Annotated in this window: 47 protein-coding genes and 2 pseudogenes (2 of these 49 only partly in view); 31 read left to right on the forward strand and 18 right to left on the reverse strand. The window is 72.2% G+C overall.

All coding sequences use genetic code 11. The annotated features are described in order from the left end of the window. The 9 genes from ACFZDL_RS35770 to ACFZDL_RS35810 form a co-directional block, all read left to right on the forward strand. Positions 1–211, forward strand: the final stretch of a protein-coding gene (locus ACFZDL_RS35770; protein WP_353594618.1) for an LLM class flavin-dependent oxidoreductase. The gene continues 932 nt to the left of window position 1, outside the view; 211 of the gene's 1,143 nt are visible here — the last part of the coding sequence; the start codon falls outside the window, past its left edge; it ends in the stop codon at positions 209–211. Beyond that, positions 208–1,533, forward strand: a complete 1,326-nt coding sequence (locus tag ACFZDL_RS35775) for an NtaA/DmoA family FMN-dependent monooxygenase (RefSeq protein WP_353594619.1) — start codon at positions 208–210, stop codon at positions 1,531–1,533. Before ACFZDL_RS35770 ends, ACFZDL_RS35775 begins: the two co-directional genes overlap by 4 nt. A 281-nt stretch (positions 1,534–1,814) precedes the next feature. Beyond that, entirely contained in the window at positions 1,815–2,717 is a 903-nt protein-coding gene (locus tag ACFZDL_RS35780) for a S1 family peptidase (protein WP_353594620.1), read from the forward strand. Between the two features lie 264 nt (positions 2,718–2,981). After that, on the forward strand, positions 2,982–3,944 hold the full coding sequence (locus ACFZDL_RS35785; protein WP_353594621.1) for a slipin family protein: 963 nt from the start codon (positions 2,982–2,984) through the stop codon (positions 3,942–3,944). A gap of 176 nt (positions 3,945–4,120) precedes the next feature. Then, positions 4,121–4,309 carry a hypothetical protein gene (locus ACFZDL_RS35790; protein WP_353594622.1) on the forward strand — a complete coding sequence of 63 codons (189 nt, stop codon included), beginning with the start codon at positions 4,121–4,123 and terminating at the stop codon, positions 4,307–4,309. After that, positions 4,306–5,148 carry a hypothetical protein gene (locus ACFZDL_RS35795; RefSeq protein WP_353594623.1) on the forward strand — a complete coding sequence of 281 codons (843 nt, stop codon included), beginning with the start codon at positions 4,306–4,308 and terminating at the stop codon, positions 5,146–5,148. The genes ACFZDL_RS35790 and ACFZDL_RS35795 overlap by 4 nt, the downstream gene beginning before the upstream one ends. Before the next feature lie 235 nt (positions 5,149–5,383). Next, positions 5,384–6,316 carry a DUF6895 family protein gene (locus ACFZDL_RS35800; RefSeq protein WP_353594624.1) on the forward strand — a complete coding sequence of 311 codons (933 nt, stop codon included), beginning with the start codon at positions 5,384–5,386 and terminating at the stop codon, positions 6,314–6,316. Beyond that, a complete protein-coding gene (locus tag ACFZDL_RS35805) occupies positions 6,313–7,416 on the forward strand; it encodes a serine hydrolase domain-containing protein (RefSeq protein ID WP_353594625.1) in 1,104 nt (367 codons plus the stop codon). Before ACFZDL_RS35800 ends, ACFZDL_RS35805 begins: the two co-directional genes overlap by 4 nt. A 248-nt stretch (positions 7,417–7,664) precedes the next feature. After that, positions 7,665–8,738, forward strand: coding sequence for a S1 family peptidase (locus tag ACFZDL_RS35810; protein WP_353594626.1), 1,074 nt, complete (start codon positions 7,665–7,667; stop codon positions 8,736–8,738). Positions 8,739–8,798: 60 nt separating this feature from the next. Here the strand turns inward: ACFZDL_RS35810 and ACFZDL_RS35815 are convergent, their stop codons facing one another. Both ACFZDL_RS35815 and ACFZDL_RS35820 read right to left on the reverse strand, forming a co-directional pair. Beyond that, entirely contained in the window at positions 8,799–9,242 is a 444-nt protein-coding gene (locus ACFZDL_RS35815; RefSeq protein ID WP_353594627.1) for a subtilase-type protease inhibitor, read from the reverse strand. Between the two features lie 259 nt (positions 9,243–9,501). After that, positions 9,502–10,794, reverse strand: coding sequence for a LuxR C-terminal-related transcriptional regulator (locus ACFZDL_RS35820; RefSeq protein WP_353594628.1), 1,293 nt, complete (start codon positions 10,792–10,794; stop codon positions 9,502–9,504). A 156-nt stretch (positions 10,795–10,950) separates the two neighbouring features. Here ACFZDL_RS35820 and ACFZDL_RS35825 point away from each other — a divergent pair, with 156 nt between their 5' ends. After that, positions 10,951–11,856 carry an NADP-dependent oxidoreductase gene (locus ACFZDL_RS35825; protein WP_353594629.1) on the forward strand — a complete coding sequence of 302 codons (906 nt, stop codon included), beginning with the start codon at positions 10,951–10,953 and terminating at the stop codon, positions 11,854–11,856. A 158-nt stretch (positions 11,857–12,014) separates the two neighbouring features. Then, positions 12,015–12,636, forward strand: a pseudogene (locus ACFZDL_RS35830) (phosphotransferase enzyme family protein); the annotation flags it as partial. A 54-nt stretch (positions 12,637–12,690) separates the two neighbouring features. Here ACFZDL_RS35830 and ACFZDL_RS35835 read toward each other — a convergent pair. Further along, positions 12,691–13,176: a PPOX class F420-dependent oxidoreductase gene (locus ACFZDL_RS35835; protein WP_353594630.1), complete on the reverse strand. Its 486-nt coding sequence runs from the start codon at positions 13,174–13,176 to the stop codon at positions 12,691–12,693. Between the two features lie 219 nt (positions 13,177–13,395). Between ACFZDL_RS35835 and ACFZDL_RS35840 the strand changes: the two genes are divergently transcribed. The 3 genes from ACFZDL_RS35840 (at position 13,396) to ACFZDL_RS35850 (ending at position 19,323) form a co-directional block, all read left to right on the forward strand. After that, on the forward strand, positions 13,396–17,124 hold the full coding sequence (locus tag ACFZDL_RS35840; protein ID WP_353594631.1) for a DNA polymerase III subunit alpha: 3,729 nt from the start codon (positions 13,396–13,398) through the stop codon (positions 17,122–17,124). Further along, positions 17,121–18,191 (forward strand): hypothetical protein, encoded by a 1,071-nt coding sequence (locus ACFZDL_RS35845; protein ID WP_353594632.1) that lies wholly within the window; start codon positions 17,121–17,123, stop codon positions 18,189–18,191. Before ACFZDL_RS35840 ends, ACFZDL_RS35845 begins: the two co-directional genes overlap by 4 nt. A gap of 241 nt (positions 18,192–18,432) precedes the next feature. Continuing rightward, positions 18,433–19,323: an alpha/beta fold hydrolase gene (locus ACFZDL_RS35850; protein WP_353594633.1), complete on the forward strand. Its 891-nt coding sequence runs from the start codon at positions 18,433–18,435 to the stop codon at positions 19,321–19,323. A 67-nt stretch (positions 19,324–19,390) separates the two neighbouring features. Here ACFZDL_RS35850 and ACFZDL_RS35855 read toward each other — a convergent pair whose 3' ends face one another. After that, positions 19,391–19,960, reverse strand: a complete 570-nt coding sequence (locus ACFZDL_RS35855; RefSeq protein ID WP_353594634.1) for a MarR family winged helix-turn-helix transcriptional regulator — start codon at positions 19,958–19,960, stop codon at positions 19,391–19,393. A 65-nt stretch (positions 19,961–20,025) separates the two neighbouring features. Here ACFZDL_RS35855 and ACFZDL_RS35860 point away from each other — a divergent pair, with 65 nt between their 5' ends. Continuing rightward, positions 20,026–20,448, forward strand: a complete 423-nt coding sequence (locus ACFZDL_RS35860; RefSeq protein WP_353594635.1) for a MarR family winged helix-turn-helix transcriptional regulator — start codon at positions 20,026–20,028, stop codon at positions 20,446–20,448. A 4-nt stretch (positions 20,449–20,452) separates the two neighbouring features. On the opposite strand, the gene ACFZDL_RS35865 is transcribed toward ACFZDL_RS35860, so the two are convergent. Further along, positions 20,453–20,869 carry an organic hydroperoxide resistance protein gene (locus ACFZDL_RS35865; protein ID WP_353594702.1) on the reverse strand — a complete coding sequence of 139 codons (417 nt, stop codon included), beginning with the start codon at positions 20,867–20,869 and terminating at the stop codon, positions 20,453–20,455. A gap of 105 nt (positions 20,870–20,974) precedes the next feature. Between ACFZDL_RS35865 and ACFZDL_RS35870 the strand changes: the two genes are divergently transcribed. Next, positions 20,975–21,484 carry a MarR family transcriptional regulator gene (locus tag ACFZDL_RS35870; RefSeq protein ID WP_353594636.1) on the forward strand — a complete coding sequence of 170 codons (510 nt, stop codon included), beginning with the start codon at positions 20,975–20,977 and terminating at the stop codon, positions 21,482–21,484. Positions 21,485–21,514: 30 nt separating this feature from the next. Here ACFZDL_RS35870 and ACFZDL_RS35875 read toward each other — a convergent pair whose 3' ends face one another. Then, positions 21,515–22,870: an amino acid permease gene (locus ACFZDL_RS35875; protein WP_353594637.1), complete on the reverse strand. Its 1,356-nt coding sequence runs from the start codon at positions 22,868–22,870 to the stop codon at positions 21,515–21,517. A gap of 80 nt (positions 22,871–22,950) precedes the next feature. On the opposite strand from ACFZDL_RS35875, the gene ACFZDL_RS35880 reads away from it, so the two are divergent. Then, a complete protein-coding gene (locus tag ACFZDL_RS35880) occupies positions 22,951–23,406 on the forward strand; it encodes an Lrp/AsnC family transcriptional regulator (RefSeq protein ID WP_353594638.1) in 456 nt (151 codons plus the stop codon). On the opposite strand, the gene ACFZDL_RS35885 is transcribed toward ACFZDL_RS35880, so the two are convergent. The 3 genes from ACFZDL_RS35885 to ACFZDL_RS35895 form a co-directional block, all read right to left on the reverse strand. After that, a complete protein-coding gene (locus ACFZDL_RS35885) occupies positions 23,323–25,653 on the reverse strand; it encodes an MMPL family transporter (protein WP_353594639.1) in 2,331 nt (776 codons plus the stop codon). The two genes, ACFZDL_RS35880 and ACFZDL_RS35885, sit on opposite strands and share 84 nt — an antisense overlap. Positions 25,654–25,794: 141 nt before the next feature. Further along, positions 25,795–26,064 (reverse strand): hypothetical protein, encoded by a 270-nt coding sequence (locus ACFZDL_RS35890; RefSeq protein WP_353594640.1) that lies wholly within the window; start codon positions 26,062–26,064, stop codon positions 25,795–25,797. Further along, positions 26,064–26,435: a metalloregulator ArsR/SmtB family transcription factor gene (locus tag ACFZDL_RS35895; protein ID WP_353594641.1), complete on the reverse strand. Its 372-nt coding sequence runs from the start codon at positions 26,433–26,435 to the stop codon at positions 26,064–26,066. Before ACFZDL_RS35895 ends, ACFZDL_RS35890 begins: the two co-directional genes overlap by 1 nt. 115 nt (positions 26,436–26,550) lie before the next feature. On the opposite strand from ACFZDL_RS35895, the gene ACFZDL_RS35900 reads away from it, so the two are divergent. The 6 genes from ACFZDL_RS35900 (at position 26,551) to ACFZDL_RS35925 (ending at position 34,972) form a co-directional block, all read left to right on the forward strand. Beyond that, a complete protein-coding gene (locus ACFZDL_RS35900) occupies positions 26,551–28,179 on the forward strand; it encodes a carboxyl transferase domain-containing protein (RefSeq protein ID WP_353594642.1) in 1,629 nt (542 codons plus the stop codon). A 132-nt stretch (positions 28,180–28,311) separates the two neighbouring features. Next, on the forward strand, positions 28,312–29,562 hold the full coding sequence (locus ACFZDL_RS35905; protein WP_353594703.1) for a siderophore biosynthesis protein: 1,251 nt from the start codon (positions 28,312–28,314) through the stop codon (positions 29,560–29,562). Continuing rightward, positions 29,559–31,454 carry an IucA/IucC family protein gene (locus tag ACFZDL_RS35910; protein ID WP_353594643.1) on the forward strand — a complete coding sequence of 632 codons (1,896 nt, stop codon included), beginning with the start codon at positions 29,559–29,561 and terminating at the stop codon, positions 31,452–31,454. Before ACFZDL_RS35905 ends, ACFZDL_RS35910 begins: the two co-directional genes overlap by 4 nt. A 37-nt stretch (positions 31,455–31,491) precedes the next feature. Continuing rightward, a complete protein-coding gene (locus tag ACFZDL_RS35915) occupies positions 31,492–33,246 on the forward strand; it encodes an IucA/IucC family protein (protein WP_353594644.1) in 1,755 nt (584 codons plus the stop codon). After that, entirely contained in the window at positions 33,243–34,586 is a 1,344-nt protein-coding gene (locus tag ACFZDL_RS35920) for a type III PLP-dependent enzyme (RefSeq protein ID WP_353594645.1), read from the forward strand. Before ACFZDL_RS35915 ends, ACFZDL_RS35920 begins: the two co-directional genes overlap by 4 nt. Next, positions 34,586–34,972 carry a histidine phosphatase family protein gene (locus tag ACFZDL_RS35925; protein WP_353594646.1) on the forward strand — a complete coding sequence of 129 codons (387 nt, stop codon included), beginning with the start codon at positions 34,586–34,588 and terminating at the stop codon, positions 34,970–34,972. The genes ACFZDL_RS35920 and ACFZDL_RS35925 overlap by 1 nt, the downstream gene beginning before the upstream one ends. Here ACFZDL_RS35925 and ACFZDL_RS35930 read toward each other — a convergent pair. Further along, positions 34,938–35,717, reverse strand: coding sequence for a glycosyltransferase family 2 protein (locus tag ACFZDL_RS35930; RefSeq protein WP_353594647.1), 780 nt, complete (start codon positions 35,715–35,717; stop codon positions 34,938–34,940). The two genes, ACFZDL_RS35925 and ACFZDL_RS35930, sit on opposite strands and share 35 nt — an antisense overlap. A 52-nt stretch (positions 35,718–35,769) precedes the next feature. Beyond that, positions 35,770–36,810, reverse strand: coding sequence for a hypothetical protein (locus ACFZDL_RS35935; RefSeq protein ID WP_353594648.1), 1,041 nt, complete (start codon positions 36,808–36,810; stop codon positions 35,770–35,772). A gap of 386 nt (positions 36,811–37,196) precedes the next feature. Here ACFZDL_RS35935 and ACFZDL_RS35940 point away from each other — a divergent pair, with 386 nt between their 5' ends. Both ACFZDL_RS35940 and ACFZDL_RS35945 read left to right on the forward strand, forming a co-directional pair. Then, positions 37,197–39,335 (forward strand): RICIN domain-containing protein, encoded by a 2,139-nt coding sequence (locus tag ACFZDL_RS35940; RefSeq protein ID WP_353594649.1) that lies wholly within the window; start codon positions 37,197–37,199, stop codon positions 39,333–39,335. Between the two features lie 21 nt (positions 39,336–39,356). Continuing rightward, a pseudogene (locus tag ACFZDL_RS35945) lies at positions 39,357–40,223 on the forward strand (ThuA domain-containing protein); the annotation flags it as partial. A gap of 151 nt (positions 40,224–40,374) precedes the next feature. Here ACFZDL_RS35945 and ACFZDL_RS35950 read toward each other — a convergent pair. Continuing rightward, positions 40,375–40,728 (reverse strand): cupin domain-containing protein, encoded by a 354-nt coding sequence (locus tag ACFZDL_RS35950; protein WP_353594650.1) that lies wholly within the window; start codon positions 40,726–40,728, stop codon positions 40,375–40,377. A gap of 109 nt (positions 40,729–40,837) precedes the next feature. Here ACFZDL_RS35950 and ACFZDL_RS35955 point away from each other — a divergent pair, with 109 nt between their 5' ends. Both ACFZDL_RS35955 and ACFZDL_RS35960 read left to right on the forward strand, forming a co-directional pair. After that, positions 40,838–42,280, forward strand: coding sequence for a PLP-dependent aminotransferase family protein (locus ACFZDL_RS35955; protein ID WP_353594651.1), 1,443 nt, complete (start codon positions 40,838–40,840; stop codon positions 42,278–42,280). Between the two features lie 67 nt (positions 42,281–42,347). Beyond that, positions 42,348–43,778, forward strand: coding sequence for an SMI1/KNR4 family protein (locus ACFZDL_RS35960; protein WP_353594652.1), 1,431 nt, complete (start codon positions 42,348–42,350; stop codon positions 43,776–43,778). Positions 43,779–44,584: 806 nt separating this feature from the next. Here ACFZDL_RS35960 and ACFZDL_RS35965 read toward each other — a convergent pair. The 5 genes from ACFZDL_RS35965 to ACFZDL_RS35985 form a co-directional block, all read right to left on the reverse strand. Continuing rightward, positions 44,585–45,172 (reverse strand): hypothetical protein, encoded by a 588-nt coding sequence (locus tag ACFZDL_RS35965; protein WP_353594653.1) that lies wholly within the window; start codon positions 45,170–45,172, stop codon positions 44,585–44,587. Between the two features lie 91 nt (positions 45,173–45,263). Continuing rightward, on the reverse strand, positions 45,264–46,073 hold the full coding sequence (locus tag ACFZDL_RS35970; RefSeq protein WP_353594654.1) for a hypothetical protein: 810 nt from the start codon (positions 46,071–46,073) through the stop codon (positions 45,264–45,266). A gap of 337 nt (positions 46,074–46,410) precedes the next feature. Continuing rightward, positions 46,411–46,770 (reverse strand): hypothetical protein, encoded by a 360-nt coding sequence (locus ACFZDL_RS35975; protein WP_353594655.1) that lies wholly within the window; start codon positions 46,768–46,770, stop codon positions 46,411–46,413. Then, positions 46,770–49,163 (reverse strand): Hint domain-containing protein, encoded by a 2,394-nt coding sequence (locus ACFZDL_RS35980; RefSeq protein WP_353594656.1) that lies wholly within the window; start codon positions 49,161–49,163, stop codon positions 46,770–46,772. Before ACFZDL_RS35980 ends, ACFZDL_RS35975 begins: the two co-directional genes overlap by 1 nt. Before the next feature lie 78 nt (positions 49,164–49,241). Continuing rightward, positions 49,242–51,554: a hypothetical protein gene (locus ACFZDL_RS35985; protein WP_353594657.1), complete on the reverse strand. Its 2,313-nt coding sequence runs from the start codon at positions 51,552–51,554 to the stop codon at positions 49,242–49,244. Positions 51,555–51,643: 89 nt separating this feature from the next. On the opposite strand from ACFZDL_RS35985, the gene ACFZDL_RS35990 reads away from it, so the two are divergent. Beyond that, complete coding sequence (locus ACFZDL_RS35990; RefSeq protein WP_353594658.1) at positions 51,644–53,149, forward strand: SMI1/KNR4 family protein; 1,506 nt, start codon at positions 51,644–51,646, stop codon at positions 53,147–53,149. Between the two features lie 23 nt (positions 53,150–53,172). Here ACFZDL_RS35990 and ACFZDL_RS35995 read toward each other — a convergent pair whose 3' ends face one another. Next, complete coding sequence (locus tag ACFZDL_RS35995) at positions 53,173–53,760, reverse strand: TetR/AcrR family transcriptional regulator (protein WP_353594659.1); 588 nt, start codon at positions 53,758–53,760, stop codon at positions 53,173–53,175. 82 nt (positions 53,761–53,842) lie between these two features. Here ACFZDL_RS35995 and ACFZDL_RS36000 point away from each other — a divergent pair, with 82 nt between their 5' ends. The 3 genes from ACFZDL_RS36000 to ACFZDL_RS36010 form a co-directional block, all read left to right on the forward strand. Continuing rightward, on the forward strand, positions 53,843–54,796 hold the full coding sequence (locus ACFZDL_RS36000) for an oxidoreductase (protein ID WP_353594660.1): 954 nt from the start codon (positions 53,843–53,845) through the stop codon (positions 54,794–54,796). A gap of 143 nt (positions 54,797–54,939) precedes the next feature. After that, positions 54,940–55,767, forward strand: coding sequence for an FAD binding domain-containing protein (locus ACFZDL_RS36005; RefSeq protein WP_353594661.1), 828 nt, complete (start codon positions 54,940–54,942; stop codon positions 55,765–55,767). Continuing rightward, on the forward strand, positions 55,764–56,945 hold the beginning of the coding sequence (locus tag ACFZDL_RS36010) for a molybdopterin-dependent oxidoreductase (RefSeq protein WP_353594663.1). The gene runs 1,536 nt beyond the window's last position; 1,182 of the gene's 2,718 nt are visible here — the first part of the coding sequence; its start codon is at positions 55,764–55,766; its stop codon lies beyond the right edge, outside the window. Before ACFZDL_RS36005 ends, ACFZDL_RS36010 begins: the two co-directional genes overlap by 4 nt.

Genomic DNA, 56,945 nt, shown 5'->3' on the forward strand with positions numbered 1-56,945 from the left:
GCGCTGGCACCAGGCGGGGGCCGTGGACGGCTTCCACATCACGCCCGTCGTACCGCGCCACGACCTGGAGCGGTTCGTCAACGGCACGGTGGCGCTGCTGCAGCACCGGGGACTCTTCCGCACCTTCTACCCCGGCACCACCCTCCGCGACCACCTGGGCCTGGCCCGCCCGGCCAACCGGTACGCACTGGCGAGGGAGGCGGCCCGATGAGCGACGTCCACACGACCAGGACGATGCACCTGGCCGCGCACTTCCCCGGCGTCAACAACACCACGGTCTGGGCCGACCCCCGGTCGCAGAGCCAGATCGAGTTCTCCTCCTTCGAACACCTCGCGCGCACCGCCGAGCGCGGTCTGTTCGACTTCTTCTTCCTCGCCGAGGGGCTGCGGCTGCGTGAGCACAACGGCCGTATCCACGACCTCGACGTGGTCGGCCGGCCGGAGTCGATCACGGTGCTGAACGCGCTGGCCGCCGTCACCGAGCGGCTGGGCCTGGCCGCCACGGTCAACGCGACCTTCAACGAGCCGTACGAACTGGCCCGCCGGCTGGCCTCGCTCGACCACCTCAGCGGCGGCCGCGCGGCCTGGAACGTGGTCACCTCCTCCGACGCCTTCACCGGCGAGAACTTCCGGCGCGGCGGCTATCTCGACCGGGCCGACCGCTACACCCGGGCCGCGGAGTTCCTCGCCACGGCGCGCGAGCTGTGGGACTCCTGGCCGGACGGCGGCGCCCCCGGCACCTTCGACCACACCGGGCCGCAGTTCCGGATCTCGGGACGGTTCGGCGTACCGCGGAGCCCGCAGGGCCATCCCGTGGTCATCCAGGCCGGGGACTCCGACGAGGGGCGCGAGTTCGCCGCGTCCGCCGCCGATGTCGTCTTCACCCGGCACGGCACGCTGGAGGCGGGCCGCGCCTTCTACGCCGACGTCAAACGGCGGCTGGCCGGCCATGGCCGCGCGCCCCAGGACCTGAAGATCATGCCCGGGGCGACCTTCGTGCTCGGGGACACCGCGGCCGAGGCCCGGGAGAAGGCCGCCGAGATCCGTCGGCAGCAGGTGTCCCCGCAGACCGCGATCCTCACCCTGGAGCAGATCTGGGGCGTCGACCTGTCCGGATACGACCCGGACGGGCCGCTTCCGGACATCGACCCGGACCCCGACCCCCAACGGGTCCAGGGCCGGGTGCGGCACGGCGATCCGCTCGCCCTCGCCGCCAAGTGGCGGGCGCTGTCGGAGGAGAAGGGCTTGTCCATCCGGCAGACCGTCATCGAGGCGACCGGGCGGCAGTCCTTCATCGGCACGCCGGAGGCGGTCGCCGAGGAGATGGCCGCTTTCGTACGGGCCAAGGCCGCCGACGGCTTCATCCTCGTACCGCATCTGACGCCCGGCGGGCTCGACGAGTTCGTCGACCGGGTCGTGCCGCTGCTCCAGGAGCGCGGCGCGTTCCGGACCCGGTACGAGGGCGGCACGCTGCGCGAACACCTCGGCCTTTCACAGCCCGGGGCCAAGTCATCGGCAGCGGAAGGAACCTGATTCCCCGTCGGCCCGTCCAACCAGGTACCCATGGGGATGGGTGCACAGCCCCGGTGGCCGGAAGCCGCCGGGGCCATGCGGCTTGTGCTGACGACTTTTTTAATTGACCTCTTGCGCACCATGGTTGACTCCACGAATACTTCCGGGAGCGCTTGTCAGGAGCACGTCGGAAACGCCCCCCGTGGCGTCGGTCGTCGATGTCGGCGTCGTCGGTGTGCTCGTTGACTGCGCCTCACGGGCCTGCCCACCCAAGCGGACCCCCGATTCCCTCGGAGGAAGAGTTGAGGATCAAGCGCAACGCCCCCCACAGCAAGCACGCGAGACGCCTCGCCCTGGTCGCCGCGGTCTCGGCCCTGGTGGGCGGGACGGCGCTCGCCGCACCCGCCTACGCAGGAAACGACGCGACCCCCAAGTTCACCGCGGCCGAGGCCAAGGCGGCCGGCAGCGCCGTGCTCAAGGCCGATGTCGCCGGCACCGCCTGGTATGTCGACAAGGCGACCAACAACCTTGTCGTCACCGCTGACAGCACCGTCTCGCAGGCCGAGATATCCAAGATCAAGAGCGCCGCCGGCGCGAACGCCGACGCCATCGAGGTCAAGCGCACCCCGGGCAAGATCCAGAAGCTGATCTCCGGCGGAGACGCGATCTACGCGAGTAGCTGGCGCTGCTCCCTCGGCTTCAACGTGCGCAACAGCAGTGGCGCGAACTACTTCGTCACCGCCGGTCACTGCACCGACGGTGCGGGCACCTGGTGGAGCAACTCCGGACACACCACGACCATCGGCCCGACGGCCGGCTCCAGCTTCCCGACCAACGACTACGGTCTGGTCCGGTACAGCGGCTCGGTGACCCCCTCCGGCGCCGTCGGCAGCCAGGACATCACCAGCGCCGCCAACCCCACCGTCGGCCAGACGGTCACCCGGCGCGGCTCCACCACCGGCATCCACAGCGGCCGGGTCACCGCGCTGAACGCCACCGTGAACTACGGCAACGGCGACATCGTCTACGGCATGATCCAGACCACCGTGTGCGCCGAGCCCGGCGACAGCGGCGGCCCGCTGTACGCCGGCAGCACCGCCCTCGGCCTCACCTCCGGCGGCAGCGGCAACTGCACCTCCGGCGGCACGACCTTCTTCCAGCCGGTCGTCGAGGCGCTGAACGCGTACGGCGTGAGCGTCTACTGATCCCCGCCTGATTCCCGTCTGATCCGCGTTTGATTCCCGTCTGATCCGCGGCCGGTACGGATCCCCACGGCCGTACCGGCCCACAGCCGGTCACCTGGCCGAGCCCCGTGACCCCCGCCCGGTCCTCCGGGCGGGGGTTCCTGCCGTCCCCGGGGCTTTTCGGCCCCGGCTCGCCCCTCCCCGGCCCGTCGGGGCGGGACTATTGTGGACAACAGCGCCCCAAACGGGGCACATCTCTCGCGAGACGGCAGGCAGGTGGCCGTGATGGTCGAGGAGCTTGTGACAGCAGGCGCGGTCGTGGTCTCGTGCGGGGCCGTCTACGCGATGGCGGCGGCGCGTGTGATCAAGCAGTACGAGCGGGGCGTGGTCTTCCGGCTCGGGCGGCTGCGGTCGGCGATCCGGCCCCCTGGGTTCACGGCGATCGTTCCGGGCCTCGATCGGCTCCGCAAGGTGAACATGCAGATCGTGACCATGCCCGTGCCCGCCCAGGAGGGCATTACCCGGGACAATGTGACCGTGCGGGTCGACGCGGTCGTCTACTTCAAGGTCGTGGACCCGGCGGACGCGATCATCCAGGTCGAGGACTACCGCTTCGCGGTCTCCCAGATGGCCCAGACCTCGCTGCGTTCGATCATCGGCAAGAGCGACCTGGACGATCTGCTGTCCAACCGCGAAAAGCTCAACCAGGGCCTGGAGCTCATGATCGACAGCCCGGCCGTGGGGTGGGGTGTGCATATCGACCGGGTGGAGATCAAGGACGTCTCGCTGCCGGAGACCATGAAGCGCTCGATGGCCCGCCAGGCCGAGGCCGACCGGGAGCGGCGGGCCCGCGTCATCAACGCGGACGCGGAACTGCAGGCGTCGAAGAAGCTGGCGGAGGCGGCCGCGCAGATGTCCGAGTCGCCCTCCGCGCTGCAGCTGCGGCTGCTGCAGACGGTGATGGCGGTGGCCGCCGAGAAGAACTCCACGCTGGTGCTGCCCATCCCCGTGGAGCTGCTGCGCTTCCTCGAGAGGGGCCAGCAGGAGGCGTCCCGCCCCGACGGCACCCAGGCCGCCCCGGAGCCCCGGCCCGCGGACCGGCCCGCGGACCGGTCCGGTCGGCCCGCTGCCGAGGCGCCCGGCGGCATGCCCGAGCTGGTCGAGCCGGCCGAGTCCCGTCCCGAGCCGCGTCCGCGCCGTGAGGCGCGGGCGGATGCGAGCTCCGAGACCGTGACCCGCCGGAGCTGACCCCCGCGCCGGCCGCAGGTCAACGAGCGGCCCGCCTCGGCGGACCGCTCGTTGACCTGCGTTCCACCCTGGCGAGAGATTTCCCCTTTCGGGTGGTGTGCCGCGCTTGGCGGGCTCTCGTGTGGTTTGGTGAGGAATCACGCACGTAGTGTTGGCTTTCTTCACCGGGAGTGACGATGCTGATCGAAAAACAACGGCAAGATGGCCGCCTGACTCTGGACGCGGAATCGATCGAGGGGCTGATGGCCCGCTCTGAGGCGCCGGTGAGCGGCGCTCCCCTGCACTGCCCGGCCGTAGGCACCATCGTCTTTGTGATCGTCTCCCCGAAGGAGCCGAAGGAGCCGAGGGAGCCCCGGCGCCGGTGATCACCAAGCGGTCAGGCGCTGCCGTCAGCGCATCGGCCGAGTCCTTGGCGCGCTGTGCCCTCGATGCCCTGCGGGGCACCGGGGGCACAGCCGTCGTAGCGGCGCATCTCCGGGCGGCAGAGCTGCAAGCGGCGCATCACGAGCCGTCCGCGGCCGGCGACGGACCCGGGGCGACCGCGACATCGGGCGCCGCGGTCGCGGTGGGCGCCGTCCGCGTCCTGGGGGCAGACGCGCTGGCTCCGTATCTGCTGACCGGCCGGGCCCTGCTGCCCGAGGAGTCGGCCGCCATCCGCCTCAGCCTTTCGGCGCTGCCTCCCGCACAGCGACCGCCCGCCGCCCCGCCCGTCGGCCGGGAGCAGTCGTGGACCAGAGCCTGGATCGACTGGGGGCTGGTCACCGTGGCGGCGCGGCTCGACCCCGACCTCTGGCGCGTCGCGGCACCGGTGCCGCAGGGGCCGCCGCCGTGTGATGACAGCGCGCCCCGCCACCGTCCGGCCGCCGGCCCGGGCGGCGGCGGTGAGGGCTGGGTGCCCTGGTCGCTGCGGATGGGGCGGTTGGCGTCGCTGGCGCTGCCCGGTCTGGACGGGCCCGTGCACCAGGCCGCGCGCTCCCACGTCCTCGCCCTGGCCCGGGGCGCCACCCGCGCGCTGCTGCGGCGGGACTTCGCCACCGCGGCGCGCATCGCCCGCTGGCTGGCCTGGCTGGCCGCGGGCGGTGTCGCGCTCCCCCTGGACGCGGCCTTGCTGACCGGGGACATCGCGCTGCGCGGCGGCGACGACCGCTGCCTGCTGGACGCGTCGATCGCCCGCCATCTGCTCGGCCTGGAGGTGCCCACATGAGCGTGTCCCGGCGCGCTGCGCGGGCTGGACTGAGGAGCCGCGCAGCGACGGAGGAGCGAGCGGTGACGAGGGAAGCCTGCGTGTTGGAGCGCGCTGGGACTGAGCGGGGGGAGGGGTGCGTGTCCCGGCGCGCTGCGCAGGCTGGACTGAGGAGCCGCGCAGCGACGGAGGAGCGAGCAGTGGCGAGGGAAGCCTGCGTGTTGGAGCGCGCTGGGACTGAGCGGGAGGGGGGAGCGTGAGCACGGCCCTGGCCGGGATCGCTCACGACATCCGCCTCCGCGCTCTGGGCTGGCTGCACACCCACCGTCAGCTGGGCGCGCTGGACGGCGGGGACATCGACGGGGACACGGAGGGCTACAAGGCGCTGGGGGAGAGCGGACTGGCCGCCTGCCTGGTCCTGCGCGACGGCGCCGCCGGCAGCCGCGAGCGCGCCCTGGCCCGCGAACTGCTGGAGTTCTGCTGGGCGCAGCTGAAGGAGGGCGCTCTGCTGTACGAGCGGCTGCTGCGCCGGCCGCTGGCTACCGACGCCCTGGAGAGTTACGCGCACTTCGCCCGGGCCGGCTGCCGCCACCTGGGCCTGGACCGGCTGATCCCCCACCTCGCCGCGATGGGCGCCGCGCGGGTCGTCGAGCATGTGCCCAACCGCCGGCTCGCCGTCGCCAACGCCCTGCGCATCACCGGCCACGACCACGGCGCGGGGGCACCCGACTGGCAGACGCTGACCCGGGCCACCTGGCTCGGCGCCACCCCGGCGCCCTGGTACATCGACTGGCTGACCGGGTACAGCGTCACCCACACCGTCTTCCACCTCACCGACTGGGGGCGGCAACCGGGCGGGCTGCCCGGCGATGTGGCCGACTACCTCACCCGCTGGCTTCCGGTGTGGACGGACATCTGGACCGAGACCTGCCAGTGGGACCTGGTCGGCGAGTTGCTGCTCGTCGGCAGCTGCCTCCCCGAGCCGTACGCCGAACCGGAGGACTGGCGGCGGCTGGCGGAGCTCCAGCACGCCGACGGCCTGATGCCCCGCGACGACCAGCCTGTGGACGACGACACCGTCACCCGCTTCCAGGACCACCAGCACACCACCGTCGTGGCCGTCCTCGCCGCCACCGTCGCCCTGGCCCGCGCCCTGGACACGCCCGCCCCGGGCGCCCCCGCGCCATGACCACCCACACCCCCACCGGCAGCCACGTGGACGGCTCGACGGAGGGCGCGGACCATCTGCTCGCCCCCGCCACGGTGCGCCGGGCGACCCGCATGCTGCTGTCCGCCGCGCCCGGGGCCAGCGCGATCGCGGTCGGCCTGCACCGCGAAGGCCGCCGCGCCCTGGTGGTACGCGGCCACATCGCCCACCACAGCCATGTGCCGGCCGACGCCGACACCCGCTTCGAGGCCGGATCCCTCACCAAGACGTTCACCGCCCTGCTGCTGGCCGAACAGGCGGCCCGCGGCGACCTGGGCCACCACGACCCCCTCGCCCGTCACCTCCCCGCCGCCACCCGCCTGCCCGCGGGCGGCGCCGCCATCACCCTGACCCATCTCGCCACCCACACCTCCGGACTGCCCCGCCTCCCGCCCGGGCTGCTCCGCTCGGCGGCCCCCCTGTTCTTCACCAACCCCTATGCCGCCTTCACCCCCGACGACGTGCTGCGCGCCCTGGCCCGCACCAGGCTGCGGGCCGCCCCCGGCAGCCGTATGCGCTACTCCAACTTCGGCCTCGGCCTGCTGGGCCACGCCCTGACCGGCGCGGCCGGCGGCACCCCGTACCCCGCGCTCCTCGACGCCCGCGTGCTGCGGCCGCTCGGGCTGCGGGACTCCGGCTGCGCCGCCTCGGCAGCCGAAGGGGGCACGCAGGCCACCGGCTACTGGTACGGCCGCGCCCGGCCCCCCTTCCGTATGCCCGGCCTGCCGGCCGCGGGAGCCCTCCGGGCGAGCGCGCGCGATCTGCTCACCCTCATCGAGGCTCTCCTCGACCCCGACTCGGCCGACGTCCCGGCCGCGCTGCGGACCGCGCTGCGCGATGTCACCCGCCCCCGGGTCCGCCTGCCGAACGGCCGGGGCCTGTCCCTGGTGTGGAACATCCGCCGACGCCCCGACGGCTCCCACCTGTACCACCACTCGGGCGCCACCCGCGGATTCACCGCCTTCGCAGGCTTCAACCGGCGCCATTCAACGGCCCTGGTGGCCCTCGCCAACACCACCCCCGGCCCTGGCAACGCCCTCACCCAAGAGGCGTACAACGCCCTCATCGGCCTGCAGGGGTAAAGCCCGCGGTCGTACCCCTGTCTCGAACTGCCGTACGCCCGCACGCCCGTGCCCGGCGCCGGGGCGCATTGTCGTGATCTTCCACGCGACGCATACGCGACCTTGTACGCGCCCCGCGTACCCCGGAATACTCATCGGCGCAATTTGGCATGGACGCGCCCCCAGCTGGGCAGGTGCGCCTGTGCTACGAGCCCTCCGGGCCCGGACGTACCTCACCGCCGGGCCCAACCCCCCACAGGAGGCCTGAGTTGAAGCACCGACGCATATCCCGGCGACGTGTGGCCGTCGCCGGCGCCGCCGCCGTGGCCCTGACCGCCGGGGTCCTCTCCCTGCAGACCGCCGGCGCCGCCCCCGCCCCGCCGCCGCCCCCCACCCTCTCGGCCGCCGAGGCCGGGCAGACGGCGGCCGCCCTGATCGCCGACCTCAAGGACGGCGCGGCCGGCGCGTACTACGACGCCGAGGCCAGGAAGCTGGTGGTCAACGTCCTGGACCGGGCGGCCGCCGACCAGGTGCGCGAGGCCGGGGCCGAGGCCAGGGTGGTCAAGTACTCGCTGGCGCAGCTCGGCGCGGCGCGTGCGGTACTGAAGGACAAGGCGACCATCCCCGGCACCTCCTGGTCGGTCGACCCGAGGACCGACAAGGTCGTCGTCACGGCCGACAGCACGGTCGGGGGAGCGCGGCTCGACCGGCTGAACAAGGTGGCCGACGGGCTCGGCGACAAGGTCGAGGTGCGGCGTTCGGCCGGGACGTTCCGGACCTTCATCGCGGGCGGCGACCCCATCTGGGGCCAGGGCGGGCGCTGCTCGCTGGGCTTCAACGTCGTCAAGGGCGGCGAGCCGTACTTCCTGACCGCCGGTCACTGCACCGAGGCGATCAGCAGCTGGTCCGAATCCCAGGGGGGCCCGGAGATCGGCAAGAACGCGGGCAGCAGCTTCCCCGGCAACGACTACGGGCTGGTCAAGTACACCGGCGACACCGAGCACCCGAGCGAGGTGAACCTCTACGGCGGCACGCAGGCCATCACCAAGGCCGGCGAGGCGACGGTCGGCCAGAAGGTGCGGCGCAGCGGCAGCACGACCCAGGTGCACGACGGCGAGGTCACCGGCCTCGACGCGACCGTCAACTACCAGGAGGGCACGGTCGAGGGGCTGATCCAGACCACCGTGTGCGCCGAGCCCGGCGACAGCGGCGGCTCGCTCTTCGCGGGCGACACCGCGCTGGGGCTGACCTCGGGCGGCAGCGGCGACTGCTCCTCGGGCGGCGAAACCTTCTTCCAGCCGGTGCCCGAGGCGCTTGAGGCCTTGGGTGCCGAGATCGGCTGACGGGCTGACGTGCTGACGGGCTGACCGGCAGGGCCTTCGGGGCCCTGCCGGTCAGAGCGCTCAGAAGTCGAATACCTGGCTCCGGAGGCTGTTCTTGAGGCAGGGGTTCGGGAAGGTGTGCTCGTACCAGATCCGACGGCCCTCCCAGACCCCCTCCGCGGTGACGGTGATGGGGCGCCACTCCTTCGTACAGACTCGGCCGTGGTCCGTTCTGGCCGTCAGCGTCCCGAACTCCCCGTCGGCCGCCCGTAGTTCGGCACAGGCCCGACCGGGCGTCGGGTGGGTGCCGGTCGGGGTGGGGCGACAGCTCAGCGTCACCGCGCGCCGCACCGCGGCCGAGCCCGCGTCCTCCCCCTCTCCATAGCTGAGCACCAGCGCCGAGGCCGGGTACAGACTCCTCGGCTGTGCGGGCGCGGCGTTCGCCACCCCGCCTGCTCCTGTCCCCACCACGCTGCTCAAGGCCAAGGCGGCGCCCAGAGCGATCACCCCTGCGGTTTTCCGCATTTCGAACACTCCCTTGCTCGTGGTTGCAGATACCGGACGGAGTCTTACGCGATGTACGTCAGGAACGCATGTCGATCGATCACTTCCGGTCGCAACACGTAATCATTCGGTGGCTCATTGTTGCGCGAGGAAAGCGCGTTCCCCGGGAGCACGCGGCGGAGACCTGGTCGGGACCGCACGGCGACGGTCCGCCCCCAGCCGGACCGGCTCGACCGGAATGAGCCCGCGGCTGCGCCGGTCGGGGGAGCGGCGGAGCGGTTCAGGAGCCGTTCACGCCCCATGCGTGGGCGAGCGCGGCCGCCTCGCCGCGTGAGGCGACCCCCAACTTGTCCAGGATGTTCGCCACATGGAACTTCACCGTCGACTCGCTGATGTGCAGTTCCTGCGCGATATGCCGGTTGCGCCGGCCCTGGGCCAGGTGCACCAGCACCTCCAGCTCCCGCGCCCCCAGCGCCTCCAGCGGATCCGCGCGGGCCGGCTGCGGCAGCCCCAGCGGCACGGTCGCCGTCACCGTGGTGCCCCACTCCGGGACCGCGTCCACGTCCAGCTGTCCGCCCAGCGCCGCCAGCCGCTCTCCGACCCGGCGCGCGTCCAGGGCGGTCCGGCTCAGGATGCCGGGCCCGTCGTCCCGTACCGTGGCGCGCAGCTCGCTCGCGCCGACCTTCCAGGCGACATGGACGCGCCGCACCGGCTGCCGGCCGCCGTCCTGGCCGTGCCCCTGCTCGTCGAGCATGGCGTGCACCACGGCCCGCACCACCGCGCGCGCCGCGTTGGCCACATCGGCGGGCAGCCGCCGGTCCGCGCCCTCCTCCGTACCGGGCGGGCCCAGGTCCAGCCGTACGCTGCGGCCGCGCAGCGCCGGGCGCAGCGACTCGGCGAGCCGGGCGAAGGCCTCACCGGCCGGTTCCTCCACCAGTGCCTGGTCGCGGTCGGCCTCGGCGCGCAGCTCGACCAGTGCGGCGCCGGCCAGGTCGACCGCCCGGGCCCGGGCGGTCGAGTCGTCCAGGCCGCGGCTGCGCAACACGCCGAGCAGGGCGGAGAGGGTGGCGCCGTGCGCGTCGACCAGCTCGGCGATGGCCGCGGCCCGCGCCGCGGCCGCCGCCCGCGACTGGACCAGCGGCCCCGGCACGGCCTCCGAGGCCATCCGCTCCCGGTGCGCGGCGACCAGGTCCCACAGGGCGCGGGCCGTCCTCAGGCGCTTGGCCGGAACGGGGGTCTCCGCGGTCCCGACGAGGACGAGCAGCGCACCTCGCGCGGTGACGTCGCTGTGCAGGGCCAGGACGGGCACCTCGACGCCGCCCATCCGGGCCCGCCCCTGCCAGCTTCCCTCGCCAAGCGCGTGGGGGAGCAGGGCGGCCACCTCGGCGGTGGTGATGGGCGCTCCGGGGTCGCCGGGCGGATTCCCGTACGTCTTGAACGGCGAGTGCGGGCAGTTGCTGGACAGCTCGGCCACTGCACCGTGCGGAATCGCCTCGACGAGCGCGGCGGACAGGCGAGGCAGGATCTCGCCGAGGGGTACCCGGATCACATCGACTGCGGTGGTGAGGTCCATGTGGGCCAGCGTAAACAGCGTTGTCCGCGCCCCGCCTGACCTTTCGGCCAGGTCGTACCGGCCGAAGGGCGGGGCGGGACGGAGCACGTCCCGGCCGAGGATGGAGCCCTTGGATCAACTCCGATGTGTACCCATATGAAGCTTGGAGCGAGAGATATGAAGGCGATCGTCTACGAGGAGTACGGCGGCCCCGAGGTGCTGCGGCTGGGGGACATGGCGGAGCCGCACCCGGGCCCCGGACAGGTCCGGCTGAAGGTCGTGGCCGCGGCCGTGAACCCCGTCGACTACAAGATCCGCCGTGGCTGGCTGCCCCAGATGGGCCCCGCCGAGTTCCCGGCGGTCCCCGGCCAGGAGGCGTCCGGGATCGTCGACGAGGTCGGCCCGGGTGTGACCGGCCTGTCCGTGGGCGACGAGGTGCTGGGCTGGACCGACACCGGGGCCTACGCCACGTACGCCCTGGCCACCGTCGTCGCCCCCAAACCGGCCGACCTCGACTGGGAGTCCGCCGCCGCGCTCCCCGTGGCCGCCGAGACCTCGGCGCGCGTCCTCGACCTCCTCCAGCTGGCGGACGGCGAGACCCTGCTATTGCACGGGGCCGCCGGGGCTGTCGGCGGAGTCGGCGTCCAACTCGCCGTGGCCCGGGGCGCCACCGTCATCGGCACCGCCTCGCCCGCCAACCACGACTATCTGCGCTCGCTCGGCGCCATCCCCGTCGCCTACGGCGAAGGCCTCGCCGACCGGGTCCGCGCCGTCGCCCCGGGCGGCATCGACGCCGTCTACGACGCCGCCGGGCAGGGCGCCCTGCCCGTCTCCATCGAGCTGCGCGGCGGTACGACCGACCGCATCGTCACCATCGCCGACATGAAGGCCGCGGATCTCGGCGTCACCTTCTCCGCGGGCGAAGCCCTCTCCGCCGAGGCCCTCGCCGGCCACGCCCGCCTCGCCGCCGCGGGCCAGCTGCGGGTGCCCATCGCCCAGAGCTACCCGCTCGCCGACGCGGCCAAGGCCCACGAACAGAGCGAAACCGGCCACACCCGCGGCAAGCTCATCCTGCGGCCTTAGCGGTCCGGCCCGCTGGGAGCCGATCCGCCGATAGCGTGCTCGTCATGACGGCGGAGGCGGAAGACGGCACGGCGGTGGCGGAAGGCGGGACGGCGGTGGCGGAAGGCGGGACGGCGGTGGCGGAAGACGGCGCGGCGGGCGGCGAAGCGCTGGCCGCGCAGCTGACCTTCGTCCCCGGCGACGTGGCCCTGCCGCCGTTTCCGCGCTGGGCGCTGACCCCAACCGCCCTGGCCGTCGGTGGGGCGCCTGCTGCGGCGGCTGCACGAGGCATGTGCGGCCGTCGGGGTGGACGGTCGTGCCGAGTGGCCCCGGGACCTGGCCGACCCGGAAGGCCCGGGGCGCGGAACGATCCTGTGCCATAACGATGTGTGCCCGGAGAACGTCGTCTTCCGTGACGGCCGTGCCGCCGCCCTGATCGATTTCGATTTCGCCGCCCCGGGCCGCCCTATCTGGGACGTCGCCATGACGGCCCGTTACTGGGTGCCCATGAGCGATCCCGTGTCCGCGACCGCCCTGTACCCCGTCGAGCTGGACGCCCCCGCGCGGCTGCGGATCCTCGCCGACGGCTACGGCCTCTCGCGGCGGGAACGAGCCGAGCTGCCCGGGGTCATCGAGCAGGCCACCGAGACCTGCCGGGCCTTCGTCGCCGACCGGGTGGCCGACGGTGACCCCGGTTTCGTCCAGGCGTGGGCCGAGCGTGGCGGATGGCGGCGCTGGGACCGTATGCAGTCCTGGCTGGCGGCCCATCGCGGGGCGTTCGCGGCCGCACTGTTGAACTGAACTGAACTGGGCCGGTCAGGGCCGGGCGTGAGCCGGCCGTGGCCCGGTCGCGGCCTAGCCGTCGAGCGGGCCGCTCAGCGCGCCGCTCTCCCGCCCCCACCCGTACGCCCGCTCGGCCCGGAGCCGTACCACCAGCCGCCCTTCGGCGACCATCGCGGCGCGGAACTCCTCCCAGTCGGGGTGCTCGCCCGCGACGGCGCGGTAGACCTCGACCAGTTCGTCGGCGGTGGCGTCGTGGGGGTCGGCCGCGACCGGGGTGAGCTCGGCGTTTCCCTCGGCGACCAGGTAGGAGTAGCGGTCGCCGCTGGTGACGTAGAAGCTCGCGCGCGGATCGCGGCGAAGGTTGCGGGTCTTGGCGCGGTCGTCGGTGACCGAGATGCGGATGAGGCGCGCCGCGGCGTCGTAGGCGAAGGCGACGTTGGACAGCTGGGGGCGGCCATCGCGCTTGAGGGTGACGAGCGCGCCGGTGCGCTGCTCGCGCAGCAGGCCGAGCAGGCCGGCGTCGCCGGATCGGGTGGTGTGGCCGGGGCGGTCGGTCATGGCGGTGACCTTACGCGGTCGGCCGCCGGGCGGGTATGGGCGTACCGCCATGCGCTATGGGGGTTATGGAGGTTTTAGTCCTTTATGGTGAAAGAGAGAGAAGTTGTTCCCGCAGGTCACGCGGGGGGCGGGTCGTTTCGTACGAGTGTTCGAGAATTGGTTTAAGGTGGGTCCGGGAGCAGGGACGGCAGGGGGTGCGACAAGCAGTGGGAGGTGCGGATGCCAGGGTTCACGCATCTGCACACCGCCTCCGGGTTCTCCATGCGGTACGGAGCCGTCCACCCGGAGCGGCTGGCCCAGTGCGCCGCCGAGCGCGGCATGGACGCGATCGCGCTGACCGACCGGGACAGCCTGGCCGGGGCGGTCCGGTTCGCCAAGGCGGGCGCGGCCGCGGGGGTGCGGCCGCTCTTCGGGGTGGACCTCGCCGTACGGGCGCGGGCCCCGGAACCGGGGCGTACGGTCCGACGGCGCACACCGGTGCGCGGCGGGGCGTTCATCGATGAGTCCGCGCCCCGCGCGGTCTTCCTGGCGCGGGGCGGCGCGGCCGGCTGGGCCGCGCTGTGCGGACTGGTCTCCGCCGCTCATGCGGGAGAAGCCCCGGCGGGGGACCGCTCAGGAGCCGAGGCGGGAGCCCATGCGGGAACCCGCTCAGGAGGCCATACGGGCACCCGCTCAGGGACCCACGCGGGCGGCGCCGGACAGCCCCTGCTGCACTGGGAAGACCTCCAAAGCGGCGGCGGGGCCACCGCCCTCGCCCCGCTGACCGTGCTCCTCGGCCCGGACTCCGACGTCGGCCGGGCCCTGGCCGCCGGGCGGCCCGACCGGGCCGAGCAGCTGATCGCCCCCTGGCGCGAGCTGTTCGGCGACGCGCTGCGCCTGGAGGCCGTGTGGCACGGCCGCACCGGCACCGGCCCAGGCTCGCTGCGGCTGGCCGCCCGTACCGTCGGCTTCGCCGCCGACCAGGGCGTACGGGCCGTGCTGAGCAACGCCGTACGGTACGCCGACCCGGGGCAGGGCCCGGTCGCCGACGTGCTGGACGCCGCCCGCAGGCTGGTGCCGATCGACCCGCGCGACCCCGCGGCGCTCGACAGCGGTGAGCGCTGGCTCAAGGGCCCGCGGGACATGGCGCGGATCGCCGAGAAGATCGCGGAGGCCGCGGGATGGCGGCGGGGGGACGCCGCGCACCGGCTGCTGGAGGAGACCGCGCGCACCGCCGCCGCGTGCCTCGTCGACCCCGAGGACCACATCGGCCTCGGCAGCATCCACTTCCCCGAGCCGCACCTGGTCGGGGCCGGGCACCGGAGCGCCGAGCGGGTGCTGCGCTCGCGCTGCGCCGCCGCCATGGTGCTGCGCGGCTACGACCGCGACCACGAGCGGTGGGGGCGGCTGGAGGACGAGCTGCGCACCATCGAGCGGCTGGGCTTCGCCTCGTACTTCCTCACCGTCGCCCAGGTCGTCGACGACACCCGCGCGCTCGGCATCCGGGTGGCCGCCCGTGGCTCCGGAGCGGGCTCCTTCGTCAACCACCTGCTCGGCATCGCACACGCCGACCCCGTCGCGAACGGCCTGCTGATGGAGCGCTTCCTGTCGGTGCGGCGGGCCGCGCTGCCCGACATCGACATCGACGTGGAGTCCGCGCGCCGCCTCGAGGTCTACCGCACGATCTTCGACCGCTTCGGGGCGGAGCGGGTCGCGACCGTCTCGATGCCCGAGACCTACCGGGTGCGCCACGCCGTACGGGACGTGGGCGCGGCCCTCGGCATGGACCCGGCCGAGGTGGACCGGCTGGCCAAGTCCTTCCCGCACATCCGCGCCCGCGACGCCCGCGCGGCGCTCGCCGAACTGCCCGAGCTGAGCGCGGTCGCCGCCGAGCAGGAACGTCACGGCAGGCTCTGGGAACTGGTCGAGGCGCTGGACGGACTGCCCCGCGGCATCGCCATGCACCCCTGCGGGGTGCTGCTCTCCGACGCCGGGCTGCGGGCCCGTACGCCCGTCGTGCCCACCAGCGGCGAGGGCTTCCCCATGTCGCAGTTCGACAAGGACGACGTCGAGGACCTCGGGCTGCTCAAACTCGATGTCCTCGGGGTGCGGATGCAGTCCTCGATGGCGCACGCCGCCGCGGAGGTGGCGCGGGTCACGGGCCGTCCGCTGGACCTGGACGACCCCAAGGTGGTGCGGCCGAACGACCCGGCGACCTACGACCTGATCCGCTCCACCGAGACGCTGGGCTGCTTCCAGATCGAGTCGCCCGGCCAGCGCGACCTCCTCGGCCGGCTGCAGCCCACCTCCTTCCACGACCTCGTGGTCGACATCTCGCTCTTCCGGCCCGGCCCGGTCGCGGCCGACATGGTGCGCCCCTTCATCGACGCGCGGCACGGCCGCAAGCCGCCGCGCTATCCGCATCCGGACCTGGAGGACGCGCTGCGCGAGACCTACGGCGTGGTCGTCTTCCACGAGCAGATCATCAAGATCCTTTCGATCATGACGGGCTGCGAACGGGACCTCGCCGACGAGGCGCGGCGCGCGCTGTCCGACCCCGAGCGGCAGGGGCGGGTGCGGGCCTGGTTCCACGCGGAGGCGGCGAACCGCGGCTACCGGCCGGAGGTGCTGACGCGCACCTGGGAGATCGTCGAGGCGTTCGGGTCGTACGGCTTCTGCAAGGCGCACGCCGTGGCCTTCGCGGTGCCGACCTACCAGTCCGCCTGGCTCAAGGCGCACCACCCGGCGGCCTTCTACGCGGGGGTGCTCACCCACGACCCCGGGATGTACCCGAAGCGGCTGCTGCTGGCGGACGCGCGGCGGCGCGGGGTGCCGATCCTGCCGCTGGATGTGAACCGGTCCGGCACGGATTATCGAATCGAACTGGTGTCTGGTGACGGGGTGTCAGCTGAGGTGGCCGGCGCGGGTTCCACAGGTGGGGATTCCACGGCGGCGGGTTCCGCGGGTGTGGGTTTCACGGGCCCGGGTTCCGCGGGCGTGGGTTTCGGGGTCCGGCTCGCGCTGAGCGAGGTCCACGGCATCAGCGAGGCCGAGACCGAACGGATCGCGGCCGGACAGCCGTACTCCTCGCTCCAGGACCTGTGGCGGCGCGCCCACCCCGGGCGGCCGGTCGCCGAACGGCTGGCCCAGGTCGGCGCGTTGGACGCCTTCGGCGCCAGCCGCCGCGACCTGCTGCTGCAGATCGCCGAACTGCACCGGCAACAGCGGGGTGCCCGGCGCGACGGCACCGGTGAGGGCCAGCTCCCGCTGGCCGAGACCGCGCCGCCCGCCCCCGCCGGGCTGCCCGACCTGGACCCGGAGGAACGCCTCGGCGCCGAGCTCGGCATCCTCGGCATGGACGTATCGCGCCACCTCATGGGCGACCACCGGGCCTTCCTGGAGGAGCTGGGCGCGGTCCCGGCAAAGCGGCTGCGCGACGCGCGGCACGGCGAGACCGTGCTGGTCGCCGGGGCCAAGGCCGCCACCCAGACACCGCCGATCCGCTCGGGGCGGCGGGTCATCTTCACCACGCTCGACGACGGCACGGGGCTGGTCGACTGCGCCTTCTTCGACGACAGCCACGCCGCGTGCGCGCACACCGTCTTCCACTCCTGGCTGCTGCTGGTGCGCGGCGTGGTCCAGCGGCGCGGGCCGCGCAGCCTCAGCGTCGTCGGCTCGGCGGTCTGGAACCTCGCCGAACTGGCCGAACTCCGCCGCGAGGGCGGCCTGGAGGCGGTCGCCGCCGAACTCGCGGGCGCGGGCCGGGCGGAGCCCGGGCCCGGTGCCCCGGCCGGTGTCGCGGCCGGCGCGGACGCCGAGGCCGGGAGCGAGGCCGGCGGCGACTCCGGGCGCCGCATCCACCTGCCCACCGGCTACGCCATGCACCCGTGGGCCGACCTCCAGCCCGCGGGCGAACAGGCCGCCACCGGCCGCAAGCTGTGGCATTCCAGCCCAGGGAGCGCGGGATGACTCCCCGGCCGGCCGGCGAGCAACCGCATGTGCTGTACGTGCGCTTCCACCCCGCCGAGGGGGCGGCGGAGGCGGCCCCCGGCGCGCCCGGCCGAGGCCCCGGCCCCGGCCGTCCCGGACCTGTCCTCGGCGCGGACACCTATGAGGGCCTGCTCGCCCTGCTCACCGAGGTGACCCCGGTCGTCGAGGCGGTGCCGCCCGACGCCGCGCTCGCCGATGTCGCCGGGGCGCTGCGCTACTTCGACCGGGACGCGGCCGGGCTGGCGGAGATCGTACGGGTCCGGGCGCTGGCCCGGTACGGCGTCGACTGCACCGTCGGCGTCGCCGCCAACCCGCTGCTCGCCCGGATGGCCGCCCAGGAAGCCCGGCCCGCGATCCGTACCGTCCCCGACGACCCGGACGCGGTCGCCGCCTTCCTCGCCGACAAGCCGCCCACCGCCCTGCCCGGCGTCGGCCAGGCGACCGCCCGCACCCTGTGCTCGTACGGTCTCGACAGCGCCGCCCGGATCGCCGCCGTGCCGCTGCCCACCCTGCGCCGGATTCTCGGCCCGGCCACCGCGCGCCGGGTGCACGACTGGGCGCGCGGGATCGACCCCGTCCCCGTCACCCCGAACGCCCCGGCCCGCTCCATGGCCGCCGAACACCGCTTCGGCCACGACGAACTGGACCCGGAGCGCAGATGCCGCGCGCTGCTCACCCTCGCGGACCGGCTCGGCTCCCGGCTGCGCACCAGCGGACAGGTCGCCCGCGCCCTCACGCTCACCGTCCGCTACGCCGACCGCTCCACGACCACCCGCGGCCGGACCCTGGCCGAGCCGACCGCCCACACCCCGGCGCTGACCGCCGCCGCGTACGCCCTGCACGCCGCGCTGGGCCTGCAGCGGGCCCGGGTGCGGTCCATCGCGCTGCGCGCCGAGGGGCTGACCGCCGCCGAACAGGCCTCCCATCAGCTGACCTTCGACCCCGCGGACGACAAGGCCCGCCGCGTCGAGGCCGCCGTCGACCGGGCGCGGGCCCGCTTCGGCGAGCGGGCGGTGCGCCCGGCCGGGGGATTTCCGGGCCCTTGACGGCAGGTCGTCCGGGCGCCGGCAGGTGGATCAGCCCCGGGTGGGGGTCGCTACGTCACCCCACTGACACAGCCGCGCTTCCGGACGTGCCGTGAGGGGTGGGTGAGGGTTTCTTCACCGCGGGACGGCTGGATGCGCTTGCTACTGGCGCGTAATTTAAGGCCGACACACCACCCCTGTGATCCGGATCGCAGAGCGCACGGTCAGCGCAACCCTCCCCCACCAGCGAGGAGTCCATGTGATGTCGCACTGGAGGCGTATCCGCTCGCTCCGCAGATCACTGTCCGCCCTGGCCCTGGCGGTCGTGGCGGTCATGGCGCCGGTCGCCGCGAGCGCCGCGCCCGCCGGAACCGCGCCCGCCGGAACCGCCGTCGGCCGGAGCGCGACGAGCAGCGGTTGGAACGACTACTCGTGCAAGCCGTCCGCCCAGCACCCGCGCCCCGTCGTCCTGGTGCACGGCACCCTCGGCAACTCGGTCGACAACTGGCTCGGCTTCGCCCCGTACCTGGTCGACCGCGGCTACTGCGTCTTCTCCCTCGACTACGGTCAGCTGCCCGGCGTGCCCGTCTTCCACGGCCTCGGCCCGATCGACGAGTCGGCGAAGCAGCTGTCCGCCTACGTCGACCGGGTGCGCACCGCCACCGGTGCCGCCAAGGTCGATATCGTCGGCCACTCCCAGGGCGGGATGATGCCCCGTTACTACCTGAAGTTCCTCGGCGGCGCGGCCAAGGTCAACGCGCTGGTCGGCCTGGCCCCCACCAACCACGGGACCACCCTGTCCGGGCTCACCGAGCTGCTCGACTACTTCCCGGGCGCGGCCGACGTCCTCGCCCGGCACACACCAGGCCTGACGGACCAGGTGGTCGGGTCGGCGTTCCTCACCCGTCTCAACGAGGGCGGCGACACCGTCCCCGGTGTGCGCTACACCGTCATCTCCACCAAGTACGACGAGGTCGCCACGCCCTACCGCGCGCAGTTCCTCACCGGGGCGAACGCCAGGAACGTCGTGGTCCAGGACCTGTGCCCGAGGGATCTGTCGGAGCATGTCACCATCGCCATGACCGACCGGGTCGCCTTCCATGAGGCGGTCAACGCCCTCGATCCAGAACACGCCACTCCGACGACCTGCTGACGCTCCGCCCCGTTCCTCCGCACAACCGCCACGGCGCCCCGGGCCTCCGGTGCGCCGTGCGCGTCGTTCACCGCGGCGCCCGGCCGCCGATCCTGCCGAGCCCGCCGACGAAGTCCGTGAGCAGCCGGGCGAACTCGGCCCGGTCGGCCTCCGGCCACTCGGCCATCACCTCCGCGAACACGGACCGCCGGAACCGCCGGACCTCGTCCGTCATGGCGCGCCCCGCCTCGGTCATGACCAGCAGGGTGCGCCGCCCGTCGGCCTGATCCGCCTCGCGCCGCACCAGCCCGTCCTCGACCGCTCCCGCGACCAGCTTGCTCGCGCGGGGCTGGTCGACGGCCAGGGCGGCGGCGACACCGGAGACGGTGGCCGGCGCGCCGCTCTGCTCCGCCGCCTCGATCGCGTCCAGGACGTCGAAGGCGGCGCCCCTCGCCACCGCGCCCCTCGCCGTCGCCCCCTTCGCCGCCGTGCCCCTCGCCGTCGCCCCCTTCGCCGCCGTGCCCCTCGCCGTCGGGCCCTTGGGGGAGTCCCGATCCTCCCCGTCGGCGAGTCGCGCCAGTGAACGCCTGCTCTGGCTGCGCCGGATGGCGACCATGGCCCGCTCGATGTCGTCCACGGGATCTCTGTTGTCGACCATCACACCTCCATGCATAATCAAAAACAACTAGTTGCTATTCTACATGCATCGCTGGAGGCGGAGACATGAAGCCGATCGGATACTGGCTCAAGCACCTGGACGGCCTGATCGAGGCCGACTTCGAACGCACCCTGGCCGACAGCGGTCTTGCCCGGCGCCACTGGCAGGTGCTGCACTCCCTGTCGACGGGCCCGAAGACCCCGGATGAACTCACCGCGGCGCTGCGCCCCTTCTGGGGCGAGGGCGCGATCACGCTCGATGAGGTCCTGGATGGTCTGGAGCGCCGGGGCTGGGTCGCCCGGGAGGGCGCCGAGGCCCCGTACGCGCTCACCCCGCTCGGTGTCGAAGGCCATGCCGTGGTGGCCGGGCGGATCGGGGAAGCCCGGCGGAGGATCACCGGCGGGGTGTCGGACGAGGAGTACCTGGCGACCGTGGATGTTCTCCGCCGCATGGCGGAGAACATCGAAGGGGCGGCGCGGGTCTCGTGACGAATTATTCGGCGACCAGCTCGACGGCGATGTTGCCCCGGGTCGCCTTCGAGTACGGGCACACCTGGTGCGCCTGCTCGACCAGGCTGCGGCCGGTCTCGCCCTCCAACTCCTCGGGCAGCTCGACGCGGAGCGTGACCTTCAGCCCGAAGCCGCCGTCCGACTCGTCCTTGCCGATGCCGACCTCGGCGGTGACGGAGATGTCCTTGGTGTCGACCTTCGCCTGACGGCCGACCAGCCCCAGCGCGCTGGCGAAGCAGGCCGCGTAGCCCGCGGCGAACAGCTGCTCGGGGTTGGTGCCCTTGCCGCTGCCGCCCAGCTCCGGGGGCATGGCCAGCGCCAGGTCGAGCTGCCCGTCGGAGCTCACGGCCCGGCCGTCGCGTCCGTTGGCCGTGGCCACCGCGGTGTAGAGCGCGTCCATGAAGACCATCCCTTTCGGATCCTGCGGCGCGCTGTCGTGCGCTCCGTCGTGACAGAAGTAGAGCACACAATTAAGTTGTGCACAACTAAGGGGTACCCTAGGTACATGTCACACCAGCCCGGCCCGGCCCCGAGCCCGGCCCCGAACCCGACCGAGACCGCAGCCGCTGACGACCTGCTCCGCCTGGACCTGCAGGTCTGCTTCGCCCTGCACGCCGCCTCGCGCGCCTTCGGCAGCGTCTACCGGCGGGTCCTGCGCGACATCGAGCTGACCTATCCGCAGTACCTGGTGATGCTGGTGCTGTGGGAGCACGGCGAGATGCCGGTCAAGAAGCTCGGGGAGTTCCTGCGCCTGGACTCGGGTACCCTCTCGCCGCTCCTCAAGCGCCTGCAGGCGGCGGGCTTCGTCGAGCGCGAGCGCAGTCTCCACGACGAGCGCTCGGTCTCGGTCCGGCTGACGGCCGAGGGCGAGGCGCTGCGGGAGCCCGCCCGGGCCGTGCCGCTCCAGATCATCCAGGCCAGCGGCCTGGACCCGGAGGAAGTGGTCGATCTGCGCGACCGGCTGCAGCGGCTGACGGCGGTGCTCGACGCCGCGCAGGCGGGCGCGGAGAGCTGAGCCGCCGATCACACCTGGGCGGGGCGCCGATCAGCCCCGGGCGGGCCGCCGGTCACTCCGGGCGGGGCGCCGGTCACTCCGGGCGGGGCGCCGGCGCGCGAAGGCCTGGAAGCAGAGCGCGGCGACGGCCAGCGCCAGCGGGATCAGCAACAGCTGCCCGGAGAGGGCGAGGACGGTGGAGACGACGGCCGCGCTGCCAATGGCCGCCCACCACAGCGGAGTCCGGCGCGGCAGCAGCACAAGCGCCGCCAGCAGCCCCGCCAGGGTGACCGCGGCGAGACAGGTGGAGGTGGCGCGCATCAGACGGTCGAGGTCGGCCGCGCCCGTCGCGGCCACCGCTCCGACCGGGGCGCACGCGCCGGCCAGCACGGCCAGGCTGCGGCGCGGCACCTCGCCGGGCCCGCCGCCCCGGGCCAGCCACCGGGGCGCCGCGCCGTCGCGGGCGAGGGCGGCGCCGAGCCGGGCCGCGCCCGCCAGGTAGGCGTTGACGGCGCCGAAGGTGAGGAACAGGGCCGAGACCGCGGCCACCGGCCGGGCCGCGCCGCCCACGCTCCGCGCCAGCAGTTCGGTCAGCGGGGTGTCCGTGGTCGCGGCGGCGGAGCCGAGCGCGCCGACCGTCGCCGTCGAGAGCCCCAGGTACAGCACGGTGATCACGGCGAGGGTGAGCGCGGTGACGCGCGGCAGGTCCCGGCGCGGATCGGCGAACTCGGCCGACAGATGACTGGCCGCCTCCCACCCTACGAAGGCGAAGAAGAGCACCCCGGCCGCCGAGCCGACCGAACTCCAGCCGCCCGGCATGAAGGGCGTGAAGTGCGCGGCGCGCAGATGCGGCACCGCCGCCAGGACCGCGGCCAGCAGCAGCACCGCCAGCAGGCCCACGAGCAGCAGCTGCACCCGGCTGGACAGGTGGAGTCCGCCGAGGTTCGCGGCGAAGGCGGCCGCCAGCACCAGCCCGGCCACGGCCGCCGTGCCCGTGTCGCCGAGGCCCGCCGCGGCGGCGGTGTACTGGCCGCCGATCCAGGCGCCCGCGACCACCCCGACCGGGACCACCCCGAAGAACCACCACCCGACGGTGGCCGCCGCCCGTGGCCCGAAGGCCCGGTGGACGTAGGTCGCCACCCCGCCCCCGTCGGGGAACCGCGCGCCGAGCGCGGCGAAGCAGGCGGCGACCGGGACGCTGGTCGCCAGCAGCGCGGCCCAGGCCAGGACCGAGGCCGGACCGGCGGCAGCGGCGGCGAGCGCGGGCAGCGCGAGCACACCGGGGCCGAGGACGGCGCCCGCGTACAGGGCGGTGCCGCCGCCGACCCCGAGGCGGCGACCGCCCGAACGGGCCGCCGGCCGGGGAGGACGTGGAGGATCAGAGGTACGAGTACGTTGTACGGTCACGGGCCGGGAAGCTAGCCGAAACACCGATGAGCTGACCGGCTCACCGAACGAAAATCGGTGAGCCGGTCCGGGGAGGGGCCATGGACGAACTTGATACGGCGATCGTCCGCGAACTACAGCGCGACGCACGGCAGACGAACCGCGACCTCGCGCGCACCGTCGGCATCGCCCCCTCCACCTGTCTGGAGCGGGTGAGGGGCCTGCGGGAGCGCGGGGTGATCACCGGCTATCGCGCGACGGTCGACCTGCGCGCCCTGAACCGCCCGGTGCAGGCGCTGCTCGCGGTCCGCATCCGCCCGCTGAGCCGTGAGGTCATCGAGGGCTTCAAGGCGTATCTGGTGCCCCTCCCCGAGGTCCTGTCCGTGTATGTCGTCGCGGGCGGCGACGACTTCCTGGTCCATGTCGCGGTGCCGGACGTGGACCGGCTGCACGCCTTCCTGATGGACCGTCTGTCAGGGCGCCGGGAGGTGGTCGACTTCCGCAGCTCGGTCATCTACCAGCATGTCGCGGGCGGTGCGATCGCGCCCATGGAGTGACGTCCGCGGGAACGCCCTCCGCCCGAGCAGTGTGATCGCGGCGGGCAGCAGCACTCCACGCACCAGCGTCGCGTCGATGAGCACGGCCACCGCCAGCCCGACGCCCATCATCTTGTACTCGATCGCGGACAGCACGACGAAGACGCTGAAGGCCGCGGTCATGATGACGGCCGCGCTGGTGACCACGCCCGCGCCGGACGCGACGCCCCCCACCACCGCCTCGCGCGTCCCCTCCCCGGCGAGCCGGCGCTCGCGGATCCGGCTGAGCACGAAGATGTGGTAGTCCATGCTCAGTCCGAAGAGGATGACGAACATGAACAGCGGCAGCCAGCCGACCACCCCGCCGTACGAGGTGAAGTCGAGCGCCCAACTCAGGTGGCCGTCCTGGAACACCCAGGTCAGCACCCCGTAGGCGGCGCCGATCGACAGCAGGTTCAGCACGATCGACATCAGCGCGACGGCCGGCGAGCGGAACGCGACGACCAGCAGCACGAAGGCCAGCACCAGCACGAAGGCGAAGACGTACGGCGTGCGGTCGGTGACCCGGTCGGTGAAGTCGTACGCGAAGGCCGTCTTGCCGGAGACCGCGTAGTCGACCCCGCCGCCGGCCCCGCCCGCCTCGCCCAGCGCGGCGGGCAGCGTCCGCTTCCGCAGCGTCTCCAGCGCCCGGTTCGCCGCGTCGTCGGTGCCGAAACTCGCCAGCGGCACCCGCACCACCAGCGCCCGGCCCACCTTGGCGGCCGAGATGGGCTCGTTCAGCGCCCCGCCGCTCGCCGCGGCCCGCTGGTGCAGGCTCTCCACCGCCCTGCGGACCGCCGGGCTGTCCACGGCGCCCGGATCCCGCTTGCCCCAGATCACCACCGACGCCGGGGCCGGGGCGCCCGGGAACGCCTCCTGCATCCGGACCGCCGCGTCCACCGTCGGCACCTTCCGCGACAGGCTGTCGGTCACCGCCGCGTCCTGCAGCCGCATCCCCAGCGCGGGCAGCGCGAGCACCAGCAGCGCCAGCGCCGCCGAGCCGCCCCACACCAGCGGGCGCCGCACCACCGCGCGGGCCACCGCCGCCCAGGCCCGGGACCGGTCCGCCGCGGTCCGGCGGCGGCCCACCCACGGGATACGCGCCTTGTCCACCCGGTGCCCCAGCGCGGCCAGCAGGGCGGGCAGCACGGTCACCGAGCCGACCATCGCCACCCCGACCACCAGCACCGCGCCGGCCGTCAGCCCCTTGAAGTTGTCCAAACCCGTGAACAGCAGCCCGACCAGACACAGCATCACCGTCAGACCCGAGACCACCACCACCCGCCCCGAGGTGCGCGCCGTGATCCGCAGTGCCTCCGCGACACCGTGCCCGGCCGCGCGCTCCTCACGCGCCCGGCGCAGATAGAACAGCGAGTAGTCGACACCCACCGCCACGCCGATCAGCAGCACCATGGACGACGTGGCGCTGTTCACCGGCACCCAGTGGGCGAGCACCTGGAGGAAGCCGAAGGTGGCGATCACCGTGGTGGCCGCCAGCAGCAGCGGGATCGCGGCGGCGATCAGCGAGCCGAACACCACCAGCAGGATCACCACGGTGAGCGGAAGGGAGAAGAACTCGGCCCGCTTGAAGTCCCCCTTGATGCCCTCGTCCACCACACGCGACAGGCTCCTGTCGCCCGCCTGCGCCAGCCGCACCCCAGGGTGGCGGGCCTGTACGGACTTCACCGCCGCGGTCGCGGCGTCGTCGTGCTCGGCCCTTGTCTCATCGGACCCCGCCACGGTGAAGGTGACCAGACCGGAGCGGCCGTCCTTCGACACCAGCCGGCTTCCGTCGCGCTCCAGCGGGGAGCGGACCGCGGTCACCGCGCCCGGGGTCCGGCGCAGCGCCGTGACCAGGTCCTCGGTGGCCCGCCGCAGCTCCGGGTCCTCGACGAAGGGCCGTGTCGCGTCCGGTGCCTTGGCCCTGTCGGATGTCCGGGCCTGGACCAGGACGTTCTCCTGGGGCGGCGGATACTCCTGCTGCGCGTCCAGCACCCGGCCCGCGCGGCCCGACTCACCGGGGTCGGTGCTGCTCACCGTCTCGCCCGGCATGACCGCGCTCGCCAGGACCGCCACGGCCACCAGCGCGAACCAGCCCGCGATCGCCAGGGCGCGATGGCGGACGGACCACCCCGCGACCCGCTCCACCAGCGCGACCCGGCCGGGTGGCCCCTCAGGGCTCCCGCCCGGTCCTCCGGCGCTCTGTCGCGACTTGCTTTTGCGCAGCATGAGCTGCTGTCCTTTCCACGAAGGGACGTATCCGTGAGAACTCGCCCATGGGCGAGGTGATGCTTCTTCCTTCACCTGGGCCGTCGAGTTGCCGCTCGACGGCCCAGGGCCTGTGTGTTGCCCTGCCCGTGACCCGACCGCCTATTCGACGGTCTGGAGGATGCGCTCCAGCGCATCCATCCGGCCCTGCATCTGCGCCAGGCGCTCGCTGATCTCCTTCAGCCGCTCCTCCGTACCCTGCTGCGCGGCGGTCGCGCTCTCGGCGAGCTTGCGGTACTCCTGCTCCCGCACCACCTGGGCCTTCGCGCGCCGGGTCGCCGCGAACTGCCAGATGACCGTCGTGAGCACCGTGGTCACCAGGGCGAAGAGTCCGAAGGCCCCGACGACCTCGGTCCACTCGCGTATGTCCATCACTTCGTTCCCTTCGTCTCCCCGCCCGGGCCGTCGCCCGGCGGGGTGAGCGTCCGCTCCGCGGCCACGACGGCCTCCGGTGTCAGCTGGATCGCGAACCGCTTGACCTCGTAGAACTTCATGGCCTTACCGTCCTCCGACACCTCGACCCGGGCCGTCACCAGCCCGGCCGCCTCCAACTTGCGCAGATGGACCTGGAGCAGCGCCCGGCTGATGCCCAGCGCGCGGGCCAGCTCGCTCACATACATGCGCTCCTGCGCGAGCGCCGCGACGACCCGCAGACGGTGCGGATTGGCCAGCGTCGCCAGCACGCGCACCAATTCGTCGCCGCTGAGGTCGCGGGGCCCGCCGCCCGGCACCGAGGTAGTCATAGCGAAACCCTGCACATGCCAAAAAAAGTTAGCACATGCTCAGGATGCTTGAGCCACCCCTGCCGGCGGCGTCAGACCTTGTCGGCGGCACCGTCGCCCGTGGCAGGGTGTGACCATGACCGGAACGAACCGCCGTACGTCAGCCCTCCAGCTGATCGAGACCGTCGTCGACCCCGGCAGCTGGCGCCGCTGGGACGAGCCGGTCGACATCACGACGGACGACCCCGACTACCGGGCCGACCTGGAGCGGGCGCGCGAACGCACCGGCCTCGACGAGTCCGTCATCACGGGCGAGGGCCGCGTCGAGGGGCGGCGGGTGGCCATCGTGGCCTGCGAGTTCCGCTTCCTCGCCGGGTCGATCGGCGTCGCGTCGGGGGAGCGGCTGGTGCGCGCCGTGGAACGGGCGACGGCGGAGCGGCTGCCCCTCCTCGCGGCGCCCGCGTCCGGCGGCACGCGGATGCAGGAGGGCACGGTCGCGTTTCTGCAGATGGTGAAGGTCGCCGCGGCGATCACCGACCACAAGGCCGCCGGCCTGCCCTACCTCGTCCACCTGCGCCACCCGACGACGGGCGGAGTGCTCGCCTCCTGGGGCTCCCTGGGACACGCCACCGCCGCCGAACCGGGCGCGCTCATCGGCTTCATGGGGCCGCGGGTGCACGAGGCGCTGTACGGGGAGGAATTCCCGGCCGGCGTCCAGGTCGCGGAGAACCTGATGGCCCACGGCCTGGTGGACGCGGTCCTTGCGCCCGAGCGGCTGTCGGAGGTGGCGGCGCGCGTGCTGAGGGTCCTGTGCGGGGACGCCGCCGCTGTGGCGCGCGGGGGCGGCCATGGCCCGGACGCCGCTGCCGGGGTGAGCGGTGAGGGGCCGTGTCCGGGGAGCGCGGGGGCGGGCACCGGGCGTGGTGGGCCTCGTGCGGAGGAGTCGATTCGACGGTCGCGGCGGGCCGAGCGGCCCGGCGTGCGGGACTTGCTGCGCGCCGCCGCCCAGGACGTGAGCCTCCTCAGCGGTACGGGCGCCGGGGAACACGACCCCGGGCTGCTGCTCGCGCTCGCGCGCGTCGGCGGGACGCCGTGCGTCGTCCTCGGGCACGACCGGGCCGCGCGCCACGGCCACGACCGGGCCGCGCGCCATGGGGACGCGGCGGCCGACGGGCCCGGCGGCGGGCAGCCGCTCGGCCCCGCCGGGCTGCGCACCGCGCGGCGCGGTATGCGCATCGCCGCCGAGCACGGGCTTCCGCTGCTCACGGTCGTCGACACCGCGGGCGCGGCCCTGAACCAGGAGGCCGAGGAGGGCGGACTGGCCGGGGAGATCGCCCGCTGCCTGGCCGACATGGTGACCCTCCCCGCGCCCACCCTCTGCCTGCTGCTCGGCCAGGGCGCCGGCGGCGCCGCGCTCGCGCTGCTCCCCGCCGACCGGGTCCTCGCGGCGCGCCACGCCTGGCTGTCCCCGCTGCCGCCCGAGGGCGCCTCCGCGATCCTCTACCGGACCACCGAGCGGGCGTACGAGATAGCGGAGCGGCAGGGCGTGCGCTCCGCCGACCTGCTCGCCCACGGCATCGTCGACCGCATCGTGGAAGAGGAGGCCCAGGACGCGACGGCGGAGGGCCCCGAGCGCCCCGACGCCTTCCTCGCCCGCCTCGGCGCCACCCTCGGCGCCGAGCTCGCCGCGCTGCGCGCCCAGGACCAGGCGGAGCGGCTGGCCGCCCGCCGGGCCCGCCACCGACGCATCGGGCTGCCGGGGTGACCGCGGCGTTGACGGCGCATCGGGCTCAAAAAGGAGCAGACGGGTGAAGCGAATTGGCGCTCTTAGGTATGCCTAACCTAATCTCGGTCCGTGCACGAGAATGATCTAGACGAGGCATTCCGCCTGCCCGGCCTGCCCGCGGGAACGGCCACACGGCTCCACTTGCTCGCCCTCAACCCCACCGACTCCGTCACCGAGGGCTTCCTCCCCGCCGCGGCCCGGCTCGGCCTCGCCGTCACCCTCCTCACCGACCAGCCCGACGCACACCGGCGCGCCTACGACCGCCACGCCGCGGCGGGCGGCGAGCTGCCCGAGCTGGACATCGCGCACTGCGACGTACGGGACTTCCGCGAGGTCATCGGCCGTATCTCCGCCGAGACCCCCAAGACCGCCGCGGTCTTCACCAACAGCGACCACCTCCAGGTCCAAGCCGCCCTCGCCGCCGACTACTTCGGCCTGCCCGGCAAGGACTGGCGCGCCGCCCTGCGCACCAAGAACAAGGCCGAGCTGCGCCGCAGCCTCGCCGCCGCCGGCGTCGACTCCCTCTGGTGCGCCGAACTCACCCCCGGCCAGGACCCCTCCGACCACCCCCGCCTCGCCGGCCCGGGCGTGCCCTACCCCTGCGTGCTCAAGCCGCGCGAGGGCGTGGCCAGCGAAGACGTCGTGCTCGTCGGCGACGCGGACGAACTGGCCGAGCGCGTCCGCGAGATACGGGCCCGGCGACCCGAGGCGTATCTGGTGGTCGAGGAGTTCCTCGACGGGCCGCTTCAGACCCTGGAGACCATCGGCGACGGCCGTACGCTGCACCCCCTGGCCGCCTTCCGCACCGACATCTCCCCGCCCCCGTACTTCATCGAGGAACGCCTCGAACTGCTCCCTGCCCCACCCGAGCCGCACACCGGCCAGGTGCTGGACCAGCTGCGGGCGCTGGGCGTGGGCTTCGGCGCCTGCCACACCGAGTACGTCGTCCAGGGCGACCGCGCCCGCATCATCGAGGTCAACTACCGCGCCATAGGCGACCAGTGCGACCTCGTACTCGCCGAACTCCTCGCCATCCCCCTCTTCGAGCACATCCTCCGCACCCACCTCGGCACCCCCCTCCCCACCGACCTCGGCGCCCGCACCGACGGCAGGGTGCGCATGGAGTACGTCATGGCCGACCGCGCCGGCCGCCTGACCGCCGCCCCCGCCGCGAGCGTCGCCGACCACGGCGGCGTACGGCTCGACTACCGCCCGCTGCGCGGGATCGGCGAGGAACACCCGCTCTACGGCACCAACCGCGACTTCCTCGGCGTGCTCCGCGCCACCGGCACCGACCAGCGGCGCATCGACCAGGCGGTGGCCGGGTTCCTGTCGGCCAACGAGTGGGTGATCGCGCCATGAGCCGCGCGGGCGGGGCAGCGGGCGACGCCCCGGAAGCCCCGGGCGCCCCGGATACCCCGGCCGCCCTGGACGCCCCGGACGCCTTCGAGGCGGAGCTGCTGGGGCGCGTACTCGACACGCTGCTGAGGGAAGACGCGTACGGCCTGCGCAGCCGCGCCCGGACCGTACGGCGTGCCGACGGCGCATGGCTGCGGGTCGTCCTCACGGACGGCGGGGGAGTGCTGCTGCCGATCGAACCGGACGGCTTCCAGTGCGAGATCCGGGTCCGGCGACCGGCGCGGCTGCTGGTGGAGGAGGAACACCCGGGCGGCACCGGCCTCGCCGCCCTCACCACCCTCGACGCGGTCCTCGCGCGCCTGCGACACGCCGCCGACCCCGACGACCGGGGCCTCTACGACGCCTTCGCCGTCGAGTGCCGACGGACGCTGGACGCCATGCGGCTGCACGCCCGCATCCGCCCCCGCGTCGTCGAGCGGCTTGTCGCCGCCTACGGTGGCGAGCCCGCCCAGCAGTGGGCGGGGGTGCGTGGCTCGCTCGCGTACGACACGCTGGCCGCCTTCCGCGATCACCCCGTCTACCCCACCGGCCGCGCCCGCCTCGCTCTGAGCGACGCCGAACAGCGCGCCCATGCCCCCGAGTTCCACCCCTCCTTCCGGCTGCGCTGGGCCGCCCTCCCACGCGAGGCCGTGACCGGGGACGTGGCCGGGCTGCCCGTCTGGTGGCCCACGCCCGGGGCGCTGGGCCTGCCGGGCGGTCTGGACGACAGCCACCTCGCCTTCCCGGTCCATCCGCTGAGCGCACACCGCGTGCTGGCCATGGCCCTGCGCGCCACCGGCCTCACGGACCGCGCCCACCTCGCCGACGGCGCGTGGCTCGACGTACGGCCCACGCTCTCCATGCGTACCGTCGCCGTCACGGACGACCCGCTCACCCACCTCAAACTGCCGCTCGCCACCGCCACCCTGGGCGCGCGCAACCGCCGCACCATCAAGCCCGGAACGCTCGCCGACGGCGAGGCGGGGCAACGGCTCACGGAGGCGGTGCTCGCGCGCGAGCCGCGGGTGGCGAAGGGCGTGCTGCTGGCCGAGGAGGGGAGGTATCTGCACGCCGGGCACGAGTTTCTGGCCACGCTGGTACGGCGCTACCCGCCCGGCCTCGACGGCTGCCAGGTCGTGCCTGTGGCGGCGCTGCTGAGCCCCGCGCCCGGCGGCGGCCCGCGCACACTCGTCGCCGACGCCTTGGCCGCCCGCTACTACGGCGGCGACCTGTTCGCGCTCCTCGACGCCTACCTCACGCTGCTGTTCGACGTGCACACCACGCTCTTCGCGTACGGCCTCGCGCTGGAGTCGCATCAGCAGAACACCTCCCTGGTCCTCGACACCGAGCACGGACGCCCCCGCGTACGGCTGCTGCTGAAGGACCACGACGGCCCGCGTGTCCACCCCGCCCGGCTGGCCGGCGCCGTCGGCGGTGACGAGGCCGCACGCCTCCTGGGCGGATTCGACGACCGCCGGATCCCGACCGACGGCGACGGCCCGGTCGCCGACGTGTTCGCCACCATCACCGTGCATCTGTGCGCCGGCGCCCTCGCCTTCGAGCTCGCCCGGCTCGGCCGGGCCCCGCTGGACACGCTGCTGCGGCTGATACGCGACCGGCTCGCCGAAGCCATCGACCGGCTCGACCGGCTCGACCGGCTGGGGGACCACCGCCCCGGCGCGCCCGGCGCCGTGCTGCGCGCCCTCGTGCTGGACGCGGACCGGCTGCCGGTCAAGGCCATGGTCAGCGCGGGCAGTCTGTTCACCAAGCAGCGCTCCGGCGCCGCCGACATCAACAAGCACTACGTCACCGGGCCCAACTACCTCCTCCCGGGCCTCCCTGCCCGCGGCCGATGAGCGCCGCGCCCTCCTCCACCCCCGCTGGAGTCGCCTCATGACCACATCCATCTCCCCGTCCGACACGGAAACCGACACGGAAACCGACACGGTCCGCGCCGATCACGTCGTCGCCCACACCCTCCTCAACTGCCTGCTCCGCGAGGTGTCCGGGCCGGAACACCAGACCGTCGTGGCCGATGGCCACCTGCGGCTGCGGCTGCCCCGCTGCGGGGTGCTGCTGCGCGTCGCGCTGCGCCGCACCTCCCTCATCGGCGCACACCGGTTCACCGGCCCGGTCACCGAGGAACGGGACGGCGCGTGGGCCGAGGTGTCCTGGCACACGCTCGCCGAGTACATCCACCGGGAGCTGCGGCTGCGCACCGGTGTGCGCAACGACGAGTTCCTGGAGCAGGTGGCCTCCAGCCACGCGGGCGTCACGGTGGCCCTGGAGAGCCGCGGGCGTACGGGCGCGGCCCCGCACCACCACACCACCGGCGACCCGCAGCTGGCCTACCTCGCCTCCGAACAGTCGCTGCTGTTCGGCCACCGCTTCCACCCCACCCCCAAGGCCCGCTCCGGCAGCGCCGATTCCTGGGCCCGCTTCGCCCCCGAGACCGGCGCCCGCTTCCCCCTGCACCACCTCGCCGTACGGCAGGCCCACGTACGCGAGGAGTCGGTGGCCGCCGGAGCCCTCGCGCCCCTCGACAGGCAGCGCCCCGTGCCCGACGGCTACCGTCTGCTGCCCGTGCACCCCTGGCAGCACGCCATGCTGCGCGACCACCCCGCGCTGCGCGCGGCGATCGCCCGTGGCGACGTCCTGGACCTCGGCCCCAGCGGGCAGGACTTCGCGCCCACCGCGTCCGTCCGCACGCTCTACGACGGCCGGGACTTCCTCAAGTTCAGCCTGAACATCCGGATCACCAACTGCCTGCGCAAGAACGCCGAGTACGAGCTGTCCGGGGCGGTCGCCCTGACCCGGCTGCTGGAGCCGGCCGCCGCCGATGTGGCCGCCCGCTTCCCGGGCGCCGCGCTGCTGCGCGAGCCCGCGTACCGGACGCTGGACCTCGACGGCGAGCGGGAGTTGATCGAGGGCTTCGGGGTGATCGTGCGCGAAGGTCTCGCCGCCCGGCTGCGCCCCGGGCTCACCGGGCTGCTCGCGGCGGCCGTCGCCGACGAGTACCCCGCCCCGGGCGGGGCGCGGGTCGCCCAGCTCCTCGGCGACACCGGGCCCGGACACGCCCTCGCCTGGTGGGAGGCGTATCTGGCGCTGCTGGTGCCGCCCGTCCTGGCCGCCTACTTCGACCACGGTGTCGTCCTCGAACCCCACCTCCAGAACGTCGTCGTCGGCGTCGACGCCTCCGGCCTGCCGCGCCAGGTCCTCTTCCGCGACCTCGAAGGGACCAAGCTGCTGCCGGAACACCACGCGGCTGCCCTCGCCGCGCTGCCACCCGCCCTGGCCGGCCCCATGACGTACGACCGCGAGCGCGGCTGGGACCGCGTCGTGTACTGCCTGCTGGTCAACCACCTCGCCGAGATGCTGGCCGCCCTCGCCGACCGCCATCCGCACCTGGAGCCGGAGCTGTGGTCGGCGGTCCGCCGGGTCCTGGACGAGCGCGGCGCGGCACACGACCACCCGCCCGCCCTCCGCGCCCTGACCGCGGGTGTCCCGCTGCCCGCCAAGGCCAACCTCCTCACCCGCTGGGCCCGCAAGGCCGACCGCCACGCGGGCTATGTCCGCATCGCCAGCCCGCTCGCCTCCGACCTGCTCTCCGAGGCGGCCTGCGTCGTAGCCCCCGGGAGCCCCCGATGACCACCGAGCCCGTCCCCGTGTCCGCATCCGCCACCACGCCGGTCACCGCTCCTGGCGCCACACCCGTCGCCGCGCCCGCCGCCACACCTGGCGCCACACCTGTCGCCGCGCCCACCGCGACACCCGCCACCGCGCCCGTCACCACCCGCGTGGCCACTCTCGCCGACACCCTGACCGGCGACGACCTCCCCGCGTACATCTACGACCTCACCGCCCTCGCCGAACACGCGCAGGCCGTACGGGCCGCCCTGCCGCCCGCCGTCGAGCTGTACTACGCGGCGAAGGCCAACCCCGCCCCCGAGATCCTGCGCGCCCTCGCCCCCCACGTCACCGGCTACGAGGTCTCCTCGGGCGGCGAATCGGCCCACGTCCGCGAGGCCGTCCCCGGACACCCGCTTGCCTTCGGAGGGCCGGGCAAGACCGAGACCGAGCTGCGCCGCGCGCTGAAGCTGGGCGTGGAGCGCTTCCATGTCGAGAGCGAGCACGAGCTCCGCCAACTGGCCGCCCGCGCCCACGAGGAGGGCCGCACGGTCGACATCCTGCTCCGCGTCAACCTCCCCCTCGCCGACGACGCCCTGGGCGCCGCCGCCCTCGCCATGGGCGGCCGCCCCAGCCCCTTCGGCCTCGACCCCGACCACATCGTCGAACGCTGTCTCCCCCTGCTGACGCCGGACGGCCCCCTTCGGCTGCGCGGCATCCACGCCCACCTCGCCAGCGGCCTCGACGCCCCCGCCCTCCTCGCGGTCGCCACCCGCGTCACCGACTGGACGCGCGCCCTCTCCGCCCGCCACGGGCTGCGGCTCACCGAGGTGAACGTCGGCGGTGGCATGGGCGTCGACTACGCCCGCCCCGACCACCGCTTCGACTGGGCCGCGTACGGCAGGGGACTGGCCGGCATCGCCGAGCGGAACCCGGATCTCACCCTGCGGATCGAGCCGGGCCGGGCGCTGACCGTCTACTGTGGCTGGTACGTCACCGAGGTCCTGGACCTCAAGCACAGCGGCGGGGAACCCTACGCCGTCCTGCGCGGCGGCACCCACCACCTGCGCACCCCCGCCGCCAAGGGCCACGACCACCCCTTCGCGGTGCTCCCCGCCGACACCTGGACCCACCCGTGGCCACGCCCCTGCGTACGGAACGAGCCGGTGACCCTGGTCGGCCAACTGTGCACACCGAAGGACGTGCTTGCGCGACGGGCGCCGGCCGCGGGGCTACGGATCGGGGACCGGGTGGCGTTCGCGCTGGCGGGTGCGTACGCGTGGAACATCTCGCACCACGACTTCCTGATGCATCCGCGGCCCGGTTTCCACTATGCATCGACAAGAGAGGCACACAGCTGATGCGCAGCATTTATGTCATCGCCCATCCGGAGGCGACGCATCACGTCGAGGGGGTGGTCGGCGGGTGGCACGATTCGCACCTCACGCCCGACGGCAGGCGCGCGGCGGCCTCCATCGCCCGGGCGCTCCGGTCCGTGATCCCCGACGGCGCGGAGGCGGAGCTGATCTCCTCGGATCTGCAGCGTGCCCGGCAGACGGCCGAAGAGGTGGCCGATCTGTTCGGCGTGACACCGGTCCTGGATCGCAGACTGCGGGAGAAGTCCTACGGGGAGGCGGAGGGAAGACCGCAGGAGTGGCTGGACAGGCGGTTCGTTCCCCCGCCGGCTGCCGGGGACCATAATCGTCAGGTCGTCAGCCTCGGTGACACGAGCCACCTTCGGGAATGACGGTACGGAGTGCGCGGATGTGCTGCTCAATGATGCGCATGCGGGCCTCCCACTCCGGGCCTTGGGAGTGGAACGGATGCTGGGTGATCTGCTCGGGGTGCTTGCGGTACAGGAGTCCGACCTCGTCGTGGAACCATCCGTCGGCCAGGGTGTCGAGCCCGAGGAGCAGGCCGGTGTCGCCTGACGCCGGCAGCGCCATCCACCCCCCGAGGACCAGCATGAGGTCACGGCGGGCGCAGAGCGTCGCGGGGTGGACCTGGGCCCGCTTGTTGGACTTCCAGTACTGCCACACGCTTCCAGCCGGGAGAACGCCCTTTTCCGGGTCTCCCTCGAAACCCACGGTCGAACCGTCCGGGAGGAGGTCCAGCGCGCGCGAGGTGGTCCATCCCACGCTCGGATGACGGGTCAGGACGTCGATATCCCGGGCGAGGGTGCCTGGCGCAAGGCGGTCATCCGCATCCAGAACCTTGATGAACTCGCTTTCGCCGGATATGCAGCTGCGGGCGAACGCCATCGTCCGTGCGACCTGAGGACCACCGCGACGCGAGAAGTCGATCGATATTCGGGGGTCATCCCCAGGTAGGTGTGCGGCGGCGTTGACACCTTCGCCGTCTTCTTGGACCAGCCACTCCCAACCCCAGCCCTCGGGAAGCTCTTGCTGAGCGATCGATGCATACGCTTCCGACAAAAGGGACACGGCGGGGCCGTGCACAGGAGTGACGATGGAAACGAGGCGGCGGCTCACGGATACTCCTCAGGGCTGTACTGACGCCACTCTTGATGGCGCAACGCCCAGGTTAGGCGCGGCCGATTCGTGGAGCGAGCCAGGTCGCGAACTGTTCTCCCAGCTCCACCCGGGCCGCTTCGACGACGGTGCCCGGGTCGTCCACCGGGGCCAGCCCGAAGTGACGGTCCAGCCAGGCGAGGTACTCCTCGCGGCGGGGGCTCTCCTCGCCGTCGCGGAAGGCGATGCGGCCACCGTCGTCCCATGGTTCGCCGTCAAGGGACGCGAGGAATTGGAGGAATTCGCGCATATCGCGGGCGATGAGATGGATTCCGCCTTCGCTGCTCAGCATGGCGACGGGGAGGGTGGCCAGGTCGGCGGTCCGGTCGTCGATGCGCCACAGGACGTACAGCGCGTCACTGCTGTTCGCCAGGGCGAAGGGAACCAGACTCTCGGCGAGCTCCGGATTCTCCGGGGCCTCGCCGTATCCGTACTCCCCGAATTCCACGATCATTCCGAAGCCGGCCGCGTAGCTGTCATCGAGCTCTTCCTCGAACTCCCGCAGGAGATTCAGCTCATGGCACGGTGAGTACACGGCGTCCGGAATCAGTGGATGTATCCAGGTCGCGAATGCCTTGCCCAGCTCCACGAGGGCCGCTTCGACGCTGTCGTACGCGTCGTCCAGCGGCGCCAGACCGAAGTGCCGGTCCAGCCAGGAGATGTACTCGTCCCGGCAGGGGGTCGGCTCGCTGTCGCGGAAGCCGAGACTCTCGTCCCAGTCGCAGCATGGCTCCTCTTCGAGGGACGCGAGGAATTGGAGGAATCCCCGTATGTCGCGGGCGACGAGGTGGATTCCGCCTTCGTCGCCGAGTATGACGACGGGGAGGGTAGCCAGATCGGTACGGTCGTCGAGGCGCCACAGCGCGTACAGCGAGCCGCTGGTGTTGGCCTCCGCGAAGAGGATCAGACGGTCTTCGAGCTCCGGGTTCCTCAGGAAGCTGTTGTCCCGTCCGAACGTGTCCAGCGAGAACCCGGCGGCGTACAAGTCGTCGACCCCCGCTTCGAACTCCGCGAGCAGGTTCAGCTCGGGGACGGGCGAGTACGTGTTCGTCATAAGCCCTCACCTCGGGCGGCCCTTGCGGTGTTCGCCACGGTTGCTTGGTCATGGGGACCCGCGACTCTACCGCCGCCGCGCTGCCGCCGATGCCGTGACCCGGGGACCCCGCGGGCCCGGCCCATGGGCGTGTTCAAGTCTTTTGGGGTGATCCTCGAGGGAAGCCTTTGTTTGCTTCATCTCTTGACGTCTTTGGTGCAGACCTTTAGGTTCACCCATCGCCGCCGGCCATCCGCCGACCGCCCCCCACGGCGACAGGAGGACCTGTGCTCCGACCCGTGCTCAGACCCTTGCGTCAGGCCAGATCAGGCAGCCGAAGCCAAAGTCGAAGCCAACGCCAACGCCGCCGATGTGCCCGCCCCGTTCGGCCCTGGGTGGCGGCCACCGTGGTCGCTTTCTCGGCCGCGTCACTGCTGACCGCGACCCCCTCCCGGGCAGCCGCCGCCCTGCCGACCGAGTGGGCCACCGTCGTGAACAGCGGCAGTGGCAAATGCCTGGACGCCCGGTCCGCCGCGACCGCGAACGGCACTGCCGTGCAGCAGTACTCCTGCAACAACTCCACGGCCCAGCAGTGGAGTTTCACCGCGACGAGCGACGGCTACGTCCGGATCAGCAACCGCAACGACGCCAACCAGGTCGTCGACGTGACCGACGTGTCCACCGCCGACAACGCGCCCCTGCAGCTGTGGGCGTACGGAGGCGGCGACAACCAGCAGTGGCAGGCCGTGGACGAAGGCGGCGGCGCCTACCGCTTCGTCAACCGGCACAGCGGCAAGTGCCTGGACGTCCCCTCCGCGTCGACCGCGGACAGCGTGCAACTGGTGCAGTACACCTGCAACGGAACCGCGGCCCAGCGGTTCCAGGTGACGCCCGTGTCCGCCCCGCCCGGCGACGTGGACCTCGGCCCGAACGTGGTCGTCTTCGATCCGTCCATGTCCTCGTCCACGATCCAGAGCCGGCTGAACTCCATCTTCCAGCAGCAGGAGACCAACCAGTTCGGCTCCCAGCGCTACGCGGTGATGTTCAAGCCGGGCACCTACAGCAATGACGTCAACGTCGGCTTCTACACCCAGGTCCTGGGGCTCGGCCAGTCCCCCGACGCGGTGACGGTCAACGGCGCGGTCCATGCCGAGGCCGACTGGTTCCAGGGCAACGCCACCCAGAACTTCTGGCGCGGCGCCGAGAACCTGTCGGTCACCCCCAACGGCGGCACGGACCGGTGGGCGGTCTCCCAGGCCGCCCCGTACCGGCGGATGCATCTGCGCGGCAACCTCGCGCTGGACGACGGCGGCTGGTCCAGCGGCGGCTACCTGGCCGACAGCAAGATCGACGGTCAGGTGCGGTCGGGCAGTCAGCAGCAGTGGCTGACCCGCAACGCGCAACTCGGCAGCTGGAGCGGGTCCAACTGGAACATGGTCTTCGTCGGCAGCCAGGGCGTACCGGGCACCAGCTTCCCCAACCCGCCGTACACCACGGTGGACCGGACCCCGGTGTCCCGCGAGAAGCCGTTCCTGTACGTGGACGGCTCCGGGGCCTACAAGGTGTTCGTGCCGTCCACGCGCACTGATTCCTCGGCGACCAGCTGGGCCTCGGGCAGCGCCCCCGGCACCTCCCTCCCGCTGGACGACTTCTACGTCGTGAAGCCCGGGGCGACCGCGGCGCAGATCAACACGGCCCTGGCCGCGGGGAAGAACCTCCTGGTCACCCCCGGTGTCTACCACCTCAACGAGACACTGAAGGTGACCCGCGCCGACACCGTCGTACTGGGTCTGGGCCTCGCCACCTTCGTCCCGGACAACGGCATCACCGCCATGACCGTCGCGGACGTCGACGGAGTCAAGATCGCGGGTCTCCTCTTCGACGCGGGAACCACCAACTCGCGCACATTGATGGAAGTCGGGCCCACCGGCGCCGCCGCCTCCCACGCGGCCAACCCGACCTCCCTGCACGACGTGTACTTCCGCGTCGGCGGCAGCGGCGTTGGCAAGGCGACCACCAGTCTGGTGGTCAACAGCGACAACGTCATCGGGGACCATATGTGGATCTGGCGCGCCGACCACGGCAGCGGTGTCGGCTGGACCAGCAACACCGCGGACACCGGGCTCGTCGTGAACGGCGACGACGTCACCATGTACGGCCTGTTCGTCGAGCACTACCAAAAACACCAGACGATCTGGAACGGCAACGGCGGCCGCACGTACTTCTACCAGAACGAGATGCCCTACGACCCGCCCAACCAGGCGGCCTGGATGAACGGCTCCACCCAGGGCTACACCGCCTACAAGGTCGCCGACTCCGTCACCAGCCACCAGGGCTACGGCTTCGGCAGCTACTGCTACTTCAACGTCAACCCGGGCGTGACCGCCGAGCACGCCATCGAGACACCGAACAACCCCAACGTCCGCTTCAAGGACATGGTCACCGTCTCGCTGGGCGGCACCGGCACCATCCGCCACGTCATCAACGACCGCGGCGGCCCCTCCAACTCCGCCACCAACGTGGCCAACCTCGTCGCCTACCCGTAACGGCATCGGCAAGGAGCCCCCATGCCCGACACCCGACGCACCGCACCGCCCCGGGCGGTGTCCGCGGCCCTGCGGCTGCTGACCCTGCTGGCCGTCCTGCTGGGCCTGACGGCAGCCCCCGCCCACGCGGCAACGCACACCCCGAGGGCGCCGTTCAAGGTGCTGGCCCTCTACAGCGGCACCTGGGACGCCGCGCACATCAGCTTCGTCCACGAGGCGAACGACTGGTTCCCCAAGCAGGCGGCCCTGAACGGCTTCACCTACACCGCCAGCAACAACTGGAACCTGCTCGCGGACGGCGGGGTTAACGGCTACCAGGTCGTGCTGTTCCTCGACGATCTGCCGCAGACCGCGGCCCAGCGCACCGGTTTCGAGCGGTATATGCGCGGCGGCGGTGCCTGGATGGGATTCCACGTGTCGGCCTTCACCACCGAAGCCCAGAACTGGTCCTGGTACCACAACCAGTTCCTCGGCAGCGGCAACTTCAAGTCCAACACCTGGGGCCCGACCACGGCCGAACTGAAGGTCGAGAACCGCACCCACCCCGCCACCAAGAACCTCCCCGCCCTGTTCACCTCGTCGGTCAGCGAGTGGTACAGCTGGTCGAAGGACCTGCGCCAGAACCCGGACATCAAGATCCTGGCCTCCGTCGACCCGAGCAGCTTCCCCCTCGGCACCGACCCTGACCAGAGCTGGTACAGCGGCTACTACCCGATCCTGTGGACGAACACCACGTACAAGATGCTGTACGCGAACTTCGGCCACAACGCGATGGACTACGCGACCAACACGCCCCTGTCGTCCACCTTCGCGAGCGAGACCCAGAACCGGTTCCTGCTCGACGGCCTGAAGTGGCTGGGCGGCGCGGCCACCGCCCAGCCGTCGGCCACCACCCGGCCGTCCTCCGCACGGCCCTGACACGCCCGTGTCCAGGGCGCCACGGGAGGGCGCCCGGGGCCATGGTGGTCCCCGGTCCCTCGACTCCCGCGAGCTGACGGAACGGCCACTTCGGTTCGGCGGCCGTGTCCGCGTGTTCTCCTCAGCTCCCGTACTGCTTGGTGTCCGGGTGCTCGATGAGCAGGACGTGGGCGGTCTCATCGGCCACGGGGCGGTGCCGTACCCCCCTGGGTACGACGAACAGCTCGCCGGCCTTCAGCACCACAGGCTCCCGGCCCTCCAGCTGAATCCGGACGCTGCCGTCCCAGCACAGGAACAGCTCGTCCTCGTCGTGGTGGTGCCAGGGAAACTCGCCTTCCACCCGGGCCAGGCGGACGACGGTGGTGTCGTTCACCATGGCCAGATTGTGCTGCTGGAAGGGGCCGGGCAGCGTGGCGATGGCCTCGGGCACCGATATCGCGGCAAGGTCACGCAGGTTCTCGCGTCGTGTGGTCATGCCATGATCCTCGCCGCCGCCACGCCCGGCTCACAGAGCCAATGCGCCACAATTGGTTCGTTCAGAGGACCAATGTCCTCGGGTGTCCCGAGGCGAGGGGAACGCGCTCATGCCCATGGACCCGGCCGACCTGGCCGACCGCCTGGGCCGGTGGTCAGCCGGCCGCGGTCCGCTGTACCTCCTGCTCGCCGCGCGGCTGCGGCGCCTTGTCGACGAGGGCGAACTGCGCCCCGGCACCCGGCTGCCACCCGACCGGGCCCTCGCATCCGCACTCGCGGTAGGGCGCGGGACCGTGGTCGCCGCGTACGAGCAGCTGAGTACGGAGGGCCGGATCGTCCGGCGCCAGGGAAGCGGCACCCGCGTGGCCGGGCCCTCGCGGCCCGGACCTCAGGAGACCACGGGGGCGCCGGTCTTCCTCCACCTGCTGGAGCCGCAGGCCGACGACGTGATCCTGCTGGCGTGCGCCGCACCCGCCGAGCCTCCGCCGATCCTGCTGACGGCGTACGAGCGGGCCCTGGCCCAGCTGGCCACGGTCACGGGTGACATCGGGTACCACCCGTCGGGCCACCCGCACCTGCGCCGAGCCGTCGCCGACCACTACACCCGCCGAGGCGTACCGACCGACCCCGAACAGGTCCTGATCACCAACGGAGGCCAGCAGGCCCTCTCCCTGCTCGCCCGCGCCTTCGTCGAGCCCGGCGGTACGGTGCTGGTCGAGGCACCCACCTACCCCGGCGCGCTGGAGGCCTTCCACGAACGGGCCGCGGCGCTGCGGACGCTCCCCACCGGCCTCGACGGCTTCGAAGCGGCGATCCGCTCACCTTCTCGCCGCCCGGAACTCGCCTACCTCGTGTCCACCCACCACAACCCCACCGGACACGTACTGCCACCGCTGGCACGCCGGAGGCTCGCGGTGGCGGCGGCCACCGCCGACGTACCGCTCATCGACGACGAAGTCCTCGCCCACCCGGGCTTCCCCGGCCAGCGGACACCCCCTCCGCTGGCCACCTTCGGCGACACCGTCATCACGGTGGGCTCCCTCAGCAAAAGCGTCTGGGGCGGGCTGCGCATCGGCTGGATACGAGCCGCCAGGCCCGTCGTCGACCGCCTCGCCCGGCTCCGGGCGGTCCATGACCTCGGCGGAAACCTCCCCGCACAACTCGCCGCGGCCGAGTTGCTGCCCCGCCTGGAAACCCTGTGCCAGGGCCTGGCGGCAGACCGCCAGGCCCGCCATGACCACCTGCGCGCGGAACTGGCGCGGTCGCTGCCGCAGTGGCAGACCCCGCCGGTCACCGGCGGCCAGACCCTATGGGTGCGCCTCCCTCACGGCGACGGCGACTCCTTCGCGCAGACGGCCCTCCGCCACGGCGTCGCCGTACTTCCCGGCAGCGGACTGGACGCCTCCGGGGGCAGCAAGGAGTTCATCCGCATCCACTTCCTCGCCACCCCCGACACTCTGACCGAGGCGGTACGCCGCCTGGCGACGGCCTGGCAGGCGTACGGCGGCGGCCATGACCGAGGCACCCCGGCGCCGCGGTCGATGGCGGTGTGACGCCCTTGTCGTACCCCTGTGCTGTCCTTGTTCTGTCGCAGTGGCCTCGAGATGAGGGAGCACACCGGTGAACCGCGAGCAGTGGCGTCCGTTCCTCCAGCAGTGGAGCAAGGAGTGGATCGACAGCCATGACCCCGAGAAGGACGGCGAGCTGGACGAGGCCGTGGTGCGTGACCGCTGGCTCGGCTTCGCCCCGGCGGGCGAGGAGGAGATCGCGGCGGCCGAGGCCCGACTGGGCTGCACCCTGCCTCCGTCGCTTCGCGAATTCCTGGCGGTGACCAACGGGTGGCGGGACGCGGGCTGCTTCATCTACCGGCTGGCCGGAACGGCTGAGTTGGAGTGGCTGGCCGATTCCGACCGGTCGTACCTGATCGAGATCTACGACGAGCTCGCGGAGGGCGACGCAGAGAGCGAGGAGGAAGAAGAAGACGCTGACATGATCCACGAGGCGGAGGTGCTGAGGCGTTCTCTGCTCGTCTCGCTCGATGGTGACGCGGCGGACATCTTCCTGGACCCCGGGGAGGTGAATGAGCGCGGGGAGTGGACCGCGTACTGGCTCGCTTCGTGGTCGGGGAGCGGGCCGGAGCCTTTCGACTCCTTCTACGAGTTGATGTACGACCAGTACAAGTCGTTCCACAGTTTGCGGACACCGGAGGGGGAGACCAAAGACCGCTGGGACACAAGGGTGGAAGAGGCCCGGCTCGCCGCCCTCAGTGGTGAGATCGAGGGACCGTTGAAGGTGCTGACCGAGGCGGAAGAATTCGGCAACGAACGGGCTCTGCTTCTGCGGTTCCAGATGCTGGCCATGCTCGGCGGCGGCGAACACCAGGCCGAGATCAGCCGTGTCGTGGACTTCGCGCACCACCCCGGCGTCCTGCAACACGCCCTGTTCATCCCCGAGTTGCTGCCTCTGGTCTTCGAGGAAGACCGCACTCGCGATCTGCCACACGGATGGTCGACGCTGCGATTCTCCAAGGAGAACGGCCCGGAATGGCTGCAGTCGCTCATCTCCGACCATGAGACCCGCCGCGCCGCCCCTGACCACCGGCTCTCCTTCGGCAACCCGGAATTCGACGCCGCTGTCCACGACATCACGGACCGACTGGCCGCCGACCCCGCGTTCCAGGTCCGGGACCCGTACGAGGAGCAGTGGCAGAACGCGACCTACGAGCAGACGTGGGTGGACGGCCAGCGCGTCATGCGCGTGGACATGCCGTCCCTGACCGTCTCCGCGGTCCTCATCAGCGAGGAATCGGAGGACGGCGTGCCGGCCGACCTCGAAGCGCACGACCCCTTCGGCGCATACGACCGGGCCCGGGAGCGTCAGCGGCAGCTCATTGACGAGGCCTGGCCCGAACTGAAGGAGGCGATACGGCTGTGGCGCCCGCTGCATGAGGACCACATCGCCCCCGTGGTGCTTTTCGCCGACCCCGTGCTCGCCGAGATGATCACCGGGGAGCGGGGGCGGGAAATCCTTTCGATGTGTCGTCCGGGTTGACGGCTGCGTGCTGCGGGTGCGGGTGGCTGCGCTGCGCTTCGCTTCGCGTTGGCTGCGCTTCGCTGCGCCTGTGCGCCGTCTCGCGGCATTCGGCTCGGGCGGGTGCGGGTTTCGTCTCGGACCCTCCGGGTCCAAAGCGCTGGCGAGAAGGGGGGAGGGGGGTGGCTGGCCGGTCGTTCCGATTCGTGGGCGCGGCGGGTGGCTGGGCTCAAAGAGGCTCCGCTGCGCTGCGCCGCGACTGCTGCCGCGCGGTGGTTGGCCGGTCGGTCCAGCGGTGCGCTGGTCCGGGGTCCGGGAGCGTGACGTACGGGCCAGCGCCGTTGGATGGCATGGTCCGATTGCCGCGTGCGGGGACGTCTCGCGGCTTTGGCGCACAGCGGTCAGCAGCGGGAAGGGGGAGGGGCACCGGGGGCGGCGTCGCCGTCTCCCGTTGGGCCCTCCCCTCACCTGCTCTCAAAGAATCACTTGATCTGCATCAAACGTTTTTCTGAGAGCAGGTGGGGGGAGAGCCGATCCCGTCCCCCGGCGCCCGCCCATCCGTCGCGCTCGCGCGCCCCGGCCCAGCGCACCGCTGGACTCCTCGCTCGACCATCGCGCGGCAGCAGCTGCGGCGGAGCGCAGCGGAGCTTCTTTGAGCCCAGCCGCCCGCCGGGCTGAGGAATCGGGACACCGGGCCGGCCGCCCCCCCTTCTCGCCGGCGCTTTGGACCCGGAGGGTCCGAGACGAAACCCGCACCCGCCCGAGCCGAATGCCGCGAGACGGCGCACAGGCACAGGCGAAGCGCAGCGAAGCCAACGGCAGCCATCTCACCACGGTTCGCGGAACGTGATGCCCAGGTGCTGGAGGAGCCCTTCGCGCTGCTCGGCAGTGGCCAGGACCATGACGTCGTCGTACCCGAGGGTGTAGGGGCCGCTGTCGACGCAGCGGAAGGTCCGGGGGTCGTCGTCGGGGCTCAGTGCTTCGATGGCGGCCTGGGCCGCGTCCATGTCGAGGTAGTCGTTCGACTCCTGCTCTATGGAGAAGGAGAGCTCCTTGCCGTTGCGCTCGAAGTACAGCGTCCCGCGGCCGGCGTCCTCGTCGTCCGGGTCTGCCTTGTCGAAGCGGTAGTTGTCGACGGTGACCTTTCCTCCGGTGAGGGCCGCGGCTTCTTCGAGGAGCCATTCGTAGTGGTGGTCGGCGAAGTCGACGTCATCGGCGTGGATGGATACGGCCACGCCGAAGTCTTCGAGGGAGCTGGCTGTCTCATGGCCTGGTTTCAGTTCGCCGTACGCGAGGTCGCCGAATCGTTCTATGACGCTTTGAGCTGTCTCCTGAGTGATCATGCCGAGTTCGGTGAGGACTTCAGCAACCCGTACGTAGTTCCGTACGTAGTTGATCGGTTGGGATGTCGCCATGGCTTCATCCTGTCAGCAGGAGACGCAGGAGACGCAGGAGACGCCAGAGCGCCCCGGCGGAGCCGGGGCGCTCGAAGCACTCGCCTCTGGGTTAGTCAGTGAGCGTCGGGGTCTGCCAGGTTCGCCATTCGGACAGGTTGCCCGGCTTCTTGCCCGAGATCTTGATCGAGCCGGCAGCGTTGCCCGTCTTCAGCAGGAACTTCTGGATGTTCTGCTGCAGCGGGGTCTTCCACTCGGACCTGACGGCGCAGTGGTTGCCGTCCTGGATGTCGGACCAGTACGTGATGTTGGCCCCCGCGCCGAGCGCCTTGTAGACCTCCGCCGCGCCCAGGGCCGCGACGCTGCCCGATTTGGCGCCCAGCCAGTCGATGTGCGGGTTCTCCATGATGAAGAGCCCGCGCGGCGCCACCATGGACACGATCTCGTGGGTGTCCAGCGGCAGCGTGGCCGGGTTGCCGGTGAAGGAGCCGAACGCGTCGCCCAGCCATGGCTGCTCCGAGTAGGCGCTGCTCAGGGGCTGCGAGCCGCTTTCCCCGGGAATCCCGCGGAAGATGGGGACGCCCGCGGTGCCCGACTCGATCGGCATGGTCAGGGCGATCCGCTGGTCGAAGGCGCCGATGGCGAAGGCGCCCTTGCCGTATCGCGAGCAGCCCGTGACGCCCATCGCGTCCGCCTTGAGGATGTTGCCGCCCGACTGCTCGATGACGTCGATGATGCGGCTCACCCCCCAGGCCCAGGCCATGAGCACGCCGGTGCTGCTCTGCGAGCCGTAGATGCTGTAGTACGCGCCTTGTTTGTTGTTCCGTGGTGTGCCCTCCCGGCCGACCGCGAGGGGGTCGTAGCTGATGACGGCGGCGCCGGAGGCCTTGGTGGTGGCGGTGTCCGCGCCGAATCCGCCCACGACCACGACGGCCGGGAAGGGGCCGGAACCACTGGGCAGTTCTTGGCGGTCAGGGAGCCGGGGAGTTGCACGGCGCAGTCGGCACCGTCGTCTTCGACGCCGGCGGCGAGGCGCGCGGGCGCCCCGGAGCCGCCGATGGCGCCTGCTGGCTGTGTGCTGAGGGTGGTGGCCGTCAGGCTCGCGACGGCCATGAGGACCGCGGGTACCCACGCCCGGGGACGATATCGATGAAAGCGCATACGGGGACCCTGTATTTCTTCCCCGCCCGCCCGGTGCGCCCGCCCGGTGCGCCCGCCCGGTGCGGCGGCCCCGTGCGGCGGCCCGGGGCCGGCACCGGCTATCCCGTCGGGCGGATCCTCGCGAAGCGCTGCGACATGACCGGGCCGAGAGACGCGGTGATCTCATGCCCCGGGCTGCCCGGGTACGGAAGGTAGTTCAGGAACGAGGTCACGATGATCTCGTCGACTTCGGGGACCCCCTTTTGCAGTCTGTCCTCCAGGAAGCCGAGGACCTTCCGCCAGTCCAGCGTTCCGCCGTGCGGGGCGAGGAACGAGTCCATCACTTCCTGTGTGACGTCCCAGAAGAACACGTGCGGGAGGACTTCACCGTTCTCGTTGAAAACGTGTGATTCGTAGAGGTCTTCGAGCTCCGGGACGTGAGCCACGAGATCGAGTACCAGCTGCTCACCGCTGTTCATCAGCAGCCCTGGAGCCCTTCGTAACCGGCGGCACCCTTGTACTTCCCCTCGTGCGCGTCGTCGATGGCCTGGATCAGGCTCTTCGCCACTCGGATGTCCCGCGCCGACCTGACCACGGTCTCCTTCTTTCCGCCCTTCGGCTTGTACACGTCCTTGGTGAGGAAGTTGTTGAGCGACGCCCGCAGCTGGGCCGTGCTCGCCAGGTGGTTCTTCCCCTCGACCTTGGCGCCGCCCTGAGCCTCATGGTTGGCCGCGGCCATCGCGGAGCCGTCACCGATCGCGTTCGGACTGCCGAGGCCGTGGTACAGCGCATTGACGATTTTCTGCAGCCGCGCGTTGTCGACCTGCGGTATGCCGCCGTTGTTGTGGACGAGGATCGGTGTCTCGCCCGCCAGCACATAGTACGTGCGGGGGCCGGCGACCGAGAGGTCGTGCGTGGGCCGGCGGACCTGCTGGCCCAGGACCGCGATCACCCGGAGCGGCGAGCCCGCGGCGCTGCGGAGCCTGTCGCCGGGCCGCAGGTCGCCCGCGTTCTTCCACCGTTTGGCGTCCGCCAGCCAGAACGGGTGGTTGTCGGTCGCCGTGAGGGTGGCGGGCCCACGGTCGGTGCGGACGGTGATGCGGGTGAAGTCCGTGTCGCCCTCGGTGGCGAAGACCTCGGTCACCGGCCGCGCCTCGGTGCGCCGGAGCCCGGGGACACCGGCCGCCACCCGGTCCCCGCGGCGGATGTCCTCGATGGCCCGGTGGGTTCCGTCGGCGAGGAGGACCCTGGTACCGGAGGGGAAGCTGTGGGACCGGCCGCAGTCCTTGTTGTTCCGTTCCCGCTTCACCCCGTCGACGAGCTTCTTCACCTCGACCGTCGCCAGCGCACGGGCGGTGAGCACGGCGTTGGAGGCGTACGGGATGCGGTACTGGACCGGCCGGCCGCCGTTGGCCCGGGAGCGGGCCCGGGCCTCCGCCTTCTTCTGTGCCTCGATCGAGGCGAAGGTCGGGCCCGCGCCCGGGTTGGAGCAGGACAGGCTGCCCGAGACGCTGGTGCCGGTGACGGCGAAGGTGCCCTGCTTGCTCGTGCACCCACCGGCGGACTTTCCGTCGATGGTGAAGGTGGCGCTCATGACGGCGGTGACCTTGCCGTCCACCAGGCGGCTCTTCGCGCTGGTGGTGATCTGGCCGGTGAAGTTGTGGCTGGTGGAGCAACCCCCGGAGCCGCACTTCACCGACCCCGAGCCACTGAGCGTGAGGGAGATGCCGCTGTCGGTGGCCTTGCCGAGCTCCTTGGTCTGCTTCTCCAGGGTGTCGAACATCGGGTCGACGGCATCCCCGGTGACCGGGGCCAGCTCCATGCCCTGGGAGTCACTGCCTTCGAGGGGACCGCCCGTCACCTCGGGCGCTCGGGCCGGGTCCTCGTCGGGGGAATCCTGGGCCGCGGCCTGCCGCACGGCACTGGGGGAGGCCGTCCGCGAGCGCGACGGACTGTAGGGCTCCAGGCGCAGCACCCGGTACGGCTTCTTCTGCGTGATGAGCAGACGGCCCGCCGAGGTGTCGACTCCCAGGGCGGGTGTCCCCTGCACGGTGCGGTGCCGGCGCTGCGCCGACGGGCTCGGAGCCGGTGTGCTCTCCAGCGTGTCCAGCGCCTTGGAAAGCTGAGTCGCCAGCTCGGGTGGGGTCGGCCGCTGCTCGACCACCTCCTTCGCCGAGGTGGAAGCGGTCTCGTACCCGGCGGACCACTTGCCGGGCGCCTCCTCGCCGGGCTTGGCGTCCTCGCCGGGGGAGGGGTCCACCTTCCAGCGGGTGAAGGTCTTGCCGCCCACATGGAGGACGTCGCGGTCGAGCGTCTTGTTGCCGGAGCCCGTGGTGCCGAAGCGGCTGCCGGAGGCGGTGACGGTGACGTCCCGCTTCGTGGCACCGTTGGTCGAGGAGTCCTGGTACCGCAGGCCGGGGGCCAGGGCCAGCTCGGCCAGGGCCTGCCGGAACGGCTGCAGATTCCACTTGGCCTGCGGCTTGTGCGATCCGGAGCCCGTGTCGTTCCAGACCAGCAGTCCGGCCACCAGCGCCACGACCAGCGCCCCGACCCCGCCGAAGAGGAGGAGGCGTCCGCGCCGGCCCGACGGCAGCAGCCGCCACCGGCGGGGCCCCGTGGCCGGCGGATGTGGCGGTGGCGGGGGCGGCGGCCCGTAGGCGGAGCCGGGCGGCGGCCCGTACGGGTGGCTCTGCGGCGGCGGACCGTACGGAGAGGCCGGCGGCGGACCGTAGGGGGAGACCGGCGGCGGACCGGACGGGAAAGCCGGCGGCGGGCCGTACGGGGAGTTCTGTGGTGGCGGGCCGTACGGGCCGCCCTGGACTGGCTGGTTGGGCGGCGGCCACTGGCCGTCCGGGCGTGTCGGCTCCGTCATGAACTCCCCCGTGTCTCCCGGCTGAACGCCACCATCTCAGGAGAGTTGGGGCAGGTAAAGGTGGCGTCCCGGGGGCGGTCAGCCCCGCCCCTCCAGGGCGTCGCGTACGCGATCGACGACCCAGGGCGTCCCCTCCGTCGGCCACGACGCGGCGAGCTGGGTGAGCAGGGCCCGGTGGTCCTCCAGCCGGGACCCTTCGCTCAGGCCCAGGGCAGCCGCGGCCTGCACCTCCAGTTCCTCGCACCCGGTGGCGCGCACCAACTCCTCGGCCGCCGCGTCGCCCGTGGCATCGCTCAGCGCTCCCAGCGCGCCGGTGCGGTCCAGTACGGGAAGGCTGTCGTCGCGGGCGAGGGCCCCGAGGGTGCTGATCAACTCCCGGTCCGCCGCCTTCGTTTCGTAGAGAAATCCGCCGACCGTGTACAGGGCACAGCTGCGCACCTCGCGGTCGGCGGCCTGCCGCAGCACACCGGCGAGCAGCGCCGCGTCCCCGGGCTCCCATGAGCCCGCCACGCGCAGCGCGTTCAACGCGCTCAGGTGGGTGGCACCGGCCGGTGACGGGGGCTGACCCAGCACCTCGCGCGCCCGGGCGAGCACCTGCGGGGTGTCGATGGCGCGTGCCTGCTCGCCGAAGTGATGCTCGAGGCCCTTGTCGTGGTACCAGTGGTCCAGCGCGATGCCCACGGCCGCCTCCTGACCGCTGTCGAGCAGGGTGCGGAGCGCGCGGTGGTAGGTCTCTTCACCGCTGGGGGCCCGCAGTTCGCGGTGTGCGCGGTACAGCTCGGGGTCGGCGAGCCGATGGCCTTCCCAGTGGACGCTGTGCATCCCCCCGAACACCGCCCGGCGGACCAGGTCGGCGTCGTGCGCGGAGGACGCGATGTGCACCGGCCAGCTCTCCACCGCTTCTTCGAGCAGTTCACGATGCGCGTCGATGCGTTCGGCGCGGGACAGCTGCCAGGCCGCCTGGACGTGGATGTCCCAGTCGTCGCAGGCCAGGGCCCGCACCAGAAGCGGGTCGGCCTCCGGCCCCAGCGCCTCGCTCAGCACGCGGAGCGCGATCTCGTGGTGGCCGGCCAGGGACGGGTCGAACACGAAGCGGCTGACGAGGTCGACAAGTCGATCACGATCGGGGGCTTCGGCCGCACGGTCCGGCGTCTCGGCCGCGGCGTCCTGCTCCTCGTCCGGGTCCAGCACGCCGTACGCGACCCACAGCGCCTTGTGGCGCACCTCGTCGCTCGTGGCCCGCTCCAGTACCTCGGCGATCCGCTGGGCGTCGGACGCCTCCGCCCAGCGGGGGCCGATCGCGTTCAGCGCGCTGATGTGGTTGGCGGCTTCGCCGGTACGCGGACTCAGCTCGGGCGGCGACGGCGGATCCCGCAACACCTCCCAGGCCCGCGCGACCACCTCGGGCGCGTACGCCTCGATCTCGTCTTCGCGCAGGAAGTGGCCCAGCCCCTCCCAGCTCTGGAAGTAGTCGAGCGCGATGCCGACGGCCACCGGGTGTCCGCTGTGGAGCAGGGTGCGGAAGGCGCGGTGGTAGGCCTCCACGCTGCCGGTGGGGAACATCAGCTCCGCGTGGGCGCGTTCGAGCTCCGGATCGCCGTCCAGCCGGGCCCCGAGCCAGTAGGTGCTGTGAAACCCGGTCAGCGCCTCCCGCACCAGGCTCGCCGGGTATCGCGCGTCCTGCGGCCAGCTCGCCGCGAGGCGCTCGACCCGCTCCCGGTGGTCATGGAACCGGCCGTTCGTGGTGAGCCCGAGGGCGCCCTGGATCTGGAGCCGGAGCTCGCTCGACTCGGTGGCGCGGACCAGGAGGGCCGTCGCCTCGGGGTCGTCCGCCTCGAACACCGCGTGCAGGGCCTCCGTGCGCTCCCTCATGTCCACATCGTCGTCGAACGCCATGGCGCCGAGCGCGGCGACCAGCCGCGGGCTCGGCGTCTCGGCCGCGGCCAGCGCGGTGGCGGCGGCCGAACAGGCGGTGGAGCGCACATTGTCATGGGTGGCCAGCGCCAGGGCGTCGGCGATGAGGTCGACATCGGTGGCTTCGGCGAGGTTCATCATCGCGTTCAGCGCGCTGGCGTGGTTGGCGCCCGCGGAGGTGTCCTCGTCCTCGGGGGTCGGCGGCTGGCGGAGCAGTTCGCGGGCCACGGCGAGCACGTCCGGCCCGTACCGCTCGACCGCGCTTTCGCCACCGAACCGGGTCAGCGCCCCGGAGTACTGGAAGTGGTCGAGCGCGATGCCCGCGGCGACGGTGTGTCCGCTGTGGAGCAGGGTGCGGAAGGCGCGGAGGTACGCCTGCTCCTCGGTGGGAGCCATCAGCTCGTCATGCGCCTGCTCCAGGTCCGCGTCGGGCAGTTCGCAGCCTGTCCAGTGGAAGCTGTGGAAGCCGGCCACCATGTATGTGTGTCTCCTTTCCGAGGATGGCCACCGAGCCTATCCCGGCTGAAGGGAGCTCAGTTGTCGGTCCACGGTGCTGGAATGGGCGCATGACCAGCCCGCAGAGTCCGCAGAACCCGCAGATCACCGCACTGCTCCAGCAAGTGGCGCACAGCATGGCCAAAGGGGCGCCCCCGGGGTGGCAGCGGGCGTCCATCAGCGCTCGCGCCGACCGGCACGCCATCGGCGGCCCCGGAGCGGTCAATGTTCTCGCGAACGGCAGGACACGCCCCGCATCCATGCGGACCCCCAAGCAACTGAAGCGGGTCTTCGAACTGGACGACACCGGGGCCGACGAACTGACCGTCGAGCTGGCGGTGCACGCGGACGGCCGGTTCGAGGCGCTGACCAGCCGGGCCATCGTGCCGCGACCTCATGGGCCGGGCCATGTCTACGTACTGCGGCCCGACATCCGGCCGCCCGACGCCGGCGATCTGCAGTCGGGGCCCGCGGACCCGACCCAAGCCGGAGATCCGCAGGAGGCGGTGCGGCTGCTGTGGGCGTATCTGCGCAAACGGGCCGAGATCTTCGGCTGGGAGCCGGGCCGCCTCGAACGCTTCGAGGACGCGCTGCCCGCCCCGCGGACCGCTGAGGAGATCGAAGACTACGAGCGGAAGCTGGGCGTGCCGCTCCCGGACGATCTGCGCGCGCTGTACGCCGTGGCCGACGGCGACGGCGGGGACGGCGGCTCCCGCCTCTTCGACCGCCATATCTGGCTCGACCTCGACCAGTTGGTCTTCATCCGCCACGCGGACCGCTGGTGGGCGGCGGGGGACACCTGGCAGTACCACACGCTCGGTTCGGTGCGCTCCGATGGCCTGCCGCAGGCCAGGGCGCGGTCCTCGGCCGACCGCTCCGGCTGGATCATCTTCGCGGAGAGCACCGGTGGTGACTTCCTGGCCGTGGACATGGACCCCGCCGAGGGCGGCCGCCCGGGCCAGGTGATCCGAGTGGGCCTGCACCACGACGACGGCCCCGTGTACGTCGCCGACTCGGTGACCGAGCTGCTGCGGCTGCAACTGGCGGCGCTGGAGCGCGGCGACTACCGGTGCGACACCGCGCACGAGGAGCTGTGGATCGACGCCGGGCTGCCGGAGCACCACGGCGACACCGTCGAAGGCGCGGACGGCGAAAGGGGCGGTGGGGTGGAGGGCCCGGGCGCGGCGTCGGAGACCCTGGTGCACCACGCGGAGGTGACCTGCGACGCGGAGCTGTCGCCGCTGGCGGGACACCCCACGGCGGCGGCCGTGACGGTGCGGTCGGCCGAGTCCGTTTCGCTGGCCCCGCTGCGGCACTGCCCGCGGCTGTACGGGCTGGATGTGTCCCGGGCGGCGGTGCGCGACATCGAGGTGGCCGCCCGGATACCCGGCCTGCGGTATCTGGTGATGCGCCCGGAGCAGTGGCGGGAGCTCATCGAGCGCGCCGGGCCGCCGCCCGCCCTGGCCGCCGCCGTACTGGCCGACACCCCCTCGCCGCAGGTGCTGGCCGAGTGGGCGGCCGGCCTCGGCGGCGACCAGGACGACATCCGCTACTACACCGGCCGGCTGCCCGGCTAGTGCCGGACCACGGGCAGGACCGGTTACACCGCGCAGCCCCGCAGGGCGAACGCGATGGTGGCGTCCAGGCCCTGCTCGACCTCTTCGGCGGGGAGCGTGCCGTTCGCCACCAGGGTGGCGAAGCCGTGCATCGCGGCCATGACCGGCAGGGTGATGCCCTCCACCGGGCCAGGGCGCACCTCCTCCCTGCGTTGCCCGTCCTCGATCAGCTCCATGGCGAGCGCTGCCAGCCGGTGCGAGCACGCGACCAGTTCCTTGGACGCATCCGGTTCGTGCTTGACCGAGTACATGAGCTCCAGCAGGGCCGCGTTGTCCGTGGCGAAGCCCACGTAGGCGCGGGCGATCGCGCCCAGCCGGTCGGCGAAGGTCTCGCCCGACTCCCGCGCGGTGGTCAGGGCCCCCAGGAAGCGGTCGAACCCCTCCAGGGCCAGCGCGTCCAGCAGGGCCTGCTTGTCCTTGAAGTGGCGGCTGGGCGCGGCATGGCTGACGCCGATGTCACGGGCCAGCTCCCGCAGCGACAGGGCGGCCGGGCCCTTCTCGCGCAGCGTCTGCTCGGCGCGCGTGAGCAGCGCGGCGCGCAGGTCTCCGTGGTGGTACGGGCGGGTCTTCATGCCCAGCAGTCTATCCGCTGTGTGATCGACGCCTACATTGTTGACGTTGACATCATTGTTTGCGATGCCTACATTGGTGCGCATGTCGAAGACCATGAACACACCCCGCTGGAACGCCACCCACATCCCCGACCTGACCGGTCGCACCGCCGTGGTCACCGGAGCCAACAGCGGCCTGGGCATCGCCACCGTCGACGCCCTGGCCCGGGCCGGCGCCCACGTCGTCCTCGCCGTACGGGACACCCGCCGCGGCGAGGCCGCCGCCGCGACCCTGACCGGCGCGCGCGGCACCCTGGAGGTACGCCCGCTCGACCTGGCCGATCTCGCCTCGGTCCGCCGGTTCGCGTCCTCCTGGCGGGGCGACCTCGATCTGCTGATCAACAACGCCGGTGTCATGAACGTCGCCGAGGCCACCACCAAGGACGGCTTCGAGCTGCAGTTCGGCACCAACCACCTCGGCCACTTCGCACTGACCAACCTGCTGCTGCCGCACATCACCGACCGCGTGGTGACCGTCTCCTCGGGCATGCACCGGATTCCGGGCGACAACCACATCCACTTCGAGAACCTGAACCTGACGGGCGAGTACTCCCCGACGCGCGCCTACAGCCAGTCCAAGCTGGCCAACCTTCTGTTCACCCTGGAACTCCAGCGCCGACTGACCGAGGCCGGCTCGCGCGTGCGCGCCTTGGCCGCGCACCCCGGATGGGCCGCCACCAACTTGCAGGGCGGTGACGCCAGCTTCCTGCGCCGCGCGGCCCTGCGGGTGGGCAACCGGGTCTTCGCGCAGGACAGCAAGGCGGGCGCGCTGCCGACGCTGTACGCCGCGGTCCAGGACCTGCCCGGCGCGGCCTACATCGGGCCGGACGGCCGCGGCGAGATGCGCGGCGCCCCGACGCTGGTCGGACGGTCCCGGGCGGCCGGCGACCCGGAAGCGGCCCGCCGCCTGTGGACCGTGTCGGAGGAGCTGACCGGTGTCGCGTTCCCCGAGCGGCTGCGCGCGGACTTGGCGAGCCCGGCCGGTCCGGAGATATAATCGACATATCTGTGCGCGCCGGTCTTTCCTGGAGAAGTCGGAAGAAGTTCGACCACGGCGGGCGGAATTCGATTCTGTCGATCGGTTGAACGAGTTCGGTAGGCAGTCGCCGCGCGAATACGCCGCGAGGGAGGTCAGTTCCCTTGGACCTCAACACCATCACCGAAGTCGTCCGGCGGCCCTCCGGCAGGCCAGGCGCGGACTGGCGCGAAGGCGACACCTGGCTCGCCGGGGGAACGTGGCTGTTCTCCGCGGAGCAGCCGAGCCTGCGCCGCCTGATCGACCTGACGGCGTTGCACTGGGATCCCCTGGTCCCGAGCGACGCGGGCCTCGAAATCGGCGCGACGTGCACCATCCGCGACCTGTACGCCTTTGCGCTGCCAGGAGTTGGGATCGCGGGCACCCTCTTCACGAAGAGCTGCGAGGCGTTCCTGTCCTCGTTCAAGGTCTGGAACTCGGCGACCGTCGGCGGCAACATCTGCTTGTCCTTGCCCGCCGGCCCAATGATCACGCTGACGGTCGCACTCGAGGCGACATACGAGTTGTGGGCACCCGACGGGTCCGTGCGCACCGTCGATGCCGCCGACTTCGTGACCGGAAACAACCGGAACATTCTCACCCCCGGGGAAATCCTGCGGCGCATCGACATTCCGGCGCGCGCCCTGAGGAAACGCGCCGCGCACCGCCGGTTCACGCTGACCCGCCTCGGTCGTTCGACGGTATTCCTCATCGGTACTCAAACTCCGGGCACCAGCGACCTGGTGCTCACCGTCACAGCCGGTACGACACGGCCTGTGCGCATCGCCTTCGACACCATGCCCGATGACCGAACCCTGCGGCAGAGCATCGAGGCCATCCCCGAAGAGGTCTGGTTCGCCGATCCCAACGGGACCCCCGATCACCGTCGCCACCTGACAAAGCACTTCGCCGAAGAGATTCGTCGCGAACTCATGGCGAGGGGCCCGGCATGACATACGTCGTGAACGGCAAGAGCTTCGACGAAGAACCAGCCCCCGGGCAGTGTCTGCGCACCTTCCTCCGCTCACTCGGCCACTATGGCGTCAAAAAGGGTTGCGACGCGGGCGATTGCGGTGCCTGCACGGTGTGGTTGGACGGCGATCCGGTACACAGCTGCATCACCCCCGCCTACCGCGCAGAGGGCCGGGAGGTGACGACGATCGAGGGCATCGGCTCACCCGGCGATCTGCATCCCATGCAACGGCAGTTCCGCGATGCCCCGGGGTTCCAATGCGGTTTCTGCAGCGCAGGGATGATCATGACGGCGGCAGCGCTCACCGAGGCCCAGAAAGAGGACTTGCCCCGGGCATTGAAAGGCAGCCTCTGCCGCTGCACCGGCTATCGGGGGATCGAGGATGCCGTGAAGGGCGTCGCCGGCGTGGAGACCGCCGCCCCGGGAAAGGCCGTCGGGACGAGCGTCGGCGCCCCGGCAGCCGACGACGTGGTGACCGGTCGTGCCGAGTTCACCATGGACACCCACATCGAAGGCATGCTGCACCTCAAGATGGTGCACTCACCGCACGCGCACGCCCGGATCGTGGCGATCGACAAGACCGCCGCACTCGCGGTTCCCGGTGTGCATCGCGTCTACACCTGGGAAGATGTCCCGCGCAAGCGCTTCACTACGGCGATCCACACCGACCATCTCGTCGACCCGGACGACACCTTCATCCTCGACAACACGGTCCGCTTCGTCGGCCAACGCGTCGTCGCGGTCCTGGCCGACACCGTGCGGGCGGCAGAAGAGGGCTGCCGAAGGGTCGACGTGGAATACGAGGTGATACCGGCGGTATTCGACCCCGAAGAGGCCATGGCCGACGGGGCGCCACAGTTGCACGGCACGCACGATCCATTCGTCCGCGATCCCGTCCACAACATCCTGTTCGAGATCCATTCGCACCTCGGCGACATCGACGCGGGGTTCGCCGAAGCCGATGTGATCCACGAAGGCACGTACTCCTCACCGCGAGTGCAACACGCGCATCTCGAGACCCACGGCTCGATTGCCTGGATGGACGACGGTCGTCTGAACGTCCGCACCAGTTCGCAGTCGCCGTCGGTGGCGAAAGGAAAACTCGCCTATCTGTTCGCGCTGCGCCCGGACCAGCTCCGGGTGTTCTGCAAACGCGTC

The organism is Streptomyces sp. NPDC007917 (assembly GCF_042959105.1).
GTDB lineage: Bacteria > Actinomycetota > Actinomycetes > Streptomycetales > Streptomycetaceae > Streptomyces.

What these genes read in the sequence shown, in the direction of transcription:
- ACFZDL_RS35775 (WP_353594619.1), top strand. Translation starts at nt 208, where the DNA reads ATGAGCGACGTCCACACGACCAGGACGATGCACCTGGCCGCGCACTTC.
- ACFZDL_RS35785 (WP_353594621.1), top strand. Translation starts at nt 2,982, where the DNA reads ATGGTCGAGGAGCTTGTGACAGCAGGCGCGGTCGTGGTCTCGTGCGGG.
- ACFZDL_RS35790 (WP_353594622.1), top strand. Translation starts at nt 4,121, where the DNA reads ATGCTGATCGAAAAACAACGGCAAGATGGCCGCCTGACTCTGGACGCG.
- ACFZDL_RS35805 (WP_353594625.1), top strand. Translation starts at nt 6,313, where the DNA reads ATGACCACCCACACCCCCACCGGCAGCCACGTGGACGGCTCGACGGAG.
- ACFZDL_RS35815 (WP_353594627.1), bottom strand. Translation starts at nt 9,242, where the DNA reads ATGCGGAAAACCGCAGGGGTGATCGCTCTGGGCGCCGCCTTGGCCTTG.
- ACFZDL_RS35820 (WP_353594628.1), bottom strand. Translation starts at nt 10,794, where the DNA reads ATGGACCTCACCACCGCAGTCGATGTGATCCGGGTACCCCTCGGCGAG.
- ACFZDL_RS35825 (WP_353594629.1), top strand. Translation starts at nt 10,951, where the DNA reads ATGAAGGCGATCGTCTACGAGGAGTACGGCGGCCCCGAGGTGCTGCGG.
- ACFZDL_RS35835 (WP_353594630.1), bottom strand. Translation starts at nt 13,176, where the DNA reads ATGACCGACCGCCCCGGCCACACCACCCGATCCGGCGACGCCGGCCTG.
- ACFZDL_RS35840 (WP_353594631.1), top strand. Translation starts at nt 13,396, where the DNA reads ATGCCAGGGTTCACGCATCTGCACACCGCCTCCGGGTTCTCCATGCGG.
- ACFZDL_RS35845 (WP_353594632.1), top strand. Translation starts at nt 17,121, where the DNA reads ATGACTCCCCGGCCGGCCGGCGAGCAACCGCATGTGCTGTACGTGCGC.
- ACFZDL_RS35850 (WP_353594633.1), top strand. Translation starts at nt 18,433, where the DNA reads ATGTCGCACTGGAGGCGTATCCGCTCGCTCCGCAGATCACTGTCCGCC.
- ACFZDL_RS35855 (WP_353594634.1), bottom strand. Translation starts at nt 19,960, where the DNA reads ATGGTCGACAACAGAGATCCCGTGGACGACATCGAGCGGGCCATGGTC.
- ACFZDL_RS35860 (WP_353594635.1), top strand. Translation starts at nt 20,026, where the DNA reads ATGAAGCCGATCGGATACTGGCTCAAGCACCTGGACGGCCTGATCGAG.
- ACFZDL_RS35865 (WP_353594702.1), bottom strand. Translation starts at nt 20,869, where the DNA reads ATGGACGCGCTCTACACCGCGGTGGCCACGGCCAACGGACGCGACGGC.
- ACFZDL_RS35870 (WP_353594636.1), top strand. Translation starts at nt 20,975, where the DNA reads ATGTCACACCAGCCCGGCCCGGCCCCGAGCCCGGCCCCGAACCCGACC.
- ACFZDL_RS35880 (WP_353594638.1), top strand. Translation starts at nt 22,951, where the DNA reads ATGGACGAACTTGATACGGCGATCGTCCGCGAACTACAGCGCGACGCA.
- ACFZDL_RS35885 (WP_353594639.1), bottom strand. Translation starts at nt 25,653, where the DNA reads ATGCTGCGCAAAAGCAAGTCGCGACAGAGCGCCGGAGGACCGGGCGGG.
- ACFZDL_RS35890 (WP_353594640.1), bottom strand. Translation starts at nt 26,064, where the DNA reads ATGGACATACGCGAGTGGACCGAGGTCGTCGGGGCCTTCGGACTCTTC.
- ACFZDL_RS35895 (WP_353594641.1), bottom strand. Translation starts at nt 26,435, where the DNA reads ATGACTACCTCGGTGCCGGGCGGCGGGCCCCGCGACCTCAGCGGCGAC.
- ACFZDL_RS35900 (WP_353594642.1), top strand. Translation starts at nt 26,551, where the DNA reads ATGACCGGAACGAACCGCCGTACGTCAGCCCTCCAGCTGATCGAGACC.
- ACFZDL_RS35910 (WP_353594643.1), top strand. Translation starts at nt 29,559, where the DNA reads ATGAGCCGCGCGGGCGGGGCAGCGGGCGACGCCCCGGAAGCCCCGGGC.
- ACFZDL_RS35915 (WP_353594644.1), top strand. Translation starts at nt 31,492, where the DNA reads ATGACCACATCCATCTCCCCGTCCGACACGGAAACCGACACGGAAACC.
- ACFZDL_RS35920 (WP_353594645.1), top strand. Translation starts at nt 33,243, where the DNA reads ATGACCACCGAGCCCGTCCCCGTGTCCGCATCCGCCACCACGCCGGTC.
- ACFZDL_RS35925 (WP_353594646.1), top strand. Translation starts at nt 34,586, where the DNA reads ATGCGCAGCATTTATGTCATCGCCCATCCGGAGGCGACGCATCACGTC.
- ACFZDL_RS35935 (WP_353594648.1), bottom strand. Translation starts at nt 36,810, where the DNA reads ATGACGAACACGTACTCGCCCGTCCCCGAGCTGAACCTGCTCGCGGAG.
- ACFZDL_RS35950 (WP_353594650.1), bottom strand. Translation starts at nt 40,728, where the DNA reads ATGACCACACGACGCGAGAACCTGCGTGACCTTGCCGCGATATCGGTG.
- ACFZDL_RS35955 (WP_353594651.1), top strand. Translation starts at nt 40,838, where the DNA reads ATGCCCATGGACCCGGCCGACCTGGCCGACCGCCTGGGCCGGTGGTCA.
- ACFZDL_RS35965 (WP_353594653.1), bottom strand. Translation starts at nt 45,172, where the DNA reads ATGGCGACATCCCAACCGATCAACTACGTACGGAACTACGTACGGGTT.
- ACFZDL_RS35975 (WP_353594655.1), bottom strand. Translation starts at nt 46,770, where the DNA reads ATGAACAGCGGTGAGCAGCTGGTACTCGATCTCGTGGCTCACGTCCCG.
- ACFZDL_RS35980 (WP_353594656.1), bottom strand. Translation starts at nt 49,163, where the DNA reads ATGACGGAGCCGACACGCCCGGACGGCCAGTGGCCGCCGCCCAACCAG.
- ACFZDL_RS35985 (WP_353594657.1), bottom strand. Translation starts at nt 51,554, where the DNA reads ATGGTGGCCGGCTTCCACAGCTTCCACTGGACAGGCTGCGAACTGCCC.
- ACFZDL_RS35990 (WP_353594658.1), top strand. Translation starts at nt 51,644, where the DNA reads ATGACCAGCCCGCAGAGTCCGCAGAACCCGCAGATCACCGCACTGCTC.
- ACFZDL_RS35995 (WP_353594659.1), bottom strand. Translation starts at nt 53,760, where the DNA reads ATGAAGACCCGCCCGTACCACCACGGAGACCTGCGCGCCGCGCTGCTC.
- ACFZDL_RS36000 (WP_353594660.1), top strand. Translation starts at nt 53,843, where the DNA reads ATGTCGAAGACCATGAACACACCCCGCTGGAACGCCACCCACATCCCC.